This window comes from Pantoea phytobeneficialis, from assembly GCF_009728735.1.
Classification (GTDB): domain Bacteria; phylum Pseudomonadota; class Gammaproteobacteria; order Enterobacterales; family Enterobacteriaceae; genus Pantoea; species Pantoea phytobeneficialis.
Genome location: NZ_CP024636.1, coordinates 1,390,863 through 1,447,812, shown reverse-complemented (window position 1 = coordinate 1,447,812; position 56,950 = coordinate 1,390,863). Strand labels below are relative to the sequence as shown.

Sequence of the window (56,950 nt, the reverse complement as noted above, 5' to 3'; positions counted from 1 at the left end):
CAACGAGTGGCTGAAGCAAAACCCGAACCTGGCCGCGCTGGGTGATAAAGTGACCGACAAAGCCTACTTCGGCACCGGTCTTGGCATCGCGGTGCGCATGGGTAACACCGAGTTGCAGGAAAAATTCAACGCCGCGCTGGATAAAGTCAAAGCCGACGGTACTTACAAAACCATCTACAACAAATGGTTTCAGCAGTAATTTCTGATGAATGAAATGATTCCACTCGCAAGCGCCGCCGGTATGACCGTCGGCCTTGCCGTTTGTGCATTGATCGCCGGCCTTGTGCTGGCGATGATTTTTGCTGGCTGGGAATCGGTGCGCTGGCAGCCGTTGGCCTGGGTTGGCACCGGTTTGGTGACGCTGATTCGCGGTCTGCCGGAAATCCTCGTGGTGCTGTTTATCTACTTCGGTGCCTCGCAATTGTTGCTGACACTGTCGGATGGCTTCCATATCAACCTTGGTCTGTTCAGCATTCCGGTGCAGGTACAGATTGAGAACTTCGATGTCAGCCCATTCCTGTGCGGCGTGATTGCGCTGGCGATGCTTTACTCGGCTTACGCATCACAAACCCTGCGCGGCGCGTTAAAAGCGGTGCCAGTGGGTCAGTGGGAATCCGGTCAGGCGCTGGGGATGAAGAAGTCAGCGATTTTCTTCCGCCTGATCATGCCGCAGATGTGGCGTCACGCATTACCCGGCCTGGGTAACCAGTGGCTGGTGCTGCTGAAGGATACCGCGCTGGTGTCGCTGATTAGCGTTAACGATCTGATGTTGCAAACCAAAAGCATCGCTACCCGTACGCAGGAGCCCTTTACCTGGTATCTGGTGGCCGCGGCCATCTATCTGATTATCACGCTGTTCAGTCAGGCGGTGCTGCGCCGTATTGAATCGCGCACCACGCGTTTTGAGCGGGGAGCCTGATATGCTGCAATATTTACCCGAACTGCTGAAAGGTCTGCATACCAGCCTGACGTTGACCGTCGCTTCACTGATCGCCGCGTTGGTGTTGTCGCTGCTGTTCACCGTAGTGCTGGCGCTGAAAGTGCCGGTGGTGAATTCCCTCGTCAAAGGCTACATCACGGTGTTCACCGGTACGCCGCTGCTGGTGCAGATCTTCCTGATTTACTACGGCCCCGGCCAGTTCCCCAGCATCCAGAACATTCCCTGGCTGTGGCATTTGCTGTCGCAGCCGTGGCTGTGCGCCCTGCTGGCGCTGTCGCTCAACAGCGCAGCCTACACTACGCAATTGTTTTACGGCGCGGTACGTGCCATTCCTTCCGGTCAGTGGCAATCCTGTGCTGCCCTCGGGATGAATCGTAAAGACACGCTGCGAATTCTGCTGCCGTATGCGTTTAAACGTGCGCTGTCGTCTTACTCCAATGAAGTGGTGCTGGTGTTCAAAAGTACCTCTCTGGCCTATACCATCACGCTGATGGAGGTAATGGGTCACGGTCAATTGCTGTATGGCCGCACCTATGATGTCACGGTGTTCGCCGCCGCCGGTTTGGTGTATCTGTGCGTCAATGGTTTGCTGACATTGATGATGCGCCTGATTGAACGACGCGCGCTGGCATTTGAGCGTAGAAATTAATATCCAGGCGGGTTTTCCCGCCTTTTTTCATTATTTATACAACATTCTTGCATAATAATGCATTCAATGGCATCTTGTAACGCGTTCGCCTCCGGGCGTAAATGATCTACAGGAGCCTCAAAAATGAAAAAATGGATCGTTGCTGCTGCACTGGCAACTCTGGCAATGAATGCCTTTGCGGCGGAGAAAATCCGCTTCGCCTCTTCCGCGACTTATCCTCCATTTGAATCTCTGGACCGTGAAAATCAAATCGTTGGCTTTGATATCGATCTGGCAAAAGCGTTATGCCAACAAATGAAGGCCGAATGTACCTTCACCAACAACGCATTTGACAGCCTGATCCCCTCTCTGAAATTCCGCCGCTATGACGCCATCATCTCCGGTATGGATATCACCGCCGATCGCAGCAAACAGGTGGATTTCACCCAACCCTATTATGCCAACTCGGCTGTCGTCATTGCGCGTAAAGGCCAGTTCAGTGATTTCGCCCAGTTGAAGGGCAAACGGATTGGTATGGAAAACGGCACCACCCATCAGAAGTACCTGCTGGAGCAGCATCCGGAAGTGGTCGCGGTGGCGTATGACAGTTACCAGAACGCCATTCTCGACCTGAAAAATGGCCGTCTGGATGGCGTATTCGGTGATACCGCCGTGGTAAATCAGTGGCTGAAAACCAATGCTGATCTGGCCCCGGTTGGCGCGCATGTGACGGATGCCAGTTATTTTGGCACCGGGCTGGGCATTGCGGTACGTAAAGGTAATACCGAACTACGCGATCAGCTGAATGGCGCGCTGGCGGCAATCAAAGCCAACGGTACGTATCAGCAACTCAATCAGAAGTGGTTCCCCGAATAATAGCTATGGGGTCGGCGCGGTGTGATGCCTGACAGGTTCTGCACTGTCCTCGGTTCAGGATGAGCACGGCGTCGCCCCACCCCTTCAGCGTTTAGTCAGTAACGTCAGCACTTCGAAATGGGCGGTGTGGGGAAACATATCGAACAGCTGCACGCGGCTGACGCTATAGGCACTCAGACGCGCGATATCCTGCGCCATGCTATGCGGATTGCAGCTGGAATAGAGAATGTATTCCGGTGCCATCTGGCTAAGGTAGGCGCATAACTCAGCCCCAATGCCACGGCGTGGCGGATTGACCAGCACCAACTCCGGTACCTGATCCCGCGAGGTGGCGAACTGGGTGGAATCCAGCGCGGCAAAACTGACCTTCTCCAGTCCCAGTTGCTGAGCTGACTGCCGAGCACAGGCGATAGCTTCCGCGTTGATCTCAATCCCGGTTAACTGCATCTCTGCGCTGGCACAGTGCAGACCAAAACCGCCTACGCCACAAAACAGATCCCACATGCTGCTCACCGCCAACTGCGCCACCCAGTCGCGTGCGGTAGCATACAAACTGGCTGCCACCCGTGGGTTGGTCTGGAAGAAACTTTGTGGGCGAATATACAGCGGTACGTGATTAAACGTCTCAGCCAGCGCCTGATCAGGCGTCAGCGCAATCTCTTCCTCGCCTTCGAGGATCGCCATATGCACCGGCTGAATATTGGCAGAGATCACCGTCAGCTGTGGCAGTTGCTGTTGCAGCCACGGCAGCGCGGCGCGTAACTGTTCCAGTTTGCTGGTAGAACGCAGCACGAAACGCAGCATCATGCCGCCCTGGGTGCTCTCCGTCAGCAACAGGAACTTTAACTCACCACGTTTGCGCGCCACGTTATACGGTGTTAAACCGGCGCGGGCGATAAAGGGTTTGAGTACGGCAAACACCGGAGCAAAACTGGCGGGATAGAGTGGGCAGGCACACAGATCAACCGGCTCGCCATCACGCGACATCATGCCAAACACCGGACGCTCGACACTGCCGCTCACCACCATCTTGGCTTTATTACGAAACCCCTGTTCAACCGAAGTGACCGGCGCGCGCCACTCCCCTACCGCCTGCTGCGCCAGCAGTTGCTCCAGCAGCGACTGTTTCTCAGAAATCTGCTGCGGGTAAGGTTTTTCCAGCCACTGGCAGGAACGGCAGCGGTCGGCATCATAAAGCGCGCAATGCATGGTGGGGCCTGTATTCTGAATCGGGAGAAAAAACGGGGGGCGATTGTATCACCGACGCCGGAAAAAAGCGCGGCTGCTGGCCGGGACAAACAACAGCAGCAGAACCATCACATCCGGCAGTTTCTGCGACAGGGTATGGTGAATGATCTGCGCGTTAGTTTCGCCATCAATACTGAAGATCTCCGGATAAATCCAGCCCATCGACGCCATCAGCATATATCCCAGCACGATAATCTGGGTCGCCACATAACCCCAGCGCCCTCGGTTACTGCCGTGCATCAGGGTGAAAGCACAGCGCAGCTCAAACAAAAAGATCAGCTGGCTGGCAATGAAAATGACGGTGGAATCCCAGGCCTGAGCGCTACGGTGGACAAAATTGACTAACTCTTCGTAACCCAGTTCATTCGCCAGCATCACCACGCTGATGCAGCGTGTCGCAATAATGGCGATACCGGCAACCAACACCGGCGCAGGCGTGAACAAAGGCACTTTTTTCAGGGTTTCCGACATCGACCAGGCTCCATAACAAAAGGCTGGCTGCGCCATCATGCTGATCAGGTTTGCACGCATCAGTAGCGGCGCGATTTATCGCGCTGTCGCAGGTGTAAAACCCCGCGCGATAAATCGCGCCGCTATGAGATGAATCCTACCTGAGCAGCATTACGTCAGCTCCAGCCTCTCCTATAGTGGCAAATGTTACGGATTTCAGCCACGTCTTGCTTTCTGAATATCGCGCAAACGTTGCTTTTCTTCGTGTGCCATAAAGCGCCAGGCGATAAAACCGACCAGACCGACGACAAACAGAATCAGCGATGCCAGGGCGTTGATCTCCGGGTTCACGCCACGACGCACGGTGGCAAAGATCGCCATCGGCAAGGTGGTCGCACCCGGACCGGTCACAAAACTGGCAATCACCAGGTCATCGAGCGACAGGGTAAACGCCAGCAGCCAGCCCGTAATGATGGCCGGGGCGATCATGGGTACGGTAATCACGAAGAACACCTTAAGGGGCGTTGCGCCGAGATCCATTGCCGCTTCTTCAATCGAACGGTCCAACTCACGCAGGCGCGAGTTGATTACCACCGCCACATAAGCGGTACAGAAGGTGACGTGTGCCAACCAGATAGTCAGCATGCCACGATCGCTCGGCCAGCCAAGGGTATTGCCCATCGCCACAAACAGCAGCAACAGCGACAACCCGGTGATCACGTCCGGCATCACCAGCGGCGCGGTAAGCATAAACGCAAAGCCGTTGTGCCCTTTAAAACGGCCAAAACGCACGATAATCACCGCTGCGATAGTGCCCAACACCACCGCCATACTGGCAGACATCGCGGCGATGCTCAGGCTGAGCAGCACCGCATCGATCATCGCATCGTCCTGGAACAGCACATGGTACCAGTGGAAAGAGAAGCTCTCCCACACCGTTACCAGTTGTGAACTGTTAAACGAATAGGCCACCAGCAGCAGCATCGGTGCATACAGGAACAGAAAGCCGAGCACCAGAATCGCGGTACGCCAGGGGGAGCGGATAGCCGGTAACTGATTCATCCCTTCTCTCCCATTTCACGGTTTTGATGTTTGTGGAACCAGACAATCGGCAGGATCAGAATCAACAGAATGATCACCGCCAGCGCTGACGCCACCGGCCAGTCACGGTTGTTGAAGAACTCCTGCCACAGGATACGTCCAATCATGATGCTGTCCGGGCCGCCCAACAATTCAGGGATGACGTACTCACCCACCGCCGGGATAAACACCAGCATCGAACCGGCGATAATCCCGCCTTTGGTCAGCGGCACAATGACACTGAAAAAGGTCTTCAACGGACGCGCACCCAGATCCAGTGAGGCTTCCACCAGCGAATAATCAATACGCGTCAGCGCGGTATAAATGGGCAGCACCATAAACGGCAGATAGCAGTAGACAATACCGATATACACTGCGGTGTTGGTGTAGAGGATCACCAGCGGATGATCGATAACGCCCAGCCACATCAGGAAACGGTTGAGGATACCGTTATTGTTCAGCAGCCCCATCCAGGCATACACACGTACCAGGAACGACGTCCATGACGGCAGGATCACCAGCAACAGCAGGATGGTACGCATGGAAGGCTTACTGTGCGCCACCGCCCACGCCAGTGGATAACCAATCACCAGGCAGATAATGGTGGAGATAGCCGCCACTTTCAGCGATTGCAGATAGGCATCGGCGTATAACGGATCATCCGTCAGTTGCAGATAGTTACCGAGATTAAGCACCAGATTGAGCTGATCATCAGCCCAGGTGACCAAATCGGTATAAGGCGGGATCGCGCGCGCGATATCGGCAAAACTGATTTTCAGCACGATCAGGAACGGCAGCAGGAAAAACAGCACCAGCCACAGGTACGGCAGTGCGATCACCAGCTTACGGCCATGTTGCATTTTGATGCGCGTGGCCCAGCGCTGTAGCGGGGTGCCCGGCTGTTCAGCCTGCGTGGCACCGGGTTGAGAAATCTGGCTCATTCCGCCTCCTTAAACCGTCAAAACCACACAGCTGTCTGCATCCCAGCACAGGCGCACTTCATCGCCCCAGGTGGGCGCGCCTTTGCGGTAACGATGGGCGTTCTGCAACTGGGCGCTAATCATCTGACCGCTCTGCAAACGCACATGGTAGATCGACAAATCGCCAAGATAGGCGATGTGTACCACTTCCCCCACCGCGAAGTTACAACCATCGGCAGGCACTTCGTCGCACAGCATCACTTTTTCCGGGCGCAGCGCCACATGCACCGGAACGTTATCGACGATGGAGACATCCGTCTCCACTTTCAGCGGATGCACCAGACCCGGGCTTTCCAGCACCAGACCATCTTCACGGCGCTCACGCAGCAATCCTTCAAACACATTTACCGAGCCGATAAATTCGGCGCTGAAGCGGTTGGTTGGGTGTTCGTAAATCTCTTCTGGTTCACCGATCTGGGCGAATTTACCGCGGTTCATAATGGCGATACGTCCCGCCATGGTCATCGCTTCTTCCTGGTCGTGGGTCACCATGACGCAGGTCACGCCGACGCGCTCCAGAATATCCACCACTTCCAGTTGCATACGGTCGCGCAGCTTTTTATCCAGCGCCCCCATCGGTTCATCCAGCAGCAGCAGCTTCGGACGCTTAGCCAGACTACGTGCCAGCGCCACACGCTGACGTTGACCGCCAGAAAGTTGATGCGGTTTACGTTTGGCGTACTCCTGCATGTGCACCAGCGCCAGCATTTCTTCAACGCGGCTGGCGATTTCGCCTTTCGGCAGTTTGTCCTGCTTGAGGCCAAACGCGATATTTTGCTCCACCGTCATGTGCGGGAACAACGCATAGGACTGGAACATCATGTTGATCGGCCGCTGATACGGCGGCACATGTGAGAGATCCTGCCCATCCAGCACAATCTGACCGCTACTCGGCACCTCGAATCCTGCCAGCATACGCAGCAGGGTCGATTTGCCGCAGCCCGAAGGACCGAGCAGAGCAAAAATCTCACCTTTGTAAATGGTCAGGCTGACATCATCCACGGCGTGCTGGCCGTCAAAGGATTTGGTCAGGTTGCGGATTTCCAGCAGCGGCGTTAATGCCTTTGCGGTTTTGTTATGGGGGCGGGGAATCGCGTCGCTCACTAACTTATCTCCAACGCTTAGCGACTGTTAACATCAGCCGCTAAAAATGGCACAACAGAGGCCATCACCGCGCCTCTGTTGTCGTCCTAATACAAGTGAATCCGTTCAGAACGAATTACTTACCACTTTTAACTTTAGTCCATGCACGGGTACGTACACGATCCAGTTTCGGATCCTGGACTTTCAACACGAACAGCTTGGACATAATCTCGGCTGGCGGGAAGATGCCTGGGTTGTTACGTACATCGGCATTGATCAGCGGCAGTGACGCCTTGTTGCCGTTGGCATAGTTCATCTTGTTAGAGATGTCGGCGATCACTTTCGGATCCATGATGTAGTTCAGCCACTGGTAGGCTTCGTCGAGATTCTTGGCATCTTTCGGAATCGCCATCATGTCGAAGAACGCCAGTGCGCCCTGCTTCGGAACGCTGTAGGCCAGGTTCACGCCATTTTTCGCCTGAGCAGCACGGTCCTTCGCTTGCAGGATGTCACCCGACCAACCGATCGCCACACAAATGTTGCCGTTCGCCAGGTCGTTGATGTACTGCGACGAGTGGAAATAACGAATGCTCGGACGCAGTTTCAGCAGCAGATCGGTCGCTGCACCGGAGTAATCTTTCGGGTCAGAGCTGTTCGGATCTTTACCGAGGTAGTTCAGCACCGTGGCAAAAATCTCTTCCGGCGCATCGAGGAAGGAAACACCACAGCTTTTCAGTTTTTCCAGGTTTTCCGGTTTCAACACCAGATCCCAGCTATCAACCGGCGCGTCTTTACCCAGAATAGCTTTCACTTTATCGACGTTATAGCCGATACCGGTGGTGCCCCACAGGTAAGGAATCGCGTATTTGTTGCCTGGATCGTGCTGAGCCACTTTCGCCATCAGGTCCGGGTCGAGATTTTTGTAGTTCGGCAGTTTGCTCTTATCCAGCTCCTGGAACACACCAGATTGCAGCTGGCGCGCGAGGAAGCTCGACGACGGCACGACCACGTCGTAACCGGTGCTACCGGCCATCAGTTTGCCTTCCAGTACTTCGTTGGAATCAAACACGTCATAGACGACTTTAATGCCCGTCTCTTTTTCGAAATTCGGAACCGTGTCCGCCGAAATATAATCAGACCAGTTATAAACGTGCAGCGTTTTATCTGCGGCCAGTGAACCAGCTGACGCTGTCATCAGTACACCAGCAACCACACCTGACAACCATTTTTTACGTTGGTTGAACATGTTTTCCTTCCTCCTGAGCGGGTCATCACAACGCTGCATACACGCGATCCGGACGTTGCGTTTTCTGTTTATTTACAGGCACACAATGAATCAATATTCAGCGGGAGTTTAATAGTAAAAACCTATACCTGCGCTGAGGTTGCACGTCTCAAGCAGCCCCGCAAGAATAGCCGCCCCGCCTCACCTGTACCAGATCCCAGCGTAAAAAACGCCTTTTTGCGATAAGTTATGCATGTTTCTGCTATGGGGTTCGGCATGCGCGGCATAAAGCACGACAAATATCTGGCGATTTAGGGCAAAATGCAGAATAAAAAGTGGTGGGGATAAAATGAAAACTGCCGCAAAAAGCGGCAGTTAATCAGACAGGAAAATCAGTGCAGCATCGCACGGCCGAGTGAGCTGGGTTGTCGCTCCTCTTCCTCGCCCATCATCAGCAAATTATTGGCGAAGGCTTCCATAATCACCATAGAAACCTGCTCCTCGCTTTGCTTCATAAAGTGCGAGAACTGACCAAAGGTTAATCCGGCGGTGGTACTGAGCGACTGGCAGACAATCAGCTTCGGCAAGTTATCATCCTGAATGTCGATAAAGGCTTTCACCGTCAGGGAGCTGGCATTGATTTGCGACAGATCGCCCACCAGCGGAATCAACGCCGTCGGTTTGACTTCAGCCAGCGCTGAGAACAGGATTACACCATCCACAAGGTCGATTTTTGCATCAAACACCCCGTCAAAATTCTGCATATGCGGCAGATGCAAAGCCTGGCAGGCATCGCATTCGAACCAGGTGATATTTTGTTGATCCAGCCAGCGACGCAGCACGTCGATGTCAGGAACGACCAGTGAATCCATCGTCATGTCCCGTGGGGTGAAGAAATAAGCGCCTTAGCTTACGGAAAAAATGAAATCGATGCCACGAAAAACGCTGAAAAGCGCGTCTCAGCCACCAGTTTTAAGACGGAAACCGGGCAGCGCGTGCTGTTCAATCCAGTCTATCATCATGGCAGCGATGTTCATCCCGGTGGTGCATTCAATGCCCTCAAGACCAGGAGACGCATTCACCTCCATCACCAGTGGCCCTCGGTTGGCACGTAAAATGTCAACACCGGCCACTTCCAGTCCCAGGGTACTGGCCGCTTTGACCGCAATCTCACGTTCCTGATCGGTGATGCGCACCGGGTAAGCCTTGCCGCCGCGATGCAGATTGGAACGAAAATCGCCCTCTTTGGCGGCGCGTTCAATCGCCGCGACCACCTCATCGCCAATCACCAGGCAGCGAATATCCCGCCCCTGCGCTTCTTTGATGAACTCCTGCACCAGAATATGCGCGTTAAGACCACGAAACGCATCGATCACGCTCTCCGCCGCCTGACGGGTTTCCGCCAGCACCACGCCAATGCCCTGCGTCCCTTCCACCAGCTTCACCACCAAAGGCGCGCCGCCCACCATGGTGATCAGATCATCGGTATCATCCGGTGACGAAGCAAAGCCAGTGACCGGCATATCGATCCCTTCGCGCGCCAGCAGTTGCAGCGAGCGCAGTTTGTCACGCGCCCGGGTAATCGCCACCGACTCATTCAATGGATAGCTGCCGCACAACTCAAACTGGCGCAGCACCGCCGTGCCGTAAAAGGTAATGGCGGATCCGATGCGCGGGATCACCGCATCAAAATGCCCGAGCGGTTCACCGCGATAATGCACCGCAGGCGACGCCGGGTTGATATTCATATAACAGGAAAGCGGATCGATAATTTGCACCTGATGACCACGCGCTTCCGCTGCTTCACGCAGACGCTTACACGAATAGAGCTGTCCATCACGGGAGAGAATGGCCATTTTCATCGCAGAATTCCTTGTGCTTAACGGGTTGCCCAGCCCTGCTGGTGCAGGTAATCCAGCATAAACGGACGCGTTTCTTTTATGATCAGGCGTTGAATCAGCTCGCTCCAGGTTTCCGCGCGTTGATTGCTGTCACGCTGTTGATAATAGATGCTGGTACGGCTGTCGTATTCCGCCAGCACCGCCGCATCGAAAGGTTGATAGGTGTTTTCATGCACCAGCATCGCCTGCGGGATACGGGGTTTGATATCCGGGACCGCGGCAGGATGGCCGATGCAGAAACCAAATAATGGCAGCACAAACTTGGGCAGGCCGAGCAGCGTGGTGACATCCGCGATGTTGTTGCGGATACCGCCGATAAACACACCACCCAGACCGAGCGATTCCGCTGCTATCATCGCATTCTGCGCCATCAGCGCGGTATCCACGCAACCCAGCAATAACTGCTCGGCGCGCCCCAGTTGCGCTTCGGGGCAAATTTGCAGATGACGATTAAAATCGGCGCAGAACACCCAAAACTCCGCAGCGGCACTCACCCACGGCTGCCCGCCAGTCAGTGTCACCAGTTGCTCACGCTTCTGCCGATCGGTGATACGAATAATCGAGGAACACTGCAAAAAACTGGAGGTTGAAGCCGCTTGTGCCGCTGCAATAATGGCGTCGCGCTGCGCCTGATCAATATCCTGATCGGTAAAAGCACGAATGGAACGGTGGCTGCACAGTAAATCAATGGTCGGCGTCATAATCCTCTCCGGTTACTTCTTTTTGTCATGTTGATTGAACAACTGGGGGGCCATCGCTTTGGCGGTACGCCACATCATCAACCAGGCGGCAGGCAGCATCAGCACGATGCCGACAATGAACAACACCGTCGCCAGCGTCTTTTCACTGATAGCGGCAGGCGCCGCGATCCAGTCATTAATTAACGCCAGTGCGCCAATCACGGCGATCACGCCGATGGCTTCCAGTAACAGCACCGGCTTTGGTAATCGGGCCAGGTTGCTCATGAGATGACTCTCCCACAGTTCAATCCGTTAAGCCGTCTGTTATAGCGGACCCTTACGCAATTGCATAGATGGCGGGCATCAGAGTAACAGGCATTTTCTTCTTTCTTTAAGCGGGATGGACGGGCATCATGTCTGCCATTATTCACGCTGTGATGTGACTTTCATCACAAAACAGCAGCGGAAGGAGAGAAGCAATGTTTGCAGTGATTTTTGGTCGTCCCGGCTGTCCTTACTGCGTACGCGCCCAGGAACTGGCCGCCAAACTGACCACCGAACGTGACGATTTTAATTATCAGTACGTCGACATTCAGGTAGAAGGCATCACCAAAGCCGATCTGGAAGCCCGTGCGGGTAAACCGGTCACTACGGTGCCGCAGATTTTCCTCGACCAGCAGCATATCGGTGGCTATACCGATTTCGCCGCATGGACGAAAGAGAATCTGGATTTCGCGGTATAACAGATCGTAGCGGTGCGATTTATCGCGCGGGTTTTGCCAGCAGAAAACCGCGCGATAAATCGCGCCGCTACACCTGCCTCATGAACGCATCGCCAGCATGATGCGCAGCAAACGTACCAATAGCGCGCCACAGCCCGCCCAAAACAGCGCACTCAATCCCCAGATGACCATCCAACCGCTATGGCTCAGATTCAGCACCAGCAACACCCACAGCGTACCCAGCACCGTCCCCGCCAGTGCCACCCACAGCGTACTTTTTAACGGACTTTCCGGCTGCATCAGCGCCACCACAATGCCCGGCAGCAGAAACAGCAGCAACTCTGGCTGACCACCTATCGACCTTTCACCCGGTGAGACCCAAAAATGATGGGCAAAAATAAACACCAGCGTATATAGCGTTACGCCCAGCACCGATGCAGGCCAGCGATTATTACGCTGCAACATAACCAACCTCAACTTCAGTGTTAACAATATTGAAACTTTTAACTGCCCTGGCACACGAGTGGAAATAAAAAGAAACAGCTGAATGCGGAAGGAATGAAAACTGCCGATAGCTGAGGGTGTTAATTATGATTAGAATGACGCCGCTTCAAAATTCGGTCCCTGCCCTCCCGGCAAAACGGGCACCTGCGGTCGCCACAAGATAGCGAAAAACGACCTTTTCATCAACATGTTACAGGTAAATAAGAAGTTAAAGCGTGAATATTAACGTCGCAGATTTGTTAAGCGGAAATGACGTCCTGTTATTATTTGTGGTTTTAGCCCTCGGCCTCTGTCTGGGTAAATTACGCCTTGGCTCTGTCCAGCTCGGAAATTCTATTGGCGTATTAGTAGTATCGCTTATTTTAGGTGAACAACATTTCGCCATAAATACCGCTGCATTGAGCCTCGGATTTATGCTGTTTATTTTTTGTGTCGGCGTCGAAGCGGGACCCAACTTTTTTTCGATCTTTTTCCGTGACGGTAAAAACTATTTTATTCTCGCCATCGTGATGGTGGGCAGCGCCCTGCTGCTGGCGCTGCTGTTGGGTAAAGTGTTCGGCTGGGATATTGGCCTGACCGCTGGCATGCTGGCAGGCGCCATGACCTCCACACCGGTGCTGGTGGGTGCCGGGGACACGCTCCGGCATAGTATCAGTGACAATCAGCAACTGAACCTGATGCAGGATCATCTCAGCCTCGGCTATGCCATTACCTACCTGGTCGGTCTGGTCAGCCTGATCTTCGGCGCACGCTACCTGCCACGTCTGCAACATCAGGACCTGCCGACCTGCGCCCAGCAAATTGCCCGTGAGCGCGGTCTGGATGCTGACAGTCAGCGTAAAGTTTTCCTTCCGGTGATCCGCGCCTACCGCGTTGGGCCAGAGTTGGTGGCATGGAGTGGCGGCAAAAATCTGCGTGAACTGGGCATTCATCGTCAGACCGGCTGTTATATCGAGCGTCTGCGCCGCAACGGTATCCTTGCCAGCCCGGATGGGGATGCTCAGTTGCAACTTGGCGATGAGATTTCGCTGGTGGGTTATCCCGATGCCCATGCCCGTCTCGATCCCAGCTTCCGTAACGGCAAAGAAGTGTTCGACCGTGACCTGCTGGATATGCGCATCGTGACCGAAGAGATTGTGGTGAAGAACCATAATGCGGTGAATAAACGTCTCAATCATCTGAAGCTGACCGATCATGGCTGTTTCCTCAACCGCGTTATCCGCAGCCAGATTGAAATGCCGATCGATGACAGCATCATGCTGAACAAAGGTGATGTGTTGCAGGTCAGCGGTGAGGCTAAGCGCGTGAAAAGTCTTGCCGATCGCATCGGCTTTATCGCCATCCATAGTCAGATGACCGATCTGCTGGCATTTTGCGCCTTCTTTATTATTGGTTTGATGATCGGCATGATCACTTTCCAGTTCAGCAATTTCAGTTTTGGTATCGGTAACGCGGCCGGGCTCCTGTTTTCCGGAATCATGTTGGGCTTTCTGCGTGCCAACCATCCGACCTTTGGTTACATCCCTCAGGGCGCGTTGACGATGGTAAAAGAGTTCGGCCTGATGGTGTTTATGGCGGGCGTTGGCCTTAGCGCAGGCAGCGGCCTGCAACACGGGCTGGGCAGTGAAGGTGCGCTGATGTTACTGAGTGGCCTGCTGGTCAGTCTGGTGCCGGTGGTGATTTGTTACCTGTTTGGTGCTTATGTACTGCGAATGAACCGCGCACTGCTGTTCGGGGCGATTATGGGGGCACGCACCTGCGCCCCGGCAATGGAGATTATCAGCGACACCGCACGCAGCAATATTCCGGCGCTGGGCTATGCCGGAACCTATGCGATTGCCAACGTGCTGCTGACGCTGGCCGGTACGCTAATCGTCATTATTTGGCCAATTTTGCCCTTATAAAAATTTTTCGACTGAGTCCAGAACTTTTTTTCCGGGGTGCAGTCTGAATTAATGCCACTGCTTTTCTTTGAAATCCCCAAGTTGAGGAGCCCGCCAGTCACTGACTGACGGGTTTTTTTATGCCCGTCGTAAGTGGCTTAAGGTTCTCTTAAGCGCGAATTGCGACCCTGTGCACCTGGTTTCACTATCCGCAAACATTCATGTCGCTGTCATCAAAACTAAACAATTCAACAACCCGTATCAGGATTCAGAACCCGGCTATTTACCCGCTGTCACGTCGCTTTTACGCTATCAACTTTATTTTGCTGGCATTTTTAGCATCGGTTTTCCTGCTGTGGTCACGCCATGAAAGCCTTGATATCGCCATCAGTCAGTTTTGGTTTGATCCGCTAACCCAGCGTTTCCCGTGGCAACACAACCGCTGGCTGGATCTGATCAACCATCGCTTGCTGAAGGATGCAATCATCATTGGCGGTGTCGTGATGCTGTTGCGTGGCATTCAGATACGTGATGGCAGGCGGGTTCTGGTCGCGTTGCTGCTGGGCTTGGGACCCTTGGTGATCGGCATTCTGAAGGCACACAGCGCGCACTCCTGTCCCTGGGATCTGGCGATGTTCGGTGGTAAAGCCGCGAACTTTACCCTGCTGAGCGCAGTGCCTGAGAACAGCGGTCCCGGTCAATGCTTCCCGGGTGGTCATGCGTCGAGCGGGTTTGCGGTAATGGGGTTATTTTTCCTGTGGTGGCCAGAGAAGCCACGCCGTGCCCTGCTGGCGTTGCTGGCCGGTATTGCCCTCGGATTATTGATGGGATACGGCCAGGTAATGCGTGGCGCGCACTTCTTCTCCCACAATCTGTGGGCGGGATGGTGGGTATGGCTGACCCAGATGCTGATTTTTGCTGGCGTTTCTTTTTGGGTAAACAAGACGAGGAACAGAAGAGCGTAATGGAAGAGATCAACCGCACGCTGTTTTTATGGATTAACGCCACGCCGAATTCACCGGAATGGTTACTGAGCCTGGCCACTTTTATCGCACGCGACTTGATCGCCATTGTCCCGCTGCTGATCGTGATGCTGTGGCTATGGGGACCGCGTGAACAGGTGGCCTCACAGCGCACCCTGGTATTAAAAACCGGTATGGCGCTGATTTATGCCCTGAGTATCTCCTGGTGCATCAGTCAGTTGTTGCCGCATCCGCGCCCGTTTGTGATCGGACTGGGCCATCAGTTCCTGTCGCATGCCGCCGATGACTCCTACCCCAGCGATCATGGCACCACCATTTTCACTTTCGCGCTGGCGTTCATTTGCTGGCACCGTTTATGGTCGGGTGTGATTTTGTTGCTCACCGGCATCGCCATCGCGTGGTCACGCGTTTATCTTGGCGTGCACTGGCCGTTGGATATGCTGGGAGGATTTCTGGTGGGAATGCTCGGCTGCCTGGCCTCAAATCTCGCATGGCAACTCTACGGTTCACGCATGTTAGCGCTGACACATCAGATCTACCGCGCGCTGTTCGCACTGCCGATTCGTAAGGGATGGGTTCGCGGGTAAAAGGATTCCGTAACGGCGCGATTTGTCGCGCCATTACGGATGACGGTTAGTTAAACCACTTACCAAACAGGCTATCGAATTTCATCACAATGAAATCCCAGATACGGCCGATAAAGCCCCCTTCCTGCACATCTTCCATCACCACCAACGGACGTTGATCAACCGTTTTGCCATCCAGCTGAAAATCGATGGTACCCACCACCTGATTTTTCTTCAGCGGCGCTTCCAGCTGCGGTGACGTCAGGGTGTAACTGGCTTTGAGGTTATTCATCTGCCCTTTTGGCACGGTGATAGAGGCATCTTTCTCCACACCCAGGTTGACCTCTTGGCGATCACCAAACCAGACACGCTGTTGAGCAAAAGGTTTATCCGCTTTAATCGGGGTCACGGTGTCATAAAAACGGAAACCCCAGGTGAGAAGTTTTTCGCTCTCACGGAAGCGAACGGCATCGGTTTCAGCACCCAGCACCACGGAAATCAGACGCATGTCACCGTCAGTCGCCGATGAAACCAGATTGTTGCCCGCGCCCGAAGTATGGCCGGTTTTGATACCGTCAACCTTGAGGTTGCTGCTCCACAGCAGACGGTTACGGTTCATCTGCTTAATGTTGTTAAAGGTAAACTCTTTCTCTTTATTCAGCGCATACTCTTCCGGTACATCACGGATCAACCGCTGACCGATAATCGCCATATCGCGCGCAGTGCTGTACTGCCCATCCGCATCGAGGCCGTGCACCGTCATAAAATGGGTGTTTTGCAGGCCGAAGGATTTCGCGTAGTTGTTCATCAGGCCAATAAACGAATCCTGGCTCCCCGCGACGTAGTCGGCCATCGCGATACAGGCATCGTTACCAGACTGGATGACAATCCCCTTGTTCAGCTCAGAAACCGGGATGCGGTCACCGGGTTTAAGGAACATCAGCGACGATCCTTTCAGCTTCGGGTTACCCGTAGCCCAGGCATCCTGACCGATTGTCACCATGTCGTCTTCATGAATTTTGCCTGACTTCAGCGCCTGACCGACCACATAACTGGTCATCATTTTGGTCAGGCTGGCGGGGTCCAGACGCTGATCGGCGTTAGACTCGGTAAGCACCTTACCGCTGTTGTAATCCATCAAAATCCAGGCTTTGGCTTCAATTTGTGGCGCGGCAGGGGCCTCTTCAGCCAGGGCGGAAACCGGAAGAAGCACGAACAGAAGGGAGGAGGCAGCAAAAGGCCGCCAGGTAGAAGCATTAAGTAATTTTTTCATGTGTATGACCAGATAATTGTCCTTGTTAAATCGTGGCTCATTCCTGCAAGACGCACGTTGCCTAAAAAACTACCGGTTTGCGCTGCGGAAAAAAACCGTCTGTCGGTAAAGTTTTATAGAAATTATTACAGTAACCCTGGCACCATCACCGTTGCGCTGCCACCTTTGTTCTGTCGCCATCTGTGAAAAATTGCGAGAAATTCCGATTTTTCGCAGATCAGTTAAGCCAGTCACAAATTTCCGCTAACCTGATTTCAGTCAGCCTGAGGAGAATCATGATGGACTTAGCCGTGTTCGATCTCGACGAAACCCTGATTTGTGAAGACAGCACCAGCCTGTGGCTACGCTGGTTGGTTTCACAGGGTTTTGCCCCCGCCGAACTGATTAGCGCCGAACAGTCGCTAATGACCCAATATCACGCCGGAACGCTCTCAATTGAAGAATATATGAACACCACCCTCGCCCCGCTGGCCGGAATGGCAACCATGACGGTATCTGGCTGGGTGCGGCGTTTTATCCACCGCGATATCCTGCCGCGTGTCTTTCCCGCCGCACGCGAACGCATCAACTGGCATCAACAACGTGGCGACACCGTAATGATTATCACCGCCAGCGGTGAACACCTGGCTGTACCGATTGCCGAGCGCCTTGGCGTGCATGGTGCGCTGGCCATTGGTGTGGAGATTGTCGATGACCGCTACAGCGGCCTGACCTACGGCACCATGACCTACAAAGAGGGCAAAGTGGCGCGATTGAGCGACTGGAAAGCGTTGCAACAGGAGAGACGTTTTGAGCGCACCTGGGCCTACAGTGACTCGATGAACGACCTGCCGTTGTTGGCCCACGCCGATCATGCCTGGGTCATTAACCCGGATCAGCTGCTGCATCAGGAAGCGCAGCAGCGTGGCTGGGAAGTGTGTAACTGGGTACGCTAACTACCCGCGTGGGGCACTGGCGTTCGCGGCCAGCCCCACTTTCAATAATTTACCGTTACGCTCGTCGGTCAGCACATACAGGAAACCGTCCGGCCCCTGACGAACATCGCGAATACGTTCTCCCCGTTCCGTCAACAGGCGCTGCTCCTCTACCACCTTCTCGCCATTGACCATCAGGCGAATCAGACTTTTTTCCTTCAGCGCGCCGATAAACAACGAGTTTTTCCACTGCGGGAAACGCGCGCTGTTATAAAACGCCATCCCGCTGATGGCCGGGGAAACCTTCCAGTAAAATACCGGCTGCTCCGTGCCCGCAACTTCGCCGCCCCTGGATTCCGGCACTTTCTGCCCGCTGTAATCAATGCCCCAGGTCGCCAACGGCCAGCCATAATTTTTGCCTTTTTCCGGGATATTGACTTCATCGCCTCCGCGAGGTCCGTGCTCACTTTCCCACATCTGCTGCGTCCACGGATTCAACGCCAGGCCCTGTGGATTACGCATGCCATATGACCAGATTTCACCACGCGCCCCCTGATGATGCACAAAGGGGTTGTCTGCCGGGATCTTACCGTCAGCCGTCAGGCGCACGATCTTGCCGGAGAGCTTGTCCAGATCCTGTGCGCTGCTGCTGGCAAAATTGTCACCGAAGGCAATCCATAAAAATCCTGCCTGGTCGAACGCCAGCCGTGTGCCCAAATTGGCCCCGCTGGAGAGTTTTGGCGTTTGCTCCAGCACCACCCGGAAGTCGTTCAACTGACGATTGTCATCACTCAGGCGACCATAGCCGACTACGCCACCCGCACGCCCCGCCGCGTCAGCCGTGGTATAGCTGAGCCATACACGGCGGCTTTGTGCGAAATCCGGTGCCAGCACCACATCCAGCAACCCACCCTGCCGTTGCACCCACACTTTTGGCACGCCGCTAATTGGCGCGGATAAGCCTTTGTCAGGCTGCCAACTGCGTAACTGACCCGAACGTTCAGTGATAAGCAAGGTGTGATTGTCGGGCAGAAATGCCACCGACCAGGGGTGATCCAGATGGTCCTGTAAAACCTGAACCTGAACATCCGCTGCCAGCGCTGGCAGGGAACCACTCAACACGCTGCCAAACAGCAACGCTGCACGCATCAATCGCATGGGTGTCTCCTTTTTAACCGTCTGACGTTAAGGGTAGTCAGCCGGTAAAAAAGGATGTGCAGGATTTACAAAACATTAAGCCCGGTGGCCCGGGCATGGACATTTCAGGGCGCGCTGAAAGAAACTGCATCACGGACCATTTCATCAATGCCTGGACGCAGATCATTCAGAGTGATGGGCGAGCTATTGTTAGGGAGCGTCTTACCGAAGGCCTTACGCACCACTTTAATCAACGGTTTGCCGGTTTGCGCATCGCTGGCTTCAACTTCGAGGTACAGCGTACTGTTCTGGGTACGATGACCGGTCGCGGCCATGGTTCCGGCGATGACCGCTGCAACGGGTACCACTTCATAGAATTGCACCCCCTCATTTTCGCTACCCACGGCGGTGATTGCCGCTCTCACCACCATCGTATTGGGTCCCTTCTGGGTCACGAGATTTTTATGCACCGTGATGCCGTCTTTCAGTTTTTGGTCGGCATATTGTCGTATCGCGTCCAGCGTCTGCTGGCTGATACGCTGCGTCGGATGCGCCGCCGGGTAATAAACTATTGGGGTATAAATGACGTTGGGATACTTCGCCGCATGATAATCGGGCGATATCCAGCGCATCGTCGGCTTGCCACTCGCCGATTCCGCCATTTTTAACTGGCTGTAATCACCGAGAAAGCCTGAATATTGTTTGGTATCAGCAACATGGGAGGTGCACCCTGCTGTGAGGAAAGCCAGCGTCACCAGGGGAACAACGAGATGTGATCGCATACGAAAGCCCTTATGAGTAGAAATGGCTTTTCAAGCTTAGTTTGAGCAGTAACGAGCAGTAAGAAAAATTGAAGAAATGTGAATAGCAACCGCCTGGGTTACTGACGCAACACAGGCGGTCTGGGGCTTATTCGAAGCAGGTTTCCGGGTTATCGGACAGGGAAACAAACTCATCGCCGCCTTTAGTCAGCGCCATGATTTTGCCGCTCTCAATATCATAAACCCACCCGTGCAGACGCAGCGAACCTTTACGCAGCGCTACCGCGACAGAAGGATGTGTTTTGATATTGTGGAGCTGGGCGATAACGTTCTCTTTCACCATCTCAGTAAGCTTGATTTCCGGCGTGTCGTACTTTTTGTTCTCTACGACGGCGCGCGCAGCATCTGCATAACGCAGCCAGTGTTCCACCGCAGGCATGGTATCCATGCAGGAGCACTCGGCAATGGCTTTCATCGCGCCACAGTTGGAGTGGCCGCAAATGATGATTTCGCTCACGCCCAGCGCCACCACGGCATATTCGATGGTGGCGGATACACCGCCTGGCTCAGGTCCGAATGACGGCACAATATTGCCCGCATTACGGATAACGAACAGTTGACCCGGCTCCTGCTGTGTCACCAGTTCCGGCACCAGACGGCTGTCTGAGCAGGAGATGAACAGGGCTTTAGGATTTTGGTTGGACGCCAGGCTTTTGAAAAGATCCTTCCTTTCAGGAAACACATTCTGTTGAAAACTCAGAAAACCTTTGATGATCTCTTTCATTTCTCTGCTCTCACATTATCCACTTCTGCCCTGGCAGTGAGCAATTTCACCGTCAGCGCTGCATAATTTTTTCTTGTATCGATAATAGCTTACAGGCACCAACCGGGCATTTAAGCAAAATCACCCGGTGAAGACAACCCTGAGCATGTTGCGGCTTTAAAACAGACTATACAATTTCCCCGCGGACACCTGTACAATCGCCCCCCTATCCACACTAATTATGATGAATTTTTATTCTTATGAGCCATGTCACCAATCCTCCACGCGTGGGCTTTGTCTCACTCGGCTGCCCAAAAAACCTCGTTGACTCGGAACGTATCCTGACGGAACTGCGTACCGAAGGTTATGACGTGGTACCACGCTATGATGACGCGGAGATCGTCATTGTTAACACCTGTGGATTTATCGACAGCGCCGTGCAGGAATCCCTGGAAGCGATTGGTGAAGCGTTGAACGAGAACGGGAAAGTGATCGTCACCGGCTGCCTTGGTGCCAAAGTGGATCAAATCCGCGAAGTGCACCCGAAGGTGTTGGAAATCACCGGTCCCCACAGCTACGAGCAGGTGCTGTCACACGTTCATCACTATGTGCCGAAGCCAGAGCACAACCCGTTCCTCAGCCTGGTGCCGCAGCAGGGCGTGAAGCTGACGCCGCGCCACTATGCCTACCTGAAGATTTCGGAAGGCTGCAACCATCGCTGTACCTTCTGCATCATCCCGTCAATGCGTGGCGATCTTGATAGCCGCCCGATTGGCGAGGTACTGGACGAAGCCAAACGTCTGGTGGAAGCCGGTGTGAAAGAGCTGCTGGTCATTTCTCAGGACACCTCCGCCTACGGCGTCGATGTTAAGCATCGTACCGGATTCTGGAACGGTTCCCCGGTGAAGACCAGCATGGTCAGCCTGTGTGAACAACTGGCAAAACTTGGCGTCTGGGTGCGCCTGCACTACGTCTACCCTTACCCACATGTGGATGATGTCATTCCGCTGATGGCTGAAGGTAAGATCCTGCCGTACCTCGACATTCCGCTGCAACACGCCAGCCCGCGTATTCTGAAGCTGATGAAGCGCCCGGGTGCGGTAGAACGTACGCTGGAGCGTATTAAGCGCTGGCGTGAAATTTGCCCGGAACTGACGCTGCGTTCCACCTTTATCGTCGGCTTCCCGGGAGAAACCGAGGAAGATTTCCAGATGCTGCTCGACTTCCTGAAAGAAGCGCGTCTGGATCGTGTCGGCTGCTTCCAGTACAGCCCGGTTGAAGGCGCGACCGCCAACCAGCTGCCGGATCAGGTACCGGAAGAGGTGAAGCAGGAACGTTTCGAACGCTTTATGCAGCTGCAACAGCAGATCTCGGCTGAACGTCTGCAAGAGAAAATTGGCCGCGAAATTCTGGTGATCATCGATGAAGTCGATGAAGAAGGAGCGGTCGGTCGCAGCATGGCCGATGCGCCAGAAATCGATGGTGCGGTCTACCTGAACGGCGATCGTCAGGTGAAAGTCGGTGACGTGGTGCGCGTCAAAGTGGAACACGCCGACGAATACGATCTTTGGGGTTCACGCGTTTAATCCCTCCTCCCCCATGCCCGTCATGGGGGATATCATTTTCCGCCGAAATTATTTTTCCCCGACAGTAAAGCGCCTTTCTTTTACACCGATAACCTCTGTACACGCCCCTTTTGCCCAGAGAGTTCAGGATGCTTAAAAGAATGAAAGTCGTGACCGCCATTATTGTGATTCTGGTGGTCTTTACAGCCATGCAAGTCGTTTCCGGCTCGCTGTTTCTGACCTCGCTCATGGCGGGTCAGCGTAACTTCACCACCAGCGATCAATTATCCCACCAGCAGCGCGAACTGGCCGATGGCTGGCAAACGCTGGTAAAAACCCGCGTCACCATTAACCGCGTCGCCATACGTATCCTGAAAAAGCAGACCGATGCAGCCTCACTGGCGGCGATTGACAAATTGATCACGGCGGCGGGCGTCTCGCTGAATGAAGCGCAGCAGCACTTTGCCCAGTACAAAAGTCTGCCACGCATCAAAGGCCAGAGTGATGCTGCCGCCGCCCTTGTTGAGGCAAAATTCACCGCCATGACGGATTTGCTGCAACAATCCGCCACCTTTCTGAAAGCCAATGATTACCCTTCGTATGGCAATCTTGATGCCCAGCAAGCGCAGGATGACCTCGAAGAGGCTTACAAGCAGTGGCGTGCGCAGAACGTCGAGTTGCTGGCACAAGGCAGCGCGGAAAACGAAAGCGCCTGGCAACGTGTGCTGGCTATGGTTGCAGTGATGGCCGTGGTGGTGGTGCTGATGCTGGCAGCAGTCTGGGTGTTGGTACGCCGTATTCTGCTCACCCCGATGAAGCAACTGCAAAAACAGATGGAACGTTTTGCTGAAGGGGATCTTTCCGGCAGTCTGCACGTAGAAGGCCGCAGTGAAATGGCGGCGCTGGCTGCCAGCCTGAATCATATGCAACAGGCGCTACTCAGTACCGTCAGCAATGTCCGTGACAGCGCTGATGCGATCTTCAGCAGCGTCAGTGAAATCGCTACCGGGAATAACGATCTCTCCTCACGTACCGAACAACAGGCCGCATCACTGGAGGAGACCGCCGCCAGTATGGAGCAGCTCACCGCCACCGTGAAACAAAACGCCGATAACGCGCGCCAGGCCACGCAGTTGGCAAGAACCGCTTCCGATACCGCCGATAAGGGTGGCAACGTGGTGGCTGGCGTGGTGAAAACCATGCACGATATCGCCGACAGTTCGAAAAAGATCGCGGATATTACCAGCGTGATTGATGGCATTGCCTTCCAGACCAATATCCTCGCCCTTAACGCGGCAGTCGAAGCGGCTCGCGCCGGAGAACAGGGACGCGGTTTTGCGGTGGTGGCAGGTGAAGTACGTAACCTGGCCCAACGCAGTGCCCAGGCAGCGAAAGAGATCAAGCTGTTGATTGAAAACTCGGTTCAGCGTGTCAATCTCGGCTCACAACAGGTTGGCAGCGCGGGCGATACCATGCAGGAAATCGTCAGCGCCGTCACCCGCGTGACCGATATTATGGGTGAGATTGCCTCCGCATCGGATGAGCAGAGCCGTGGTATCGACCAAATCGGCCAGGCGGTGAACGAGATGGATCGCGTTACGCAACAGAACGCCACCCTGGTGCAGGAATCGGCGAATGCGTCGGCATCGCTGGAACAACAGGCCAGCCGTTTGTCTGCGGCGGTAGCGCGTTTTAACACCGGCACACGTCAGGCGGTGGCGGCGCTGGTGCGTCCGTCAGCGCCAGCTGTAGCTCCGCGCGCGTTGAAGGCCCCTGCTGCCTCCGGCAATGACAATTGGGAAACGTTTTAAGGTAAAACGGCGCGATAGATCGCGCCGTTGCTCACCTGGTTCAGGTTTTCAATTTCGGATCCAATGCATCACGCAGCCCATCGCCCAGCAAATTAAACGCCAGCACCGTCAGGAAAATGGCGAGGCTGGGGAAAATCGCCACATGGGGGGCAATCACCATATCGGCGCGTGCTTCATTGAGCATCGCGCCCCACTCTGGCGTGGGCGGCTGCGCACCCAGGCCAAGAAACGACAGGCTGGCGGCCGTGATAATCGAGGTGCCAATACGCATGGTGAAGTAGACCACAATCGATGAAACCGTACCCGGCAGGATATGGCGCATAATGATGGTCCAGTCCGAGGCACCGATGCTGCGGGCCGATTCAATATAAGTCTGATGTTTGAGCACCAGGGTGTTACCCCGCACCAAACGCGCAAACGCCGGGATACTGAAAATCGCCACCGCGACAATCACGTTACTCATGCCGCTGCCCATAATCGCCACCACAGCAATCGCCAGCAGAATGCCCGGAAAGGCAAACAACACGTCGCAGACGCGCATGGTGATACGATCCCACCAACCTTCGTAGTAGCCTGCCAGCAAACCTAATAAGGTACCGATCACCGTCCCTATCGCTACCGAAAAGAAACCGGCAATTAAGGAAATGCGCGTGCCGACCAACACACGGCTAAAAATATCGCGTCCGAGGGAGTCAACCCCAAACCAGTGCATCAGCGACGGGCCTTCATTCAGGCGGTCATAATCGAAATAGTTTTCGGCATCAAAGGGCGCGATCCAGGGGGCGATAAAGGCCACCACGATCAGCAACAACACAAACGCCCCCGCCAGCAGCGCCACATGCTGGCGACGAAAGCGTCGCCAGAACTCGCGCCAGGGGGTGCGCACCCGGTTTTCCGTCATCGTCGGCATGATTTTCAGTGCCGCCTCGCGTCGCCAGTTTTTCATTGCGACTCCTTACCTGTAGCGAATAGCCGGGTTGATCGCCGCGTACAACATATCGACAATCAGGTTAATCAGAATGAACTCCAGCGAGAACAGCAGCACCTCGGCCTGAATCACCGGGTAATCACGCATCTCCACCGAATCCACCAGCAGACGGCCCAGACCGGGCCAGTTAAACACCACTTCCACTACGATCGAACCGCCGAGCAAAAAGCCAAATTGCAGCCCCATCATGGTGACCACTGGAATCATGGCATTGCGTAGCCCGTGTTTGACCACCACCAGCGTTTCCCGCACCCCTTTGGCCCGCGCGGTGCGCATATAATCCTCCTGCATCACCTCCACGAACGATGCACGGGTAAAGCGTGCCATCACCGCCGCAACCGCCGCGCCGAGGGTGATGGAGGGCAGAATGTAATGCTGCCAGCTGTCGGCACCCACGGTCGGCAACCAGCCTAAATCCACGGAAAAAATTTGCATCAGCAGCATACCGAGGGCAAACGCCGGAAAAGAGATCCCCGACACCGCCAGCGTCATACCCAGTCGATCCGGCCAGCGGTTACGCCATACCGCAGAGACGATGCCAATCACCATGCCAAACAGCACCGCCCAGATCATGCTGCTTAATGTCAGCCACAGTGTCGGAAAAAAACGCGTGGCGATCTCTTCGGAAACCGGACGTTTCGACACCATCGACTGACCAAAATCCCCCTGCACCGCATTCCAGATGAAATGCCAGAACTGCTGGATCAATGGCTGATCAAGGCCCAGTTCCTGACGCACCAGCGCGACGACCTGCGCATCGGCATCGGACCCGGCAATCAAGCGTGCCGGATCGCCCGGCAACAGATGTACAAACAGGAACACCAGCACCGCCACAATCAGCAGCGTGGGAATCAGTCCCAGTAATCGTTTGAGAAAATAATTCAGCATGCGAAGTCCTGCACGGTGAGGAGCAGCCACGCGGGCTGCCCCTCAGGGTTACTTCAGGTCGGCCTCATCAAAGTTAAATGAGGTATCAGGCATGACGTAAAAACCGCTCAGGTTTTTGTTACTGGCAGACAGCAGTTGCTCCACCACCAGCGGGATCCACGGATGGTCGTTCCAGATGCGATCCTGTGCATCTTTATACAGTTTGGCTTTCTGGTCGCGATCGGTGGTTTTCAGCGCATCGGCCAGATCTTTATCAACCTGGGGATTGCTGTAAAACGCGGTATTGAAGATCGCTGGCGGCCATGAGCTGGTGGCAAACAGCGGCGTCAGCGCCCAGTCGGCTTCACCGGTCGAGGCTGACCAGCCGGTATAGAACATGCGCACGCCGCTCTCTTTCTGGCCTTTGCTTTCCACTTCCGCCGCACGCTGGCCGGCATCCATCGCCAACACCTTCACTTTAACTCCAACCTGCGCCAACTGTTGCTGGGTGAACTGCAACACCTTCTGCGCGGTGCTGTGGTTATGTGATGACCACAAGGTGGTTTCAAAACCATTCGGGTAACCCGCCTCTTTCAGCAGTTCACGCGCTTTGGCCGGATTGTAAGCAATGGCGGGATACTTCTGCGCAAAATCGATGGCTGGCGGCACAATGCCCGTGGCGGGCGTGGCATAACCGGCAAACGCCACCTTCGCCAACGCCTGGCGGTTGATGGCATACTCCAGCGCCTCACGCACCTTCGGATTGTCGAATGGCTTTTGTGTCACGTTCAGGCTGATATAGCGCTGCATAATCGACGGGGTCGTGACCACATCGAGCTTGCTGTTTTTTTCCAGCAGTTTGGCCTGTTCAAACGGCACCGGGAAAGCAAAAGTGGCTTCGCCGGTCTGCAACATCGCCGCGCGGGTGTTGTTATCCACCACCGGACGCCAGGTAATGCTGTCGAGCTTTGGATAGCCCTTTTTCCAGTAGCCATCCCACTTCTTCACTTTGACGAAGTCAGTCTGGTTCCAGGTGACAAATTCAAACGGCCCGGTTCCCACCGGATGGAAACCAATATCCTTGCCATATTTTTTCAGCGCCGCTGGGGAGATCATCACCGCCGCCGGATGAGCCAGGTTATTGATAAAGGCCGAGAACGGCTGCTTCAGGGTGATTTTGACCGTCAACGGATCGACCACCTCGGTGCTGGCGACGTATTTAAACAGGTTGTAACGCTTGAGGTGATTATCCGGGTTGCTGGCGCGATCGAGGTTGACCTTCACCGCCTCCGCATTGAAGTCGGTGCCATCCTGAAACTTCACATTGGGACGCAGTTTGATGGTGTAAGTCAGGCCATCGCTGCTGGTTTGATAGCTTTCAGCCAACACGTTGGTCAGCTTCATATCTTTGTCGAAGCCGAACAATCCCTGATAGAAGGACTTCGCCACCGCCTGCGACAAGGTGTCGTTAGCATCGTAAGGATCGAGGGTGGTAAATGTTGAAGCCACGGCAATCACCGCATCTTTCGCCGCCCAGGCCGGTAGCGCCAACGCCGAACTTAACAACCCGGCAGTGATAACCCCTTTACGCATAATATGGTGCATCGTTATCGTTCTCCTGTAGTCCCTGTCTTTGCGCACACCAGCCGGTGACGCGGATGAGTTGCTGCTGTTCAGGTGCCGCTGATGGCATGGCGGGCGACAAAATGCCCCGGTGCCACCTCAATCAATGGCGCGACTTCCGGCTCATCGCCCAACGGACGTATCGGGCTGGGGATTTCATCCACCAGCAACGCCCGTTCACGACGCCGGTGTGCCGGATCGGCCACCGGCACTGCCGCCATCAGTTTTTTGGTATAGGGATGGCGCGGTTGCTCAAACACCGCCTGGCGTGGCCCCATCTCCACGATCTGTCCAAGATACATCACCGCCACACGATGGCTGATGCGTTCCACTACCGCCATATCGTGCGAGATAAACAGAAACGCGATGCCAAATTCGCGCTGCAAATCGAGCATCAGATTGATGATTTGCGCCTGAATCGACACATCCAGCGCCGAGACCGACTCATCAGCAATCACCACTTTGGGGTTCAGCGCCAGCGCGCGCGCAATGCAGATACGCTGACGCTGACCACCGGAAAATTCATGCGGATAACGTTGGGCATGTTCCGGCAACAACCCGACGCGCTCCAGCAGCCAGGCGACACGTTGCTCGGCCTGGCGGCGGTTCATCGTCTGATGCACCAGCAGCGGCTCCATGATGGAGAAACCCACCGTCAAACGCGGGTCGAGCGAGGCGTAAGGGTCCTGAAAGATAAACTGAATATCACGACGCAAGGCCGCCAGCGCCCGTCCCTCGAGCGCATCAATGCGTTGCCCGTCAAAAGTAATGGTGCCGCCCTGACTGGCGACTAAGCGTAGCAGAGAACGACCGGTGGTCGACTTACCGCAGCCGGACTCCCCCACCAGGGCGAGCGTTTCACCGGCATAAAGATCAAAACTGACCTTCTCCACCGCATGGACGCGACGTTTTACCCGATTGAGTAAACCGCTGCGGATATCGAAACGCGTAACCAGATCGCGTACCTGTAGCACCGGCGGGCGGTCAACACGCACCGTATCCTGCGGCGTCTGGGCTTCTTCGCGACCATCACGGTGGATAAGCGGAAATTTTGCCGGAAGCGGTTGTCCATTCATCGCCCCCAGTTTAGGCACGGCGGAGAGCAGTGCCCGGGTGTAGGGTTGCTGTGGCTGGTTAAACAGTTGCTGCACTGGCGCACGTTCAACCACATCGCCGCGATACATTACCTGCACCCGGTCGGCCATTTCCGCCACCACGCCCATATCGTGGGTGATAAAAATCACCCCCATCTGCATCTCTTTTTGCAGCACGCGGATCAATTGCAGGATTTGTGCCTGAATGGTGACATCCAGCGCGGTCGTGGGTTCGTCGGCGATCAGCAGAGCGGGTTTACAGGAGAGCGCCATAGCGATCATTACGCGCTGACGCATGCCTCCGGAAAGTTGATGCGGATAGCGCGACAAGACATTTTGCGCTTCGGGGATGCGCACCAGATCGAGCATATGGCGCGCTTCAGCCAACGCCTGTTGATGGCTTTTGCCCTGATGCAGACGGATCGATTCGGCGATTTGCTCACCGACGGTGAACACCGGATTCAGCGAGGTCATCGGCTCCTGGAAGATCATCGCCATATCTGCACCGCGTACGCGTCGCATCTGGCTGGCAGGAGCCCGCATCACATCCAGCAACTCGCCATTACGCCGTCGCAGGGTGATTTCACCGCTGACTTCCCCACCCGCCTGCTGGATCAGCCGCATCAACGCCAGCGAAGTGACCGATTTACCCGAACCGGACTCCCCCACCAGCGCCAGGGTTTCACCACGATGCAGATCAAGCGAGAGCTGGCGCACCGCTTCGGTAATACGTCCTTCATGCTGGAAACGTACGTTCAGATCCCGTACCGCCAGAACCTGGTCTGGCGTTAATTGCCGTTGCCGATCCGTCATGCCTGCTCCTTTAGCTATCGCGGTAAATGGCTACCTCAACTTCGCCGCCCACATAAGCGAATCCGCGGTACATTCCTTCACTGTTAAACGGCAGCGCCACATTGCCATCACGGTCAACGGCAATCAGCCCACCGCTGCCATCCAGTTCCTGGACTTTATCGTGAATTACATTGGCGCTGGCCTGTTGCAGCGTGCGACCGGCATAACGCATTTGTGCCGCCACGTCGTAAGCGGCGAGAGTGCGGATAAACACCTCGCCAGTGCCGGTACAGGAAACCGCGACCGAATCGTTGTTGGCGTAGCACCCGGCACCGACCAACGGTGAATCGCCCACGCGTCCCGCCTGTTTGTTGGTCATGCCGCCGGTTGAGGTGGCAGCGGCCAGATTGCCATGTAAATCCAGTGCCACTGCACCGACCGTACCAAATTTACGATCAGGATCGAGTGGGTCATCGCTGTGGCTTTGCGCCGCACCGTCATGATCCAGCACCGCCTGATCGCTGCCGAGCGCGCGTTGCAGCTGCTCCCAGCGTTCAGGGGTGGAGAAAAAGTCTGCCTCAACCATCTCCAGCCCCTGCTGGGTGGCAAAGGCTTCCGCACCGGCACCGATAAACAGCACATGCGGGCTGACCTCCAGCACTGTGCGCGCCGCCAGTACCGGGTTACGGATATGGTTAACCCCGGCGACCGCGCCCACTTCCAGCGTACGGCCATCCATAATACTGGCATCCAGTTCATGCGTACCCTGATGGGTAAACACCGCCCCTTTACCGGCGTTAAACAACGGACACTCCTCCAGCAAGCGCACGGCCTCGGTCACCGCGTCCATCGCGCTGCCGCCATCGGCCAGAATTTGCTGACCAGCGGCGACAATCGCCGCCAGTTGCTGACGATAATATTGCTCTTTTTCGGCGCTCATCGCCGCGCGAGTGATGGCACCCGCGCCGCCGTGAATGGCGATAACTGCTTTAGTCATACCCGTTACCCTGTCAAGGAATCAGAACCAAAAACACTGATTTAGAATGGTTTTCATTATTTTTTGGCAACTTTCGAATATAGAAAGGCCATCCCGCCTTGTAAAGCAGAAACTGTGCTGCCGGGTCATAACCTTTTATTGTGGTTTATGCCTTTAAGTTTGACAAAAGCGTGAGCAGTGCCCGGTTTAGCAGGGGCGAAACACTATACTCACAGCAAAGATCATGCCGGAGCAAGCCATGAACAGTTATAACCATGCCCTGGTGCTGGTTCAGGGAAATCAGGATGGCGCATTGCTGTTGAACCACGCCGTGACGCTGGCTGAAGAACTGGCGATGACAGTCACCCTCGCCCATATCAGCGATGATTACCGGGAAATGAATTATGTGTCGGACAGCCTGATGAACGATGTGGTGTCGGAGGATGTAATTCGGGCGAAGGCGCTGATGAGCAAGCTCTCCGCCAGCGTAAGTCTGCCGGTTAAATGCCATGAGCTGGTTACGTTGCGCCGCTTTAAAGACGTCGAAAAATGCATTGCCGAAAAACATATCGATTTAGTGATTGTCGGACACCATAACCGCTTTATGGGGGTCCTCACCTCCAATTCCATGGAATACATCAACCGGTTAAACATTGATGTGCTGATAAAACATTTGCCGTAATAATGCGGCGGCAGGCATTTGCCTGCCATAATAGGCAGCATCTGATATAACCAGGCTGATATGGACATGGAACCTTTTACTGCGGGCTTAATCTCCCTCGAAGACGCCCAGCAAAAAATGCTGGCGCAACTCACCCCGATTACCGATTCATTACAGGTATCGTTATTCGAAGCCGCCGGGCGTATCACCGCCCAGCCGGTGTTATCACCGCTGGATGTCCCCCCCTTCGATAATGCCGCGATGGACGGTTATGCGGTACGCCTCGCCGATGTTGCACCGGATCGCGTGTTGTCTGTCGCGGGCAAAGCCTTTGCCGGTGGACCTTTCAACGGCGAATGGCCGCTGGGAACGGTTATCCGCATCATGACCGGCGCGCCGGTCCCCGCAGGCTGTGAAGCGGTGGTGATGCAGGAAGAAACCGAACAACGTGACGGTGGGATTGTCATCACCGCACCGGTCAACGCCGGGCAGCATATCCGCCGCAGTGGTGAAGATATTCAGGCGGGCAAACAGGTACTGGACGCCGGTGTGCGTCTCGGTGCCGCTGAGCTGCCGCTATTGGCCTCTTTGGGCATCGCCCAGGTCAGCGTGCTGCGTAAATTGCGGGTGGCGATTTTCTCCACCGGCGATGAATTACAGGCGGTGGGACAACCACTGGCAGCAGGACAGATCTACGATACCAATCGCTTCACCGTGTCGTTGATGCTAAACCGCCTTGGTTGCGAAGTGATCGACCTTGGCGTGATTGGCGACGATCCTGTGGCATTGCGTCAGGCATTCAGTGAAGCAGATCGCCAGGCCGATGTGGTGATCAGCACGGGCGGTGTATCGGTCGGTGAAGCCGACTTTACCAAAGCCATGCTGGAGGAGCTGGGGGCCATCACCTTCTGGAAACTGGCGATCAAGCCCGGTAAACCTTTTGCCTTTGGTCGACTCGCCAACAGTTGGTTCTGCGGCCTGCCGGGCAACCCGGTATCGGCGGCAGTGACCTTCTATCAACTGGTTCAGCCGTTGCTCGGTACCCTCACCGGCCAGCAAGCGCCGTTGATACCGGCACGTTTGCGCGCCAAAGCCACTCAGCGTCTGAAAAAATCACCGGGACGCCTCGATTTCCAACGCGGTATCTTCAGCCGTGGCGCAGACGGGATGCTGGAAGTTCGCAGCACCGGGCCGCAGGGTTCACATGTGTTCAGTTCCTTTGCACTGGCGAACTGTTTTATCGTGCTGGAGCGTGAACGCGGTAACGTGGAAGTCGGTGAATGGGTCGACGTTGAACCCTTCAACAGCCTGCTGGAGGGATAAATGCACGCGGAGTTAAGCGATGAAGAGATGCTGCGCTACAACCGGCAAATCGTGTTGCGTGGCTTCGATTTTGACGGGCAGGAAAAACTAAAAGCCGCGCGTGTTCTGGTCGTTGGGCTTGGCGGGCTGGGTTGTGCCGCCGCACCTTATCTGGCCGCAGCGGGCGTGGGGCAACTGACCTTGCTGGATTTCGATACCGTCGCGCTCAGTAACCTGCAACGGCAAATCCTGCATCGTGACAGTACGATTGGTATGGCGAAAGTGGATTCTGCTGCACAGCAGCTGGCAGCGATCAATCCCCATTGCCAGTTAGAAACCCTCAATGCGCAGCTTGAGGATACGGCACTGGGCACCCTGATTGCCCGTCATGATGCGGTACTGGATTGCACGGATAACGTCCATACGCGTGAACAGATCAACCGCTGGTGCTGGCAACACAAGGTACCGTTGATTTCTGCTGCCGCGATTCGCATGGAAGGCCAGCTCAGCGTATTTACCTGGCAGCCGGATACGCCCTGTTATCGTTGCATCAGCCGTTTGTTTGGCGAGCAGGCGCTGAGCTGCGTTGAAGCCGGTGTGATGGCTCCGTTAGTTGGGGTTATGGGGGCCATGCAGGCGATGGAAACCCTTAAAGTTTTGACGGCCTTTGGCACCCCAGCCAGCTCACGGTTGCTGATGTACGATGCCTTGAGCGCCGAGTTCCGCACGATGAAAGTGGCGCAGGATGCGCATTGTGAGGTGTGCGGGGGGAAATAAACAACCGTACCAACTCAATGCGGCGCGATAAATCGCGCCGCTACGCTGTTTTTACACAATCCCCTGGCTACGCAGATAATCTTCGTAGTTGCCGGTGAAGTCCACCACGCGATCGCCTTTGATTTCCAGCACACGGGTTGCCAGCGAGCTGACAAACTCACGGTCATGCGAGACGAAAATCAGCGTGCCTTCGTACATCTCCAGCGCCATGTTCAGCGATTCGATGGATTCCATATCGAGGTGGTTGGTCGGTTCGTCCATAATCAGGATGTTCGGTTTCTGCATCATCAGCTTACCAAACAACATACGGCCCTTCTCACCACCGGACAGAACTTTAGCTGGCTTCTTGATATCGTCCTGGCTAAACAGCAGACGACCAAGAATGCTACGCACTGCCTGCTCGTCGTCCCCTTCCTGTTTCCACTGGCTCATCCAGTCGAACACCGTCAGGTCGTCGGCAAAATCTGTCGCGTGATCCTGCGCGTAATAACCAATGCGCGCATTCTCGGACCATTTAACCGTACCATTTTCCGGTGTCAGCTCGCCTACCAGCGTTTTCAGCAAGGTGGTTTTACCAATACCGTTGGCACCCAACACCGCCATTTTTTCTCCGACTTCCAGCAGCAAGTTCAGATTTTTAAATAACGGGCCGTTATCGAAACCTTTGGTGATGGCTTCCACTTCCAGCGCATTGCGGAACAGTTTCTTATCCTGTTCAAAACGAATAAAGGGGTTCTGACGGCTGGACGCTTTCACTTCATCCAGTTTGATTTTCTCAATCTGTTTAGCACGCGAGGTTGCCTGACGCGATTTTGAGGCGTTAGCGCTAAAACGGCTGACAAAAGATTGCAGGTCGGCAATTTGCGCTTTCTTTTTCGCATTATCTGCTAATAAACGCTCACGCGCCTGGGTGGCTGCGGTCATATATTCGTCATAGTTACCCGGATAAACGCGCAGCTCGCCGTAATCCAAATCCGCCATATGCGTGCAAACCATATTCAGGAAATGACGGTCATGCGAAATGATGATCATGGTGCTGTTACGTTCGTTCAGTACCTGCTCCAGCCAGCGAATGGTGTCAATATCCAGGTTGTTGGTCGGTTCATCGAGTAACAGAATATCCGGGTTGGCAAATAATGCCTGCGCCAGCAACACACGTAATTTCCAGCCGGGCGCAATTTCGCTCATCGGTCCGTAATGTTGTTCTACCGGGATACCTACACCCAGTAATAATTCCCCTGCGCGGGATTCAGCACTGTAACCATCCATTTCACCGTATTGCACTTCGAGGTCAGCAACTTTATAGCCTTCCTCTTCGCTCATTTCCGGCAAGGCATATATGCGGTCACGTTCCTGCTTGACGGCCCATAATTCATGGTGCCCCATAATCACGGTATCGAGCACGCTATATTGCTCAAACGCAAACTGGTCCTGACGCAACTTACCGATACGTTCATTCGGGTCGAGGGAAACATTTCCCGCGCTTGGCACCAGGTCACCGCCCAGTATTTTCATGAAGGTCGATTTACCGCTGCCGTTTGCACCGATTAAACCGTAACGATTACCGCCGCCAAATTTAACGGAGATATTCTCAAACAGCGGCTTACTGCCGAACTGCATGGTGATATTGCTGGAAACTAACACGGCATTGACCTTTGTTACGCAGTGGAGGAAAAAACAGCGGGCATTATGCCAGAAGCAGGCACCGGGATGCCACCATTGTGCGGGCCAGGTACAACAAGCCGTTGTTTATTACCCCATAAAAAAAGCCGAAGGTGATGTCACCTTCGGCTCCCGCTTACAAGGATTGTGCAGATTATTTGATCAGGAAGCTGTCGAGGCTTTTGCCAGCATCCAGTGCTTTTTTAATCGCAGCAGGAGTACGGCCCTGACCAGTCCATGACTTCTCTTCACCGTTTTCATCAGTGTAAGAATATTTTGCCGGACGCGGCGCACGCTTGGCGCGTTTTTTACCGGTTTCCAGCGCACCCAGTAATTCGTTCGGATCAATACCGTCAGCCAGCAACATTTCGCGGTATTTAGACAGCTTCTCTTCTTTTTCGCGATTCTGCGCTTCTTCCGCTTGTACTTCTTCACGACGCTCGGTGACGACCACAGTTAATTTTTCCAGAATCTCTTCCAGGTCAGTCAGTGGCAGATCGCGAGCCTGTGCACGTAATGTGCGAATGTTGTTCAGAACTTTAAAGAATACGTCACTCATCACAATGTCCTTGCTTAAGGGGGTTTAAATAAACTGTAGTGGCAAGATTACCCAATTCAAATAAAAAAATAAATTAATTTTACATCGCGGATAATTCTTAAGGGATAACGATAATGATCACGCAGTTGATTAAACCAGGCGGGCCGCTTTATTTACCCCAAATTAACACCGACAACTTGTACCCTCAGCGAAATCCTGCATCGATTTTCAGAGGATATTGTCTCTGCGGTAGAAGTGAGCACAAAGGTAAACAAAGATTAATGGACTGATGAAAACATGTTTTTAGCTATGCAATGCTTATTTATAGCATAACCAGGTTAAGTCACATTTTTACGCAAACAAACATAAAAAAGGCCGGTATTTCACCGGCCTGTATCACATTTTCATCGGCATGTTCAGCGACTTTTCTTTATGGCTTTCGTCTTGCCGGTTGTTGTTGCTCATCATGACAAACAGCCGGACAAATAATGTTCTGGCCGTTGGCGGGTAAAGTCAGAGAGGTCACGGAATTTACGCTCAGGAAAATAAAGAATACGCGGGAGTCAACATCGTGAGCCGCAACTGTACCCGCTGCGGCCCTGACAGATTATTTGACTTCAGTTGCCGGACCAAATACCGCGTAGTCAGGCAGATTGACCGTCTGATACGGTTCCCAGCCACCACCGAGCGCTTTATACAACGCCACCAGGTCTAAAGCCGTTTGCATCCGCGTCTGAGTGGATTGCGCCTGCGCCTGCGCCAGCTGACGTTGTGCATCCAGCACGTCGAGGAAGGTGGAGATCCCCTGGCGATAGCTGTCAGTCGCGAGATCAAAAGCCCGTTGTAGCGCCCCGGTGGTTTCATCCAACGCCGTCACCTGCTGTTGATCAGCACGATAACTGACCAGCGCGTTTTCCACGTCCTGTAACGCCGTGAGTACCGTCTGACGATACTCAAGCGCCGCATTGGCCTGCTGCGCGCGCGCCAGTTTCACGCTGGACACCAGTTGCCCGCCCTGAAAGATCGGGATCGAAAGTGACGGGCCAATGCTATAAAAGTGGCTGCTCCAGTTGTCCAGATAGCTGGCGTCGGTGTTACGCACGCCAAGCTGTCCGGTCAGTGACAAGCTGGGGAACAGCTCTGCCACCGACACACCAATATTGGCGGTTTGCGCGTGCAGCGTGGCTTCCGCCTGACGAATGTCCGGTCGACGTCGTGCCAGCGTGGAAGGAATACCCACTGATACCAGTTTCGGTAACGCAGGCAGCGGTTTTACGCTCGCCAGTTCACTGTCCAGCGCGCCAGGGGTTTTCCCCAACAGCACCGCCAGCCCATTCATCGCCTGGCGCTCCTGCGCCTGATATTGCGGCAACTGCGCGTTAAGGGATGACAACTGCGCACGGGCGTTCTCAACATCAGTCAGCGGTGCCATACCGTTGCGCTGCTGGCTCTGGGTCAGTTCTGAGGTTTGTTGCGCGACGGTAATCTGCTCCTGCAAAGTTTGCAGCACCGCCTGCGCACCGCGCAGTTGCAGATACGCTCGCGCCACTTCAGCTTGCAGCGAAACCAGTGCATCGTTACGCTGCTCAATCGCCGCCTGCTGCTGCGCATTGGCCATCTCGATCTGACGTCGCACTTTGCCCCAAAGATCCAGTTCCCAACTGGCATCGAAGCTTCCCTGATACAAATTCACCGAATGCGTCAAACCATTGAGCTGATCCGCCACATCGCTATCGACCTGATTATATACACCGTTCGATTCCAGCAACCCCTTTAACCCAAGCTGCTGACGGGTCATTTTGGCCGAACCGCTCAGCGTCGGAAACAGTCCGCCACTCGCCTGCGCCAGCTGCTCACGCGCCCCGGCAATGCGCAGCACCGCCTGTTGCAGCGTCAGGTTATCGGCTATCGCACGGGTGATCAGACTGTCGAGCAACGGATCGTTAAAACTTTTCCACCATAGCGGGTTGGTCGCTGCTGACAACGGTTTTGACGCTTCCTCCGAGGGGAGATCACGGTAGCTGGCAGGCGTTTGTGCATGGGGTGGCTGATAATCTGGCCCCACCGCACACCCGGCCAACAATAGCGCGAGCGAGATAGCACTCCGTGACGGCGCGCTGCGCACGAACTTGTTCATTTTAATGGGCTCCTGCACTGCCTTCACTCTTAATCGGCGAAAGCAACCAGCAAAAAGGAATCAACAGTACTGCCACAATGCTCAGCCCCATAAAGACATCGATATAGGCAAGGATGCGTGACTGGGCGATCATCTCCTGGTAAAGCTGACCGCTGGCAATTTGCAGCGGATCGCCCACCGCCGTGGTGTAATCACGGATCGCCTGCGCCCAGTGCTGCAATGTGAGGTTAAATGGCTCATTGAGCGGCGTCATGTTGTGCACCATATTGGCCGACTGCGTCTGCATTCGCTCGGTGATCGCCGCCGTTGACAGCGAGATACCGATTGATCCCGCCACGTTACGGAACATGGTAAATAACGCAGCTGCATCAGCGTTTAAGCGCTGCGGTACGGTGATAAACGCAATAGTGGTCAGCGGCACAAACAGGAAGCCAAGGCCAATCGACTGGGCACTGCGCATCAATACCAGGGTGGTGAAATCGACATTCGGCGTCAGGCGGGTGGAATAGCAGAACGCCAGCGCCAGGCAACTGAAACCAAAGGCGATGATGTAACGTGTCTGCACAATGGGCATCAGCTTCAGCACCAGCGGGATGGTCAGCACAATCAGCACCGCGCCGGGCGACAGCACCAGGCCAGACCAGGTGGCGGTATAACCCAGATCCTGCTGCGCCAACTGCGGCAACACCACCGAACTGCCGTACAGAATCATCGCCATACCCGCCATCAGCAACCCGGCGACCCAGAAGTTGCGATCCTTCATCACCGTCAGATCCACCACCGGCTTACGCACGTAGAGCAGCCAGTAAACGGCACCAACAATCCCCACCACCGCCAACCCGGCAAACAGGCGAATAAAGTGGGAAGCGAACCAGTCGGCATCTTCACCACGGTCCAGCATCACCTGCAAACATCCCAGCCCAAGGGTGATCAGCCCGATACCGATGTAATCAATCTTCAGGCGGCCTTTTTCCCATTTGCTTTCCCACGGCGGATCTTCCAGTAACTGGTAAATTGCCAGCACCGTCAGAATCCCGACCGGGATGTTGATAAAGAATACCCAGCGCCAGCTGTAGTTGTCGGTGATCCAACCGCCCAACGTGGGACCAATCACCGGTGCCACAATAATCGCAATCGAGGAGAGGCCAAATGCCTTGCCGCGATCTTCCGGTTTGAAATAGTCGAGCAGCACCGATTGCTGCGTTGGTTGCAGACCACCGCCGAAAAATCCCTGCATCACGCGAAACAGAATGATTTGCCACAGCTCCGTCGCAATGCCGCATAGAAATGAACAGACGGTGAACATCACGATACAAATCAGGAAAAACTGTTTGCGACCAAACAGGCGGGTAAAGAAGGCCGAAATAGGCAGGACGATGCCGTTCGCCACCAGGTATGACGTCAGCACCCAGGTGGATTCGTCATAACTGGAGGAGAGCGATCCGGCGATATGTGGCAGCGCGACGTTCACGATGGTGGTGTCAAGGATCTCCATAAACACCGCCAACGTTACCGTGATCGCCACCAGCCAGGGATTGCTGGCGGGTTTCCAGCTCTGGCTCGCACTCATTCCACAGTCACCTTCGGTTCAACTGACAGTCCCAGCGGCAATGGATGGTTGGCATCAAGACCTTTATCGATGACAATTTTCACCGGCACACGCTGGACGATTTTCACATAGTTACCGGTTGCATTCTCTGCCGGGAAGGTGGAGAAGCGCGAACCGGTCCCCATCTGGATACTGTCCACATGCCCTTCCAGCTTGAGGCTCGGCCAGGCATCAACACTGATTTCCACTTTATCGCCCGGATTCATCCGCTCCAGTTGCGACTCTTTAAAGTTGGCGGTAATCCAGATATCGGGCGAAACCAGCGAGAACAACGCAGTTCCCGCCTGCACCAGTGAACCGATATGGACATTACGTTTGGTGACGAAGCCCTCGTATGGCGCACGTACCTGGGTGTAAGACAGATTCAGTTCGGCGGTATTCAGTTGCGCCTGCGCCTGCTCAACCTGCTGTTGACGCGCTTCGACATTGGTTTCCTGGGCACGAAGCTGCAATTGCACCTGCGATGCCACCTCAACCTGCGCCTTCGCGCTAAGCAACTGTGCTTCGGCGGAGCGTAATTGCACCGTCGCGCTGTCAATATTGCGCTGTGAGGTGGCGCGCGGATCGACCGCATGTTGCCGGCGATAATCGGCTTGGGCATTAAGCAAATTCGCCTGTGCTTTCGCTTGATCGGCTAATGCCTGGTCGCGCTGTGCCGGATATTGTACGCGGGACAACGCCAGTTGCGCCTGCGCCTGATGCAGCTGCGCTTGCGCCAGCCCGAGTTGGGCTTTCGCCTGATCGCGTTGTGCCACGTTATCACGCGGATCAATCTCAACCAGCAAATCGCCTTTCTTCACCCGCTGGTTATCTCGTACCAACAGATTCACCACATAACCTGCGGCTTTCGGTGCGATGGTGACGGCATTGCCTTCGGTAAAGGCATCATCGGTGGTTTCAATGTTGCGATTGCTAAACCAGAACCAGAAAATCACCAGCAGCATGATCACGGCAACAATTACCAGGATAACCAACGGCTTTTTACCTGGTCGTTTACGTTCCGGCTCATTATTATTTGATGAATTGACGTTCGATTCTTCTGGCTGATGTGGGTTTTGTGCCGCGTGTACAGACGGCTGATTTTTGTTATCACTCATAAATTGTCATCTTAATCCTGGCCCCGATCCCCGGGCGTAAGCGGTCAAGTTAACCTTAGATAACAAATTGACAAATTCCAGTGTTTCTTTACAAAACAGTGAAAGCACGCATTTTCAGCTAAAAGGCGCGATAACATACTGAAAAGGCGGTGACTAACCGCCTCAGGTGAAGAGAATTCGCTGGTTTAGCGCAGCCATTGCAACAGCAGCCAGCCACTGAGCATCGACCACGCCAGCATCGGCAGTGAGAAGAGGTGGAAGCGCCACCAGACGCGGCGATCCTGTGCCATTCGCAACGCAATCAGGTTGGCCAGCGACCCCGGCAGCAAGCCAAATCCACCAATATTGACTGCCCAGGCCAGAACATCGGAGGGCGGCACCTTTTGCAACAACAGGATAGTTGAGGGCACATTACTGATGATTTGCGACAGACCAATCGCCAGCAGATACAACCCGCCCTCGCCTAACTGGCCAATGGCGGCGAAATGCGGCTGTAACAGCGACAGATGCATCAGTAAAAAGACGTCGATAAACATCGCTACAAATACCAGCAGCAAACTCCAGTCGATGCTGATCAGTACCTGACGGGCCAGCAGTAAAAAACACCCCGCAACCAACAGCAGCGCCCACCCCGTTAGCTTCAGTTCAAGCGCCATCACAAACAGCAGGTACAACACCACGCTGAGGATAAACAGCGGTTTTTGCCACTGATGTTCCTGCCCGGCGTCATGTTTCTGGATGGCACGCGGCGAAAAGCTCCACCAGGTCAACGCCATCAGCGTCAACATCAGCCAGGCCGCAATCGGCAGCATTTGCAGAATAAAGGCGGAGACGCTCAGCGATCCGTGGCTCCACAACAGGATATTTTGTGGGTTCCCCACTGGCGTAAGCAGCGATCCGGCATTGACCGCCAGCGCTTCGAAGATGATCAGGCGCGAAATCGGCAGGCGGGAAAACTTACGCAGCGTCAGGGTCAGCGGCACCAGAATGAACAGCGCAACATCATTGGTGAGAAAGGTAGAAAGCAGCGCAGCGGCACAGACCATAAACAACGCCAGCGCCCGTTCATGCTGAAATCGCTGGATCAGCCGCGCGCCCAGCACATCAAAATAGCCGCTGTTTTCCAGGCCTTTGGTCAACATCAACAACCCGGTGAGCGTCATGATGGTGTGCCAGTCCACGGCACCCGGCAACTGCTGCCAGCGGAAATCCGCAAATGGCAGCAATATCACACCCAACAGCAACAACAAATGCAAAATGCGATCACGCATGAAAGAACGAAGCACGATGGGCATGATGGCGAAAAGCCTTAACAGTTAGCGACTCTCATAAAACTTCTTAAACACGGCGAGGGTTTCATCACTGACGTGATGTTCAATACCTTCCGAATCACGACGCGCCGTTTCGGGACTGATGCCCAGCGCCAGCAGAAAAGTTTCTACAATGTGATGGCGCGCACGGCTCTCTTCCGCCAGTTTCTCCCCTTCACGCGTCAGGAAGACCCCGCGATAGGGCACCTGCTCAACCAGTCCGGTGCTGCCGAGGCGCTTCAACATTTTCGCTACGGTCGGTTGGGAAACACCGAGCCGCGCAGCCATATCTACCTGGCGCGCCTCACCAAATTCACGAATCAAATCAGAGATTAACTCAACGTAGTCATCAATTAATTCACGACGATGTGCTTCGCGCACCTGGCGAAATCCTTCGACATGCTCCTCTATATCTTTAAGCGGCCCCTGCGGCGGGGTAATGGCGCTCTTGGCACGACGACTCATTCAGCTTCCTCTTTATTATTTGCCATACCAGAACTGCGGTACGGGCTAGCTGCGCTCATTGTAAACCAGGCACAAATAAGCACAAAATTTTCCTAAATAGCCTTGGCTAAAGGGTATAGCCGGTGCTATATTCGCTGATAATGTAAGCAGCAATGCTCACAAAGGAGGCAAACGATGCATGACCCTTATTTGCTGTTGCTCCTTTTCCTGTTGTTTATCGCAGGTCTGTGCTTACTGTTACGTCGTCAATAATCGGGAGGTGAATATGACCACCATGAAAAGCTGCCTTGACTGTGGCAAATGCTTCCAGGCGGAAAAAAGCGCGCCAGCTTTCGAGCTGAAATCGCTGCTGTGCCTGTTGAGCCGCTCACCGTTCGCGCTGCGTCTGATGTTGATCGAAAAGCTCACCGGCAAAAAACTTGCCGAGCGCCCCTGCCCGAATCTGATCTGGCGCGGCTAAGCGCATCCCCTGACTAATTTTGATTGCGGCGCGATTGATCGCGCTGCTTTTGTTTGTCTGCGAAAAAGACATAAAAAAAACGGCCCCATCGGGGCCGTTTCGTTTGCAACTCTGGTCTAAGCAAAAACTTAGAAGCTGTAGCCTACGCCAGCAATCCAGGTGCCTACGTCGACGCTGCGGATGCGGCTCTGCTCGTAGCCCACGTCCAGTGCAACGTTCTGAATCGGGTTGAACTGCAAACCTGCACCGTAAGAGAAACCTACGTCGCTGGTGTCAGATTTCTGACGGTCAGCACCGTTAGACTGGTATTTACCGTAGCCCAGACCTACAACACCGTAGATGCTTGCCCAGTCGTTCAGACGGTAAGCCGGACCACCAGTGATGCCGTAGTACTGGCCTTTGTTGTACACGCCAGCGTCAGTGCGATCTTTCTCGGTGTAGGTGAAAGAACCGATCCAACCCAGCGGGTTAGTACCGTCTTCGTAACGGTATTTCAGGTTGAAACCGTTAGCTTTGTTGGCAACACCCTGGTAATCGCTCTGAGCGTAACCACCGGTAACGGTGCTCTGCGCCATGGCAGAACCTGCTGCGACTGCCAGTACACAAGCCAGTGCTGAAAGACATGCAATTTTTTTCATAACCACCTCAAATGTGATAAAACTTCTCTCCTGACAACGCCTAAAAATATAACAAAAAATAGCGCGAAACTCTGCCGTTAATTTGTTGTCTAACAGATTGTTTGGTGTAACAGAAAGTTAATGAAGTTTCCTATGTCATTCATTTTTCTTATAAAAAGCGTCATCAAACTGCAATGAACTTTCTTCCCGCCATTTACACCTTTAAGTAAATTCCTAATCCTGGCTGACATTTCTTTACGGAAATGGACCTGAAATTGGCTGTTTTTTCAGCTGCCGTTGCGATTATTTTTGCCGAAAGTGCGCCTCCTTATTTGCGCGCAATTCCTTTACACTGCTGGCTGTTACTTTGATGTTAATAACAACAGGGATTGATTCCAGCATGTCTGCACCTCTGACTGCCAAAAAACTGACGCCGGTGGTTTTCCCAATCGCCGTGCTGCTGATTGCCATGCTGTCGCTACAAGGCGGCGCATCATTGGCGAAATCGTTGTTCCCCACCGTTGGTGCGCCCGGCATCACCGCCCTGCGTCTTGGGTTGGGTACCCTTATCCTCTGCGCCATCTTTAAACCCTGGCGTCTGCGTTTTACCCGTGAACAACGTATGCCACTGCTGATGTATGGCCTGGCGCTCGGTTGCATGAATTATTCCTTCTATCTCTCCATCCGTACCGTGCCGCTGGGTGTCGCGGTTGGACTGGAGTTTACCGGGCCGCTGACGCTGGCGTTGCTGGGTTCCCGACGTCCACTGGACTTTCTCTGGGTGCTGCTGGCAGTAATCGGTTTATGGTTTCTACTGCCGATTGGTGAAGGAATGAGTCATATCGACCCGCTGGGTGCATTGCTGGCCGTCACGGCTGGTGCCTGCTGGGCGATCTACATTCTGGCGGGTCAGCGCGCGGGGGCTGAACACGGCCCGGCGACGGTAGCGATGGGTTCCTTAATCGCCTCCGTTATTTTTGTCCCTCTCGGTCTGACCTTTGCGCATAGCGGTATCTGGCACTGGGAAATTTTGCCGCTAGCCCTGCTGATTGCCTTACTCTCCAGCGCCATTCCTTATTCGCTGGAGATGATGGCGCTCACCCGCTTACCCGCGCGCATCTTTGGCACGTTGATGAGCCTGGAACCCGCCATGGCCGCGCTCTCCGGCATGTTATTCCTTGGTGAATTACTGACGTTAAAACAATGGCTTGCCCTGCTGGCGATCATTATCGCCTCAGCCGGTTCCACGCTAACGATGAAACCGAAAAGCCCACAAATTAACGAAGTAGATTTAAATCCCCCACAATAAATATCGATATATTCAGCCAGTTCTCTGACTGGCTGAATATATAAACCATTCTCATTATCAATTTTTATTTCTTGCCGGCCTGTTTTGTTATTATTTTGCAACATTCATGAAAGACAATTAACAGATATATTTTATCTGCATGATAAAACTAGTTTTTGTAATTAACTTACCCTCACAGCATTTAATCTCCCAGCGATGATCAATGGGTGTTTACCTATTCCTGATATTGACTGAATCAATCCTGCAAGCCAGGGAAGTGCTGCTATACTTATCCCCGTGCTTGATTAGGACAACCCATCAACAAGAGGAATTTAATGATGAGTACCGCAAAACTGGTTAAAACAAAATCTTCCGATCTGATTTACACCCGTAACGACGTGGCTGATAGCGAGAAGAAAGCCACCATTGAGGTGCTCAACCGTCTGGTAGTGGAGTTTATTGACCTGTCGCTGATCACCAAACAGGCGCACTGGAACATGCGCGGTGCGAACTTTATTGCGGTGCATGAAATGCTGGACGGCTTCCGTACCGCGATTACTGATCATCAGGACACCATTGCTGAACGTGTGGTACAGCTGGGCGGCGTTGCGCTGGGCACCACTCAGGTGGTCAACGATAAAACGCCACTGAAAAGCTACCCGCTAAATATCCACAGCGTACAGGATCATCTGAAAGCGCTGGCCGACCGTTATGCCATCGTGGCAAACGATGTCCGTAAAGCCATCAGTGAAGTGAGCGATGAAGATAGCGCGGATATTTTCACCGCCGCATCACGCGATCTCGATAAGTTCTTGTGGTTTATCGAATCTAATATCGAATAATCAGTAAATTCTTAATCAGGCGGGTTTAACCCGCCTTTTTTATGCCTGTGTAACATCCTGGTGCTTTTTTTGACACCGTTAACAATTTCTTCATCCCTGCTTTTCCTGCCCTGCGCTCTGGGGCACACTGTGCCCTGCACCACAAAGGCACCACGCACTATTTTGGTGCTTCATGATGGTGCATTTCGTTTTCTGTAAGCAAAATCGTGTCAGCAACGTTATGCAACCTGCTGATTTCGCGACAAATGAAAAGTTGGCATAGTTTTTTCATATGATCAGCCGCAAATCAGGCCAGCAGGTCTGGAAGGTAATAAGGAAAAATGATGAAGTCACTGATTAAAGTCTCCGTGGCAGCCCTGGCGCTGGCCTTCTCTCTTTCATCCACCGCAGCAGATAAAAAACTGGTTGTCGCCACTGACACCGCTTTCGTTCCGTTCGAATTTAAGCAGGGTGACCAATATGTCGGTTTTGATATCGACCTGTGGGCCGCTATCGCTAAAGAACTGAAACTGGACTACACCCTGAAGCCAATGGATTTCAGCGGCATCATCCCGGCACTGCAAACCCGCAACGTCGATGTGGCGCTGGCAGGTATCACCATTACCGATGAACGTAAAAAAGCCATCGATTTCTCTGACGGCTACTACAAAAGCGGTCTGCTGGTGATGGTGCGTAGCAACGAAAACAACATCAAAAGCATCGATGATCTGAACGGCAAAGTGGTGGCAGTGAAAAGCGGCACCGGTTCTGTTGATTACGCCAAAGCGCACATCAAATCGAAAGATCTGCGTCAGTTCCCGAACATCGACAACGCATACATGGAGTTAGGCACCAACCGTGCTGACGCCGTGCTGCACGATACCCCGAACATCCTGTACTTCATCCACACCGCGGGCAAAGGTCGCTTCAAAGCGGTTGGTGAGTCAATCTCAGCCCAGCAGTACGGTATCGCGTTCCCGAAAGGCAGCGACGACCTGCGTGAAAAAGTGAACGGCGCGCTGAAAACCCTGCGTGACAACGGCACTTACAACACCATCTATAAAAAATGGTTCGGCAGCGAGCCTAAATAATTCGCATCTTGTTCTATTTTTATCTTTGCAGCAGGGCTGATTCAGCCCTGCTTTTTCCATCGCAACAAATTCTGGAGTTCCACCATGGAGTTTGACTGGAGCGTCATTTGGCCTGCCCTGCCAATTTTGCTGGAAGGCGCCAAAATGACCCTGATTATTTCGGTCCTCGGCCTGGTCGGCGGTTTGATTATCGGCCTGGTGGCCGGTTTCGCCCGCGCTTACGGCGGCTGGATCGCTAACAACATCGCACTGGTTTTCATTGAATTGATTCGCGGCACGCCAATTGTGGTGCAGGTGATGTTTATTTACTTCGCCCTGCCGATGGCCTTCCCGGACCTGCGGATTGATCCGTTCACCGCTGCGGTGGTGACCATTATGATCAACTCGGGTGCCTACATCGCGGAAATCACGCGCGGTGCGGTGCTGTCAATCAACAAAGGCTTCCGTGAAGCCGGTCTGGCATTGGGTCTGTCTCGTCGCGAAACGCTGCGTTACGTGATCATGCCGCTGGCGCTGCGTCGTATGCTGCCGCCGCTGGGTAACCAGTGGATTGTCAGCATCAAGGACACCTCGCTGTTTATCGTGATTGGTGTGGCAGAACTGACCCGCCAGGGCCAGGAAATCATCGCCGGTAACTTCCGCGCGCTGGAGATCTGGAGCGCCGTTGCCATCATCTATCTGGTTATTACGCTGGTGTTGAGCTTTGTGCTGCGCCGTATTGAGAAAAGGGTGAAAATCCTGTGATTGAATTTAAAAACGTCTCTAAAAACTTCGGCCAGACCCAGGTTCTGCACGACATCAACCTGAAAATTAATCAGGGTGAAGTGGTGGTGATTATCGGCCCATCCGGTTCCGGTAAATCAACGCTGCTGCGCTGCATTAACAAGCTGGAAGAGATCACCACCGGCGATCTGATTGTCGATGGCATGAAGGTGAACGACCCGAAAGTCGACGAACGCCTGATCCGTCAGGAAGCAGGCATGGTGTTTCAGCAGTTCCACCTGTTTCCGCAGATGAGCGCCCTGGATAACGTGGCCTTCGGTCCGATCCGCGTGCGCGGTGCGAAGAAAGAAGATGCGCAGAAGCTGGCGCGTGAGCTGCTGGGTAAAGTGGGCCTTGCCGAACGCGCGCACCATTTCCCGTCTGAACTTTCCGGTGGTCAGCAACAACGCGTCGCCATTGCGCGCGCACTGGCGGTAAAGCCGAAAATGATGTTGTTCGATGAGCCAACCTCTGCCCTCGACCCTGAACTGCGCCATGAAGTGCTGAAAGTGATGCAGGATCTGGCTGAAGAAGGCATGACGATGGTCATCGTGACGCACGAAGTGGGTTTCGCACAGAAAGTCGCCTCGCGCCTGATCTTTATCGATAAAGGCACCATCGCCGAAGATGGCGACCCGGACGCGTTGATCACCAACCCGCCGAGCGATCGTCTGCGCGAGTTTTTACAGCACGTATCTTAATCCGCTGTTGTACCGTAACGGTGCGGTTTATCGCGCGCCGTTACGGCATCCCCCTTTCGGACTCATCTCCCTCCCCCACTGTCTATACTTTTCCCTTGTGCGAAGCTGAAGGAGAAAGCCATGTCGTTTGCCCGCCCACAATGGCGTCGTGCCATCTGTTGGAGCCTCAGTCTTATCTGCCTGCTGCTGATCCCGACCACTCAGGCGGTCACGCTGCCACAGGCGGCAGTTGCCGCACAGCAATCCTCTCCCCCCGCCAGCAGTGACAGCACCCCAACCCTGGAAGAGAAAAAAGCCGCCTATGCCGCACTGGCTAACATACTGGAAAATAATGACTCACGTCAGGAGTTGATTGATCAGTTACGCCAGGCAGCCAGTACTCCTTCCACCAGCGCAGCACCGGTACTCGAACCGCCAAAAGCGACAGATGAAGATCCTACCGTGCTGGAGAGCGTCACCAGCGTGACCCGAGAATATGGTGGCGAGGTGGCGTCACAATTTGCCCAGCTGCATAACAACATCGCCAATGCCCCGCACAAACCTTTCAACCAGCAAACCTTCTTTAATGCCCTGAAGCATTTTGTGGTGCTGGCAGTGGCGGTGTTTGCCTTTTACTGGCTGGTACGCCGCCTGATGTCACCGTTTTGGCATCGCATGGGACAATGGGGCCGTGATAAAAACCGCGATCACAACAACTGGCTGCATCTGCCCGCGACCATCACGCTGGCGTTCATTATCGATTTGCTGCTGCTGGCGTTAACGCTGTTTATTGGTCAGATCATCAGCGACAACTACCACGGTGATAACCGCACCATTGCTTACCAACAGGGGTTGTTTCTCAATGCCTTTGCGTTAATTGAGTTCTTCAAAGCGGTGCTGCGCTTAATCTTTTGCCCCAACTACCCAACGTTACGTTTTTTCCATTTGCCAGACGATCGCGCTCGTTACTGGAATACCCGTCTGAGCTGGTTAAGTGGCATCATCGGCTACGGTTTGCTGGTGGTGGTACCTGTCGTGTCTAATCAGGTGAATATGCAGGTCGCGGCACTGGTTAATGTCCTGGTGATGGGCATTATGACCGTCTGGGCGCTGTGGCTGATTTTTCGCAACAAGCGTCGCATCCACGATGCCCTCGCGCGCCTTGCCGATCGCAGCCTGAGTTTTTTTGCGCTGTTTATCCGCGCCTACGCTATGGTATGGCACTGGCTGGCAAGCGCTTACTTTATCGCCCTGTTTCTGCTTTCCATTTTTAATCCCGGTGACAGCCTGAAGTTTATGATGTCAGCCACGGTGCGCAGTCTGGCGATTATTGGTATCGCCGCGCTGATTTCCGGCATGTTAACGCGCTGGATTGGTAAAACGCTCACGCTCTCCCCAGAGTTGCGCCGTAACTACCCGGAGTTACAAAAGCGCGTCAACGACTGGGTAAAAGCGCTGCTCAAACTGGCGCGGGTGATCACCGTGCTGGCGACCCTGCTGTTGTTGCTGAATGCGTGGAACCTGTTTGACCTCTGGCACTGGCTGACCTTTGGCACCGGACAGAAGATGGTCGACGTGCTGATTCGCATCGTGATGATTGTGTTGCTGTCGGCGATTGGCTGGACGCTGCTGGCGAGCCTGATTGAGAGCCGTCTGGCATCGGATTCCCACGGTCGTCCAATGCCAAGCGCCCGTACCCGCACGCTGCTGACGCTATTCCGCAACGCGCTGGCAGTGGTGATCAGCACCATCACCATTATGATTTTGTTGTCTGAAGTTGGGGTGAATATCGCCCCATTGCTGGCGGGCGCAGGCGCGCTGGGGCTGGCGGTATCGTTTGGTTCGCAAACGCTGGTGAAAGACATCATCACCGGCGTGTTTATCCAGTTTGAGAACGGGATGAATACCGGCGACCTGGTGACTATCGGCACCATCACCGGCACGGTGGAACGGATGTCGATTCGCTCCGTCGGAGTACGCCAGGATACCGGTGCGTTAAATATTATTCCCTGGTCCTCGATCACCACCTTCGCCAACTTTGTGCGCGGCATCGGCTCGTTCGTCGCCAACTATGATGTTGACCGCAGCGAAGACACGGAGAAAGTGAATGCCACCTTACAAGCGGCGGTGCAAGAATTGCTGGAAAATCCGGAAATTCGCGGCATGGTGATTGGGGAACCCAGCTTTGCCGGGCTGGTCGGGCTGACCAACCAATCCTTCACCGTGCGTGTCTCCTTCACCACCCAACCGCTGAAGCAGTGGTCGGTGCGGTTTGCGCTGGATGATAAGGTGAAAAAACACTTCGATGCTGCGGGCATCAAAGCGCCGCATCAGACGGTGGAGGTGATGCAAACCGGCAGCGATGTCGCATCCGCCGCCAGTTTTCAGGCGTTGCCGCCGGGCGCGTGAATTTAGCGCTTCAGTCGCTGAGCGCGCGAGGCTGGCGGCAGGAAGGTCCAGGCGATAAACCGGCTCTGCTTCTGTCCCTGCGCCATCTCGATAATGCGTACCTCGTACGCATCAAGATCGCGCAGTTGGTCGCGCAGCGCGGGCAAATTCTCCTTGCGTGACACCAGCGAAGTGAACCACACAATACGGTCAGCAAAAGCAACGCTTTCGGCAATCATCTGACCGACAAACTTGCGCTCGCCGCCGTCGCACCACAACTCGTTATGCTGACCACCAAAGTTGAGCGGCGTGCTTTTCTTCAAGCCAAGGTTACGCACTTTACGCTGGCTGCCCGCCGCAGCGTCTTCTGCCGAAGCATGGAACGGTGGATTACACAGGACCGCCTGATAGCGTTCATTTTTGTGCACCACCCCGGCGAAAATCGCCTCGGGTTGCTTCTGACGGCGCAGGCGAATGCCACGCTGTAACCCCGGATTGCTGGCAACAATCTGGTTGGCGGCGGTGATCGCTTCTGCCGTGATATCGGTGCCGGTAAAGCGCCAGCCGTACTCGGCATGACCAATCAACGGATAGATGCAGTTGGCACCGCAACCAATATCCATCACGTCCACATCGCGCGGGATCACCCCGCCGTTATCAGTCGCCAGCAAATCGGCCAGCGCATGAATATAATCCGCCCGGCCCGGTACCGGCGGCGTCAAATAGCCTTCCGCCAACTGCCAGTTGAGGTTATAAAACAGCTTCAGCAGCGCCTGATTAAGTAACATCACCGCCTGCGGATCGGCAAAATCCACCGACAGCTCGCCGTAGCCGTTCGGGCGCACCTTGTCTGCCAGTGGCGGATGCGCCGCCGTTAAAGCAGCAAAATCATAACGGCCTTGATGGCGGTTACGCGGGTGGAAGGGCGAGGTGGCGGCTGGTTTGTTCATAGGTTCTCCGATCGATAACGCGGCGTAAGATACTCCGTGTTGGGAAAAAAAGAAAATCTCTGCCCATTTGCGTTACGCTGTTAAATTCCGTAGCGGCGCAATTTATTGCGCGTTTTGCCCTATTTCAGCCACGCCAGGAGATGTTATGACGCGTCAGCGCTATACCTACCAACCCCGTGCCGGTCACGGCTTACCGCACGATCCCCTCAACGCCATCATCGGCCCACGTCCCATTGGTTGGATCAGTTCGCAAAGTGCCAACGGGGTGCGCAACCTTGCCCCTTACAGTTTTTTTAACTGCTTCAACTACCATCCGCCCATCATTGGTTTTGCCAGCAGCGGCTGGAAAGACAGCGTGCGTAATATCAGCGAGAGCAACGAATTTGTCTGGAACCTGGCAACGCGTCCACTGGCCGAAGCGATGAATGAAAGCTCCGCATCAATTCCCCCTGAGCAGGATGAGTTTGCGCTGGCTGGCTTAACGCCAACCCCCGCTTCGCATGTCAACGTCAGCATGGTGGCGGAAAGCCCGGTTAACTTTGAGTGTCGGCTGACGCAGTGCATCCGTTTACAGGATGTGCAGGGTGCGGAGCTGGACAGTTGGCTGGTACTGGGTGAAGTGGTGGCGATTCATATTGATGAACAACTGCTGGAAAACGGCATCTATCAAACAGCGAAAGCGCAACCCATCCTGCGTGCCGGTGGCCCCTCGGCCTACTACGGCATCAGTGAAGCGTTGCGCTTTGATCTGGTGCGACCGGACGCCCGCCGCGCTTAACCCTGGTGGGTTTTGAGGACCTGCACAGCACGCGCCATTTCCGGTGCCAGCCAGCGATCCTCCTGCCAGTTGGCAACCACCGCACGCAGGCGACGCAACGCCTGCGCCGTGCCGCTTGCCAGCTGGTCTTCACCGTGGAAATCCAGTGCCTGCGCCGCCAGCAGATATTCGATAGCGAGGATCTGCCAGACATTCCCCACCAGTTTCAGCAGCTTCAGCGCCGCGCCGGTACCAAGACTCAGGTGATCCTCCTGCAAACCGGAAGTCACAAAGTTATCCAGCACCGCCGGTTGCGCCAGTTGACGGTTCTCCGCGCACAGCGCAGCCGCAACATATTGCGCGATCATCATGCCGGAATTCACCCCCGGTTGCGCCACCAGGAACGCCGGTAACCCGCTCACCAGCGGATTCACCAGACGGTCAAGCCGACGCTCCGCAATGCTCCCCAGTTCCGCCAGGGCAATTGCCAGCAAATCACAGGCCATCGCCACGGATTCACCGTGTGGATTGGCCTGCGACACCACGCGCCAGTTCTCCGGCGTGCCAAGCACCAGCGGGTTGTCAGTGCAGGCGTTCAGTTCAATATTGACCTGGCGTGCAGCATGATCAAACTGATCGCGACTCGCTCCGTGGACCTGCGGCATGGATCGCAGACTGAGCGCATCCTGAGTGCGTACCCCGACACTGGCCGCCAGCAAGGGGCTGTCGCTCAGTAACTGACGCAGCCGCTCGGCGCTCAGTTGCATGCCCGGACTGGCCTTCAGCGCGATGATTTCCTTGTCGAAAGCCGCCAGTTGCCCACGCAGCGCTTCAAAACTCATTGCCCCGGTGACATCCGCGCAGTCCAGCAGGCGTGCTGCATCGTCCAGCGCCAGACACGCCATGCCGGTCATACAGGGCGTGCCGTTGACCAGACTCAGCCCCTCTTTCGCACCCGGACGGAACGGGGTTAAACCGGCCAGCGCCAACGCCTGTTCGGCAGGCATGACTTGTTGCTGATACGTCACCTCCCCCACACCAATCAGCGCCAGACCGATATGCGCCATATGCGTGAGATAACCGACCGACCCCTGTGACGGCACCTGCGGGATAATATGTTGATTCAGTAACGCCAGCAGTTGCTGCACCAGCGCCACCGAGACACCGGATTTACCGTGACTGTAGTTCGCGATAGCGGCACACATAATCGCCCGCACGTCATCCGCAGGCAGCAGCGGCCCGACACCACAGGCGTGACTCAGCAGCGTATTGCGCGACAGCTGCCCCAGTTGTTCTTCCGGCAAAGTGATGTTGCACAACGCCCCCAACCCGGTGTTGATGCCATAGGCGATATGGCCGCTGGCGACAATCTCGTCCACGATGGCACGCCCGTCGGCAATGCGCTGCCAGGCGCTGGTGCTCAGGGTTAACTCCGCGCCGTGACGCGCCACTGCGACCACATCCTGCCAGCTTAACGGGCTGTCGCCCCAGGTTACCGTGCCACTCATGCCGGTTGCTCCGTACGTTGATGGCTGGAAATAAATTGTTTAAACCGCTGCGAACCCTGTTCACCGAACAGCGCTTCCGGCGCGCCTTCACAATCGATGGTGCCCTGATGCATAAACACCACGCGGTTCGATACGTTGCGCGCAAAGCCCATCTCATGCGTGACCACCAGCATGGTGCGCCCCTCTTCCGCCAGGCTACGCATCACCTTCAGCACTTCGCCGACCAGTTCCGGGTCCAGCGCCGAGGTGGGTTCATCAAACAACATCACTTCCGGGTCCATCGCCAGCGCACGGGCAATCGCCACGCGTTGCTGCTGACCACCCGATAACTGCGCCGGATAAAAATCTTTGCGATTGAGCAGACCAACGCGATCCAGCAGTTGCTCGGCCTGGGCGATGCAGCTTTTTTTGTCGCGCTTCAGCACGTAATGCGGCCCTTCAATCACGTTTTGCAGCACCGTCATGTGTGACCAGAGATTGAAGCTCTGGAACACCATGCCGAGCCGTGAACGCAGACGCTCAATTTGTTTCGGATTGGCCGCCAACTGATGACCACGGGCGTGGCGCTTCATCTCAATGGTTTCGCCCCCCACGCTGACCACACCGGCATCCGGCGTCTCCAGCAAGTTGATGCAGCGCAACAAGGTGCTTTTGCCCGATCCGCTGGCACCGAGAATGGAGATCACATCGCCTTTGCGCGCCTGTAAATTAATGCCTTTCAGCACTTCCATCGCGCCGAAGGATTTATGGATGTCGGTGGCCGACAGGGTAATCGGGGGTAAATGGTGCATATCACTCTCCGGCAATCGGTTTAACGGCGGGCAACGGCTTTTTTTCAACGCGATGCACCGGGGTCAGACGGCGCTCAAGCAGCGCGTAAAGCTGGACGATAATAAAATTAAGAATCAAATAGATAGCCGCCGCACACAGGAACACCTCCATAGTGCGGTAGGTACGCTGAATGATCTGCTGTGCCACACCGGTCACGTCCCAGACGGTGACCAGACTGGCAAGGGCGGTGGATTTCACCAGCAAAATCGCCTCGGTGGAGTAAGCCGGTAGCGCGTAACGCAACATAATCGGCGCGATAATGCGCCGCAGCAGCAGGCCACGCGACATGCCGCACGCCAGCCCCGCCTCTACCTGACCTGGTGGCACCGCCAACAGCGCGCCACGCAGGATCTCGGCGGTATAGGCGGCGGTACACAGCGACAACGCCAGCACGGCACAGGTAAAGGGTTCGCGCAGAAACGGCCAGACAAAGCTGTGACGGATCACGCCGAACTGACCAAGACCGTAGTAAATCAAAAACAGTTGAATCAACAGCGGTGAGCCACGAAACACCAGAATATAGCCGCGCGCAAAGCCACTCAGCACCCGCCAGCGGCTCATGCGCAGCGTCAGAATGCCCAACGCCAGCACCCCACCACACAGAAAGGCGCTGATAAACAGGCCGAGCGTGACCGGCAGCGCGGCGCTCAGTTTCAGAAAGGTGTCACTCAGAAAGGCAAAGTCGATCATACTGCTGCTCCTTAATGCTGCGCCGCAGTGCGACTTTGCCAGGCGCGGCCAAGGCGTAATTCCGCCCGGCGAAACGCATGGTTGGAAAGCAGAGTCAGCACCAGATAACAGGCACCGCCCACTAAATAAAAGGTGAAGTAATCACGGGTAGAACCGGCGGCGATCTGGCTGGCGCGCATCAATTCAACGATGCCGGTTACCGACACCAGCGCCGAATCTTTCAGGCTCATCTGCCAGACATTTGACATGCCGGGCAACGCATAGCGCACCACTTGTGGCAGCAAAATGCGTTGGGCGATGCGCCATCGCGGCATACCGATGGCGACGGCAGCTTCAATCTCACCTTTCGCCAGCGCCAGCCGCGCTGCCCGGTAGACTTCACCCTGATAAGAACCCGAGATAAGCCCGATCGCCAGAGCACCAATCAGAAACGGCGGCGCTTCGATAAAACCATCCGCACCGAACATCTGACCGATCAGGGTGATCAATCCGGAACCACCGAAGTAGAACAGGTAGATCACCAACAATTCCGGGATACCACGAAACACCGTGGAATAGGCTTCGCCCAGCCAGCGCAGCCAGCGTTGCGTGGAGAGTTTCGCCGCTGCGATGCCGGATCCCACCAGCGCGCCAATCAGCAACGCCGCCAGCGACAGCAGCAAGGTGGTTAGGGCAGCGCTCAGGATCAGACGGCCCCAGCCGTCAGCACCAAAACTCAACAGGCTCATCATGGTTGACCTCACTTACGGGGTTACGTCAGTTTTAAACCACTTCTCACTCAGGGTTTTCACGGTGCCATCGGCCAGCGCCGCATGGATGGCGGCATCCAGTTTGGCTTTCAGATCGCTGTCAGCCATGCGCACGCCCATCGCTTCGCCTTCACCCCAAATCGGGCCACCCAGTTGCGGGCCGCTGAAGGTCAGGTTGCTGTTCTCTTTACGCGCCAGCATCGACTGCGCAAAGGTGACATCGTCGAACACCGCGTCGATACGACCGGCCTGAAGATCAAGGATGGCATCCGCCGAGGTGGTGTATTCGCGTACGTCAGCGACATCTTTGAAGTATTTATCGATAAACGGGGTGTAGACGGTGCCGGAGGCAATGCCGATGGTTTTACCTTTCAACGCAGCTTTCAGGGGTGCAATCGCCGGCTCGATCTCTTTGGCATCGTCGTGCAGCTTGATGATTTTGCTGTCTGGCGGCAGCAGAGAATCTTTTACGGTGATAAAGGTGGCTGGCGTAGAGGCATACGGCGTGGTGAAGCTGACCACTTTTTTGCGATCCGGGGTGATAACAATCGCATCCATGATCACATCATATTTTCCGGCGTTCAGTCCGGCGATCATCCCGTCCCAGTTCTGCACCACCAGCTTGCACTGAACCCCCATGCGTTTGCACAGATCGGTCATCAGCTCAGGTTCAAAGCCACCCAGTTTGCCGCCCGGCAGGGTCAGGTTCCAGGGTTCATAGCTGCCTTCGGTAGCAATGGTGATCGATTTCCACTCTTTGGCCTGCGCGGCAACACCGCTCAGCAGCAGGCTGGAAAACAGGGTCGTGAGGCAAAAACGGCGAAATGTGGTGCGGTGCGTCATGCGGCTTCTCCTGGTCGATAATCGGTAGGTGCTGTCTTTGCGTTTTTTCGCAAATGACATTTCATGTATATACAAGTTAGCCTGCGCCAGATCATTGTCGGCTTGAGTTTTTTGTGAGCCAGATGCAATAAATCGTGTGAATGGCGATGCGGTCTGTACTTGTACATACAACCTAGCAAACGTTGTGCCAGCTCGTAATGCCAGGTGGAATCAGGGGATATGAAGCAACGGAACGGTGAGTTGCACTATGGAGTGGCAAGGCTCGCACCACACTGGCGCAAGGTTTCAGTAACAGACACGCATCGTAGCGGCGCGATTTATCGCGCGGGTTTTGCTTTCCGCGCCAAAACATTGCGCGATAAATCGCGCCGCTTGTATCTTGAAGTTGTAACTGGTTAGCTACCCGTTACACGAAACGGAGGCAGCTTGTCGCGCCGCTTAAGACCCGATCTTGTGCCGTAGCTTAAAGCCCTCCGTTTCTCCTTTCACGCCAGCATCTACTCTGAACGGTAACCAGAAGCTCTGACTTCGTATGTACAAGGCAAGATGGCGTGATGGTTCATGTGAAAGGGAGCTGTCTTATGATTTATCTCGGTATTGATGTCAGTAAAAACAAACTCGACCTCTGCCTGTTGCCCGGCAAC

General features: G+C 54.7%; 56 protein-coding genes (1 of these 56 running past the window's edge). 22 read left to right on the top strand and 34 right to left on the bottom strand.

The genetic code is table 11. The features are described from left to right. From artJ (CTZ24_RS06660) to artJ (CTZ24_RS06645), 4 genes are all read left to right on the top strand, one after another. On the top strand, positions 1–199 hold the final stretch of the coding sequence (artJ, locus tag CTZ24_RS06660; RefSeq protein WP_021182578.1) for an arginine ABC transporter substrate-binding protein. The gene continues 533 nt to the left of window position 1, outside the view; only the last 199 of its 732 coding nucleotides appear in the window; the start codon falls outside the window, past its left edge; its stop codon occupies positions 197–199. A 6-nt stretch (positions 200–205) separates the two neighbouring features. After that, entirely contained in the window at positions 206–919 is a 714-nt protein-coding gene (gene artQ, locus CTZ24_RS06655; RefSeq protein WP_208725112.1) for an arginine ABC transporter permease ArtQ, read from the top strand. A gap of 1 nt (position 920) precedes the next feature. Further along, the gene (gene artM, locus CTZ24_RS06650; protein ID WP_208725111.1) at positions 921–1,589 is read left to right on the top strand and encodes an arginine ABC transporter permease ArtM; all 669 of its coding nucleotides are present in this window, start codon (positions 921–923) and stop codon (positions 1,587–1,589) included. Positions 1,590–1,712: 123 nt separating this feature from the next. Continuing rightward, positions 1,713–2,444 carry an arginine ABC transporter substrate-binding protein gene (artJ, locus tag CTZ24_RS06645; protein WP_208725110.1) on the top strand — a complete coding sequence of 244 codons (732 nt, stop codon included), beginning with the start codon at positions 1,713–1,715 and terminating at the stop codon, positions 2,442–2,444. Between the two features lie 84 nt (positions 2,445–2,528). On the opposite strand, the gene rlmC is transcribed toward artJ (CTZ24_RS06645), so the two are convergent. The 10 genes from rlmC to CTZ24_RS06595 form a co-directional block, all read right to left on the bottom strand. Then, positions 2,529–3,653 carry a 23S rRNA (uracil(747)-C(5))-methyltransferase RlmC gene (gene rlmC, locus CTZ24_RS06640; RefSeq protein WP_208725109.1) on the bottom strand — a complete coding sequence of 375 codons (1,125 nt, stop codon included), beginning with the start codon at positions 3,651–3,653 and terminating at the stop codon, positions 2,529–2,531. A 48-nt stretch (positions 3,654–3,701) separates the two neighbouring features. Next, positions 3,702–4,163: a YbjO family protein gene (locus tag CTZ24_RS06635; RefSeq protein ID WP_208725506.1), complete on the bottom strand. Its 462-nt coding sequence runs from the start codon at positions 4,161–4,163 to the stop codon at positions 3,702–3,704. 195 nt (positions 4,164–4,358) lie between these two features. Next, the gene (gene potI / locus CTZ24_RS06630; RefSeq protein WP_021182572.1) at positions 4,359–5,204 is read right to left on the bottom strand and encodes a putrescine ABC transporter permease PotI; all 846 of its coding nucleotides are present in this window, start codon (positions 5,202–5,204) and stop codon (positions 4,359–4,361) included. Next, entirely contained in the window at positions 5,201–6,163 is a 963-nt protein-coding gene (potH, locus tag CTZ24_RS06625; RefSeq protein ID WP_021182571.1) for a putrescine ABC transporter permease PotH, read from the bottom strand. Before potH ends, potI begins: the two co-directional genes overlap by 4 nt. A gap of 9 nt (positions 6,164–6,172) precedes the next feature. Beyond that, on the bottom strand, positions 6,173–7,306 hold the full coding sequence (potG, locus tag CTZ24_RS06620) for a putrescine ABC transporter ATP-binding subunit PotG (protein ID WP_021182570.1): 1,134 nt from the start codon (positions 7,304–7,306) through the stop codon (positions 6,173–6,175). Positions 7,307–7,421: 115 nt separating this feature from the next. After that, positions 7,422–8,531 (bottom strand): spermidine/putrescine ABC transporter substrate-binding protein PotF, encoded by a 1,110-nt coding sequence (gene potF, locus CTZ24_RS06615; protein WP_021182569.1) that lies wholly within the window; start codon positions 8,529–8,531, stop codon positions 7,422–7,424. A 371-nt stretch (positions 8,532–8,902) separates the two neighbouring features. Then, positions 8,903–9,382 (bottom strand): YbjN domain-containing protein, encoded by a 480-nt coding sequence (locus CTZ24_RS06610; protein WP_013508474.1) that lies wholly within the window; start codon positions 9,380–9,382, stop codon positions 8,903–8,905. Between the two features lie 87 nt (positions 9,383–9,469). Then, complete coding sequence (gene rimK, locus CTZ24_RS06605; RefSeq protein WP_021182568.1) at positions 9,470–10,372, bottom strand: 30S ribosomal protein S6--L-glutamate ligase; 903 nt, start codon at positions 10,370–10,372, stop codon at positions 9,470–9,472. Positions 10,373–10,389: 17 nt separating this feature from the next. Further along, positions 10,390–11,112, bottom strand: coding sequence for an oxygen-insensitive NADPH nitroreductase (gene nfsA, locus CTZ24_RS06600; protein WP_021182567.1), 723 nt, complete (start codon positions 11,110–11,112; stop codon positions 10,390–10,392). Positions 11,113–11,124: 12 nt separating this feature from the next. Continuing rightward, entirely contained in the window at positions 11,125–11,376 is a 252-nt protein-coding gene (locus CTZ24_RS06595; protein WP_021182566.1) for a DUF1418 family protein, read from the bottom strand. Positions 11,377–11,570: 194 nt separating this feature from the next. Between CTZ24_RS06595 and CTZ24_RS06590 the strand changes: the two genes are divergently transcribed. Continuing rightward, a complete protein-coding gene (locus CTZ24_RS06590) occupies positions 11,571–11,834 on the top strand; it encodes a GrxA family glutaredoxin (RefSeq protein WP_013508468.1) in 264 nt (87 codons plus the stop codon). A 78-nt stretch (positions 11,835–11,912) separates the two neighbouring features. Here CTZ24_RS06590 and ybjM read toward each other — a convergent pair whose 3' ends face one another. Beyond that, positions 11,913–12,278: an inner membrane protein YbjM gene (ybjM, locus tag CTZ24_RS06585; RefSeq protein ID WP_021182563.1), complete on the bottom strand. Its 366-nt coding sequence runs from the start codon at positions 12,276–12,278 to the stop codon at positions 11,913–11,915. A 254-nt stretch (positions 12,279–12,532) separates the two neighbouring features. Between ybjM and CTZ24_RS06580 the strand changes: the two genes are divergently transcribed. The 3 genes from CTZ24_RS06580 (at position 12,533) to ybjG (ending at position 15,770) form a co-directional block, all read left to right on the top strand. Continuing rightward, a complete protein-coding gene (locus tag CTZ24_RS06580; RefSeq protein ID WP_036624566.1) occupies positions 12,533–14,221 on the top strand; it encodes an aspartate:alanine antiporter in 1,689 nt (562 codons plus the stop codon). Positions 14,222–14,421: 200 nt separating this feature from the next. After that, positions 14,422–15,165, top strand: a complete 744-nt coding sequence (locus CTZ24_RS06575; RefSeq protein ID WP_244634024.1) for a phosphatase PAP2 family protein — start codon at positions 14,422–14,424, stop codon at positions 15,163–15,165. After that, entirely contained in the window at positions 15,165–15,770 is a 606-nt protein-coding gene (gene ybjG, locus CTZ24_RS06570; protein ID WP_021182560.1) for an undecaprenyl-diphosphate phosphatase, read from the top strand. Before CTZ24_RS06575 ends, ybjG begins: the two co-directional genes overlap by 1 nt. 46 nt (positions 15,771–15,816) lie before the next feature. On the opposite strand, the gene CTZ24_RS06565 is transcribed toward ybjG, so the two are convergent. After that, on the bottom strand, positions 15,817–17,022 hold the full coding sequence (locus tag CTZ24_RS06565) for a serine hydrolase (RefSeq protein WP_021182559.1): 1,206 nt from the start codon (positions 17,020–17,022) through the stop codon (positions 15,817–15,819). A gap of 278 nt (positions 17,023–17,300) precedes the next feature. On the opposite strand from CTZ24_RS06565, the gene CTZ24_RS06560 reads away from it, so the two are divergent. Beyond that, a complete protein-coding gene (locus tag CTZ24_RS06560; RefSeq protein ID WP_208725504.1) occupies positions 17,301–17,957 on the top strand; it encodes an HAD family hydrolase in 657 nt (218 codons plus the stop codon). On the opposite strand, the gene CTZ24_RS06555 is transcribed toward CTZ24_RS06560, so the two are convergent. The 3 genes from CTZ24_RS06555 to CTZ24_RS06545 form a co-directional block, all read right to left on the bottom strand. Continuing rightward, positions 17,958–19,094: a PQQ-dependent sugar dehydrogenase gene (locus CTZ24_RS06555; RefSeq protein WP_208725108.1), complete on the bottom strand. Its 1,137-nt coding sequence runs from the start codon at positions 19,092–19,094 to the stop codon at positions 17,958–17,960. A gap of 104 nt (positions 19,095–19,198) precedes the next feature. Continuing rightward, positions 19,199–19,855, bottom strand: a complete 657-nt coding sequence (locus CTZ24_RS06550; protein WP_208725107.1) for a DUF3313 domain-containing protein — start codon at positions 19,853–19,855, stop codon at positions 19,199–19,201. Between the two features lie 127 nt (positions 19,856–19,982). Beyond that, positions 19,983–20,618, bottom strand: a complete 636-nt coding sequence (locus CTZ24_RS06545; protein ID WP_208725106.1) for a carbonic anhydrase — start codon at positions 20,616–20,618, stop codon at positions 19,983–19,985. Between the two features lie 239 nt (positions 20,619–20,857). Between CTZ24_RS06545 and rimO the strand changes: the two genes are divergently transcribed. Both rimO and CTZ24_RS06535 read left to right on the top strand, forming a co-directional pair. Further along, on the top strand, positions 20,858–22,183 hold the full coding sequence (gene rimO / locus CTZ24_RS06540) for a 30S ribosomal protein S12 methylthiotransferase RimO (RefSeq protein ID WP_021182553.1): 1,326 nt from the start codon (positions 20,858–20,860) through the stop codon (positions 22,181–22,183). A 128-nt stretch (positions 22,184–22,311) separates the two neighbouring features. Continuing rightward, the gene (locus CTZ24_RS06535) at positions 22,312–23,973 is read left to right on the top strand and encodes a methyl-accepting chemotaxis protein (protein WP_208725105.1); all 1,662 of its coding nucleotides are present in this window, start codon (positions 22,312–22,314) and stop codon (positions 23,971–23,973) included. A 40-nt stretch (positions 23,974–24,013) separates the two neighbouring features. Here the strand turns inward: CTZ24_RS06535 and gsiD are convergent, their stop codons facing one another. The 5 genes from gsiD to CTZ24_RS06510 form a co-directional block, all read right to left on the bottom strand. After that, positions 24,014–24,919 (bottom strand): glutathione ABC transporter permease GsiD, encoded by a 906-nt coding sequence (gene gsiD / locus CTZ24_RS06530; protein WP_021182551.1) that lies wholly within the window; start codon positions 24,917–24,919, stop codon positions 24,014–24,016. Between the two features lie 9 nt (positions 24,920–24,928). After that, entirely contained in the window at positions 24,929–25,849 is a 921-nt protein-coding gene (gene gsiC / locus CTZ24_RS06525) for a glutathione ABC transporter permease GsiC (RefSeq protein ID WP_021182550.1), read from the bottom strand. A 48-nt stretch (positions 25,850–25,897) separates the two neighbouring features. Then, positions 25,898–27,433, bottom strand: a complete 1,536-nt coding sequence (gene gsiB / locus CTZ24_RS06520; RefSeq protein WP_208725104.1) for a glutathione ABC transporter substrate-binding protein GsiB — start codon at positions 27,431–27,433, stop codon at positions 25,898–25,900. A 68-nt stretch (positions 27,434–27,501) separates the two neighbouring features. Next, the gene (gene gsiA, locus CTZ24_RS06515; RefSeq protein ID WP_208725103.1) at positions 27,502–29,358 is read right to left on the bottom strand and encodes a glutathione ABC transporter ATP-binding protein GsiA; all 1,857 of its coding nucleotides are present in this window, start codon (positions 29,356–29,358) and stop codon (positions 27,502–27,504) included. A gap of 10 nt (positions 29,359–29,368) precedes the next feature. After that, positions 29,369–30,334 (bottom strand): isoaspartyl peptidase/L-asparaginase family protein, encoded by a 966-nt coding sequence (locus tag CTZ24_RS06510; protein WP_208725102.1) that lies wholly within the window; start codon positions 30,332–30,334, stop codon positions 29,369–29,371. Positions 30,335–30,572: 238 nt separating this feature from the next. On the opposite strand from CTZ24_RS06510, the gene CTZ24_RS06505 reads away from it, so the two are divergent. The 3 genes from CTZ24_RS06505 to moeB all read left to right on the top strand — a co-directional run bounded on the left by CTZ24_RS06505 (position 30,573) and on the right by moeB (position 33,053). Then, entirely contained in the window at positions 30,573–30,995 is a 423-nt protein-coding gene (locus CTZ24_RS06505; protein ID WP_021182546.1) for a universal stress protein, read from the top strand. A gap of 66 nt (positions 30,996–31,061) precedes the next feature. Continuing rightward, positions 31,062–32,297 carry a molybdopterin molybdotransferase MoeA gene (gene moeA / locus CTZ24_RS06500; protein WP_302474905.1) on the top strand — a complete coding sequence of 412 codons (1,236 nt, stop codon included), beginning with the start codon at positions 31,062–31,064 and terminating at the stop codon, positions 32,295–32,297. Continuing rightward, the gene (gene moeB / locus CTZ24_RS06495; RefSeq protein ID WP_208725100.1) at positions 32,298–33,053 is read left to right on the top strand and encodes a molybdopterin-synthase adenylyltransferase MoeB; all 756 of its coding nucleotides are present in this window, start codon (positions 32,298–32,300) and stop codon (positions 33,051–33,053) included. A gap of 51 nt (positions 33,054–33,104) precedes the next feature. On the opposite strand, the gene CTZ24_RS06490 is transcribed toward moeB, so the two are convergent. From CTZ24_RS06490 to mntR, 7 genes are all read right to left on the bottom strand, one after another. Next, positions 33,105–34,697, bottom strand: coding sequence for an ABC-F family ATPase (locus tag CTZ24_RS06490; RefSeq protein WP_021182543.1), 1,593 nt, complete (start codon positions 34,695–34,697; stop codon positions 33,105–33,107). A 172-nt stretch (positions 34,698–34,869) separates the two neighbouring features. Next, on the bottom strand, positions 34,870–35,274 hold the full coding sequence (locus CTZ24_RS06485; RefSeq protein WP_021182542.1) for an H-NS family histone-like protein: 405 nt from the start codon (positions 35,272–35,274) through the stop codon (positions 34,870–34,872). Between the two features lie 586 nt (positions 35,275–35,860). Next, on the bottom strand, positions 35,861–37,390 hold the full coding sequence (locus tag CTZ24_RS06480; protein ID WP_208725099.1) for an efflux transporter outer membrane subunit: 1,530 nt from the start codon (positions 37,388–37,390) through the stop codon (positions 35,861–35,863). A 1-nt stretch (position 37,391) separates the two neighbouring features. Continuing rightward, positions 37,392–38,960 carry a DHA2 family efflux MFS transporter permease subunit gene (locus CTZ24_RS06475; RefSeq protein ID WP_208725098.1) on the bottom strand — a complete coding sequence of 523 codons (1,569 nt, stop codon included), beginning with the start codon at positions 38,958–38,960 and terminating at the stop codon, positions 37,392–37,394. Then, on the bottom strand, positions 38,957–40,096 hold the full coding sequence (locus CTZ24_RS06470) for an HlyD family secretion protein (RefSeq protein WP_208725097.1): 1,140 nt from the start codon (positions 40,094–40,096) through the stop codon (positions 38,957–38,959). Before CTZ24_RS06470 ends, CTZ24_RS06475 begins: the two co-directional genes overlap by 4 nt. 185 nt (positions 40,097–40,281) lie before the next feature. After that, positions 40,282–41,391 carry an SLC13 family permease gene (locus tag CTZ24_RS06465; RefSeq protein WP_208725096.1) on the bottom strand — a complete coding sequence of 370 codons (1,110 nt, stop codon included), beginning with the start codon at positions 41,389–41,391 and terminating at the stop codon, positions 40,282–40,284. A 21-nt stretch (positions 41,392–41,412) separates the two neighbouring features. Then, a complete protein-coding gene (gene mntR, locus CTZ24_RS06460) occupies positions 41,413–41,871 on the bottom strand; it encodes a manganese-binding transcriptional regulator MntR (protein WP_013508441.1) in 459 nt (152 codons plus the stop codon). Positions 41,872–42,136: 265 nt separating this feature from the next. Here mntR and CTZ24_RS06455 point away from each other — a divergent pair, with 265 nt between their 5' ends. Next, entirely contained in the window at positions 42,137–42,331 is a 195-nt protein-coding gene (locus CTZ24_RS06455; RefSeq protein ID WP_021182537.1) for a hypothetical protein, read from the top strand. A gap of 128 nt (positions 42,332–42,459) precedes the next feature. Here the strand turns inward: CTZ24_RS06455 and ompX are convergent, their stop codons facing one another. Continuing rightward, a complete protein-coding gene (gene ompX, locus CTZ24_RS06450) occupies positions 42,460–42,969 on the bottom strand; it encodes an outer membrane protein OmpX (RefSeq protein WP_021182536.1) in 510 nt (169 codons plus the stop codon). Between the two features lie 379 nt (positions 42,970–43,348). Between ompX and rhtA the strand changes: the two genes are divergently transcribed. The 6 genes from rhtA (at position 43,349) to ybiO (ending at position 49,999) form a co-directional block, all read left to right on the top strand. Then, positions 43,349–44,257, top strand: a complete 909-nt coding sequence (gene rhtA, locus CTZ24_RS06445) for a threonine/homoserine exporter RhtA (protein ID WP_021182535.1) — start codon at positions 43,349–43,351, stop codon at positions 44,255–44,257. 317 nt (positions 44,258–44,574) lie between these two features. Further along, positions 44,575–45,078, top strand: a complete 504-nt coding sequence (gene dps / locus CTZ24_RS06440) for a DNA starvation/stationary phase protection protein Dps (RefSeq protein ID WP_036624544.1) — start codon at positions 44,575–44,577, stop codon at positions 45,076–45,078. A 323-nt stretch (positions 45,079–45,401) separates the two neighbouring features. Then, positions 45,402–46,148, top strand: a complete 747-nt coding sequence (gene glnH, locus CTZ24_RS06435) for a glutamine ABC transporter substrate-binding protein GlnH (protein WP_013508436.1) — start codon at positions 45,402–45,404, stop codon at positions 46,146–46,148. A gap of 84 nt (positions 46,149–46,232) precedes the next feature. Further along, positions 46,233–46,892, top strand: coding sequence for a glutamine ABC transporter permease GlnP (gene glnP, locus CTZ24_RS06430; protein WP_013508435.1), 660 nt, complete (start codon positions 46,233–46,235; stop codon positions 46,890–46,892). Continuing rightward, positions 46,889–47,611: a glutamine ABC transporter ATP-binding protein GlnQ gene (glnQ, locus tag CTZ24_RS06425; RefSeq protein ID WP_013508434.1), complete on the top strand. Its 723-nt coding sequence runs from the start codon at positions 46,889–46,891 to the stop codon at positions 47,609–47,611. The genes glnP and glnQ overlap by 4 nt, the downstream gene beginning before the upstream one ends. Positions 47,612–47,731: 120 nt before the next feature. After that, positions 47,732–49,999 carry a mechanosensitive channel protein gene (gene ybiO / locus CTZ24_RS06420; protein ID WP_208725095.1) on the top strand — a complete coding sequence of 756 codons (2,268 nt, stop codon included), beginning with the start codon at positions 47,732–47,734 and terminating at the stop codon, positions 49,997–49,999. Positions 50,000–50,001: 2 nt separating this feature from the next. Here the strand turns inward: ybiO and rlmF are convergent, their stop codons facing one another. Further along, positions 50,002–50,928: a 23S rRNA (adenine(1618)-N(6))-methyltransferase RlmF gene (gene rlmF, locus CTZ24_RS06415; RefSeq protein ID WP_208725094.1), complete on the bottom strand. Its 927-nt coding sequence runs from the start codon at positions 50,926–50,928 to the stop codon at positions 50,002–50,004. 145 nt (positions 50,929–51,073) lie between these two features. Here rlmF and CTZ24_RS06410 point away from each other — a divergent pair, with 145 nt between their 5' ends. Beyond that, positions 51,074–51,706 (top strand): flavin reductase family protein, encoded by a 633-nt coding sequence (locus CTZ24_RS06410; protein WP_021182531.1) that lies wholly within the window; start codon positions 51,074–51,076, stop codon positions 51,704–51,706. Here the strand turns inward: CTZ24_RS06410 and CTZ24_RS06405 are convergent. From CTZ24_RS06405 to CTZ24_RS06385, 5 genes are read right to left on the bottom strand one after another with little or no spacing between them, the layout of a single operon-like run. Continuing rightward, positions 51,703–53,193, bottom strand: coding sequence for an HAL/PAL/TAL family ammonia-lyase (locus CTZ24_RS06405; RefSeq protein ID WP_208725093.1), 1,491 nt, complete (start codon positions 53,191–53,193; stop codon positions 51,703–51,705). The genes CTZ24_RS06410 and CTZ24_RS06405 overlap by 4 nt on opposite strands. Then, a complete protein-coding gene (locus tag CTZ24_RS06400; protein ID WP_208725092.1) occupies positions 53,190–53,984 on the bottom strand; it encodes an ABC transporter ATP-binding protein in 795 nt (264 codons plus the stop codon). Before CTZ24_RS06400 ends, CTZ24_RS06405 begins: the two co-directional genes overlap by 4 nt. A gap of 1 nt (position 53,985) precedes the next feature. Further along, positions 53,986–54,714 (bottom strand): ABC transporter permease, encoded by a 729-nt coding sequence (locus tag CTZ24_RS06395; protein ID WP_208725091.1) that lies wholly within the window; start codon positions 54,712–54,714, stop codon positions 53,986–53,988. 11 nt (positions 54,715–54,725) lie between these two features. Then, positions 54,726–55,445, bottom strand: coding sequence for an ABC transporter permease (locus tag CTZ24_RS06390; RefSeq protein ID WP_021182527.1), 720 nt, complete (start codon positions 55,443–55,445; stop codon positions 54,726–54,728). 12 nt (positions 55,446–55,457) lie between these two features. Further along, positions 55,458–56,306: a transporter substrate-binding domain-containing protein gene (locus CTZ24_RS06385; protein WP_021182526.1), complete on the bottom strand. Its 849-nt coding sequence runs from the start codon at positions 56,304–56,306 to the stop codon at positions 55,458–55,460. Positions 56,307–56,950: the final 644 nt, after the last annotated feature.

Excerpts from the sequence above, each read along its gene's own strand:
- artQ (WP_208725112.1), top strand. The coding sequence starts at position 206 with ATGAATGAAATGATTCCACTCGCAAGCGCCGCCGGTATGACCGTCGGC.
- artM (WP_208725111.1), top strand. The coding sequence starts at position 921 with ATGCTGCAATATTTACCCGAACTGCTGAAAGGTCTGCATACCAGCCTG.
- artJ (WP_208725110.1), top strand. The coding sequence starts at position 1,713 with ATGAAAAAATGGATCGTTGCTGCTGCACTGGCAACTCTGGCAATGAAT.
- rlmC (WP_208725109.1), bottom strand. The coding sequence starts at position 3,653 with ATGCATTGCGCGCTTTATGATGCCGACCGCTGCCGTTCCTGCCAGTGG.
- CTZ24_RS06635 (WP_208725506.1), bottom strand. The coding sequence starts at position 4,163 with ATGTCGGAAACCCTGAAAAAAGTGCCTTTGTTCACGCCTGCGCCGGTG.
- potI (WP_021182572.1), bottom strand. The coding sequence starts at position 5,204 with ATGAATCAGTTACCGGCTATCCGCTCCCCCTGGCGTACCGCGATTCTG.
- potH (WP_021182571.1), bottom strand. The coding sequence starts at position 6,163 with ATGAGCCAGATTTCTCAACCCGGTGCCACGCAGGCTGAACAGCCGGGC.
- potF (WP_021182569.1), bottom strand. The coding sequence starts at position 8,531 with ATGTTCAACCAACGTAAAAAATGGTTGTCAGGTGTGGTTGCTGGTGTA.
- CTZ24_RS06610 (WP_013508474.1), bottom strand. The coding sequence starts at position 9,382 with ATGGATTCACTGGTCGTTCCTGACATCGACGTGCTGCGTCGCTGGCTG.
- rimK (WP_021182568.1), bottom strand. The coding sequence starts at position 10,372 with ATGAAAATGGCCATTCTCTCCCGTGATGGACAGCTCTATTCGTGTAAG.
- nfsA (WP_021182567.1), bottom strand. The coding sequence starts at position 11,112 with ATGACGCCGACCATTGATTTACTGTGCAGCCACCGTTCCATTCGTGCT.
- CTZ24_RS06595 (WP_021182566.1), bottom strand. The coding sequence starts at position 11,376 with ATGAGCAACCTGGCCCGATTACCAAAGCCGGTGCTGTTACTGGAAGCC.
- CTZ24_RS06590 (WP_013508468.1), top strand. The coding sequence starts at position 11,571 with ATGTTTGCAGTGATTTTTGGTCGTCCCGGCTGTCCTTACTGCGTACGC.
- ybjM (WP_021182563.1), bottom strand. The coding sequence starts at position 12,278 with ATGTTGCAGCGTAATAATCGCTGGCCTGCATCGGTGCTGGGCGTAACG.
- CTZ24_RS06575 (WP_244634024.1), top strand. The coding sequence starts at position 14,422 with ATGTCGCTGTCATCAAAACTAAACAATTCAACAACCCGTATCAGGATT.
- ybjG (WP_021182560.1), top strand. The coding sequence starts at position 15,165 with ATGGAAGAGATCAACCGCACGCTGTTTTTATGGATTAACGCCACGCCG.
- CTZ24_RS06565 (WP_021182559.1), bottom strand. The coding sequence starts at position 17,022 with ATGAAAAAATTACTTAATGCTTCTACCTGGCGGCCTTTTGCTGCCTCC.
- CTZ24_RS06560 (WP_208725504.1), top strand. The coding sequence starts at position 17,301 with ATGGACTTAGCCGTGTTCGATCTCGACGAAACCCTGATTTGTGAAGAC.
- CTZ24_RS06555 (WP_208725108.1), bottom strand. The coding sequence starts at position 19,094 with ATGCGATTGATGCGTGCAGCGTTGCTGTTTGGCAGCGTGTTGAGTGGT.
- CTZ24_RS06550 (WP_208725107.1), bottom strand. The coding sequence starts at position 19,855 with ATGCGATCACATCTCGTTGTTCCCCTGGTGACGCTGGCTTTCCTCACA.
- CTZ24_RS06545 (WP_208725106.1), bottom strand. The coding sequence starts at position 20,618 with ATGAAAGAGATCATCAAAGGTTTTCTGAGTTTTCAACAGAATGTGTTT.
- rimO (WP_021182553.1), top strand. The coding sequence starts at position 20,858 with ATGAGCCATGTCACCAATCCTCCACGCGTGGGCTTTGTCTCACTCGGC.
- CTZ24_RS06535 (WP_208725105.1), top strand. The coding sequence starts at position 22,312 with ATGCTTAAAAGAATGAAAGTCGTGACCGCCATTATTGTGATTCTGGTG.
- gsiD (WP_021182551.1), bottom strand. The coding sequence starts at position 24,919 with ATGAAAAACTGGCGACGCGAGGCGGCACTGAAAATCATGCCGACGATG.
- gsiC (WP_021182550.1), bottom strand. The coding sequence starts at position 25,849 with ATGCTGAATTATTTTCTCAAACGATTACTGGGACTGATTCCCACGCTG.
- gsiB (WP_208725104.1), bottom strand. The coding sequence starts at position 27,433 with ATGCACCATATTATGCGTAAAGGGGTTATCACTGCCGGGTTGTTAAGT.
- gsiA (WP_208725103.1), bottom strand. The coding sequence starts at position 29,358 with ATGACGGATCGGCAACGGCAATTAACGCCAGACCAGGTTCTGGCGGTA.
- CTZ24_RS06510 (WP_208725102.1), bottom strand. The coding sequence starts at position 30,334 with ATGACTAAAGCAGTTATCGCCATTCACGGCGGCGCGGGTGCCATCACT.
- CTZ24_RS06505 (WP_021182546.1), top strand. The coding sequence starts at position 30,573 with ATGAACAGTTATAACCATGCCCTGGTGCTGGTTCAGGGAAATCAGGAT.
- moeA (WP_302474905.1), top strand. The coding sequence starts at position 31,062 with ATGGAACCTTTTACTGCGGGCTTAATCTCCCTCGAAGACGCCCAGCAA.
- moeB (WP_208725100.1), top strand. The coding sequence starts at position 32,298 with ATGCACGCGGAGTTAAGCGATGAAGAGATGCTGCGCTACAACCGGCAA.
- CTZ24_RS06485 (WP_021182542.1), bottom strand. The coding sequence starts at position 35,274 with ATGAGTGACGTATTCTTTAAAGTTCTGAACAACATTCGCACATTACGT.
- CTZ24_RS06480 (WP_208725099.1), bottom strand. The coding sequence starts at position 37,390 with ATGAACAAGTTCGTGCGCAGCGCGCCGTCACGGAGTGCTATCTCGCTC.
- CTZ24_RS06475 (WP_208725098.1), bottom strand. The coding sequence starts at position 38,960 with ATGAGTGCGAGCCAGAGCTGGAAACCCGCCAGCAATCCCTGGCTGGTG.
- CTZ24_RS06470 (WP_208725097.1), bottom strand. The coding sequence starts at position 40,096 with ATGAGTGATAACAAAAATCAGCCGTCTGTACACGCGGCACAAAACCCA.
- CTZ24_RS06465 (WP_208725096.1), bottom strand. The coding sequence starts at position 41,391 with ATGCCCATCGTGCTTCGTTCTTTCATGCGTGATCGCATTTTGCATTTG.
- mntR (WP_013508441.1), bottom strand. The coding sequence starts at position 41,871 with ATGAGTCGTCGTGCCAAGAGCGCCATTACCCCGCCGCAGGGGCCGCTT.
- CTZ24_RS06455 (WP_021182537.1), top strand. The coding sequence starts at position 42,137 with ATGACCACCATGAAAAGCTGCCTTGACTGTGGCAAATGCTTCCAGGCG.
- ompX (WP_021182536.1), bottom strand. The coding sequence starts at position 42,969 with ATGAAAAAAATTGCATGTCTTTCAGCACTGGCTTGTGTACTGGCAGTC.
- rhtA (WP_021182535.1), top strand. The coding sequence starts at position 43,349 with ATGTCTGCACCTCTGACTGCCAAAAAACTGACGCCGGTGGTTTTCCCA.
- dps (WP_036624544.1), top strand. The coding sequence starts at position 44,575 with ATGAGTACCGCAAAACTGGTTAAAACAAAATCTTCCGATCTGATTTAC.
- glnH (WP_013508436.1), top strand. The coding sequence starts at position 45,402 with ATGAAGTCACTGATTAAAGTCTCCGTGGCAGCCCTGGCGCTGGCCTTC.
- glnP (WP_013508435.1), top strand. The coding sequence starts at position 46,233 with ATGGAGTTTGACTGGAGCGTCATTTGGCCTGCCCTGCCAATTTTGCTG.
- ybiO (WP_208725095.1), top strand. The coding sequence starts at position 47,732 with ATGTCGTTTGCCCGCCCACAATGGCGTCGTGCCATCTGTTGGAGCCTC.
- rlmF (WP_208725094.1), bottom strand. The coding sequence starts at position 50,928 with ATGAACAAACCAGCCGCCACCTCGCCCTTCCACCCGCGTAACCGCCAT.
- CTZ24_RS06410 (WP_021182531.1), top strand. The coding sequence starts at position 51,074 with ATGACGCGTCAGCGCTATACCTACCAACCCCGTGCCGGTCACGGCTTA.
- CTZ24_RS06405 (WP_208725093.1), bottom strand. The coding sequence starts at position 53,193 with ATGAGTGGCACGGTAACCTGGGGCGACAGCCCGTTAAGCTGGCAGGAT.
- CTZ24_RS06400 (WP_208725092.1), bottom strand. The coding sequence starts at position 53,984 with ATGCACCATTTACCCCCGATTACCCTGTCGGCCACCGACATCCATAAA.
- CTZ24_RS06395 (WP_208725091.1), bottom strand. The coding sequence starts at position 54,714 with ATGATCGACTTTGCCTTTCTGAGTGACACCTTTCTGAAACTGAGCGCC.
- CTZ24_RS06390 (WP_021182527.1), bottom strand. The coding sequence starts at position 55,445 with ATGATGAGCCTGTTGAGTTTTGGTGCTGACGGCTGGGGCCGTCTGATC.
- CTZ24_RS06385 (WP_021182526.1), bottom strand. The coding sequence starts at position 56,306 with ATGACGCACCGCACCACATTTCGCCGTTTTTGCCTCACGACCCTGTTT.